This is a genomic window from Burkholderia ambifaria AMMD, from assembly GCF_000203915.1.
GTDB classification, from domain to species: Bacteria; Pseudomonadota; Gammaproteobacteria; order Burkholderiales; family Burkholderiaceae; genus Burkholderia; species Burkholderia ambifaria.
Window position 1 is genome coordinate 1 of sequence record NC_008385.1, and the last position, 43,581, is coordinate 43,581.

Sequence of the window (43,581 nt, forward strand, 5' to 3'; positions counted from 1 at the left end):
GTTGCGTTTCGCGCATTCTATACAGGTTCATACGATATACCGAACTAATTTCGACCGCAACACCGAAGCGCACAAGGGTGACTTCGGCCGCGACGTTGCATCGCGGATTGCAGGGGCGAAAGAGGCGACAACGCGGCGCATGCTCCGTGCGCCCTCGCGCCGAACCCGTGGCGTTTGCGTTATGGGTTGTCCGGGGGTTGAGCCACCCCGGCGGGCTTTAGCGGCTAAAACTTGGCTGGCTCTTGTGGCTCAGTTCCGCGCCGCTTCCCTTCCCTTCTCACATCCTGGCGTCAACTCCCTCTAAGTTTCTTCCTTGTCGCTTCGCCCCACTTCTTGACGATGAACGCCTGGTGTTCTGGCAGCACGGCCGCCACGCGCTCGAAGCCTGGCGGCAGGCTTCGGGGTGCCTTGCCGCCGGCCAGGGCGTCAAGGGCTTCTTTGTCCAGGTCGGTCGATTCAAGCAGGAGCGGCAGGGGAGTTTCAAGGGCCTGCGCAATGTCCTCCATCACCTTTAGGGAGGGGTTGGCTTTGCCAGTAGTGAGATCGGACAGGAAGGAGATCGAAACCCCCGACCTGTCCGATAGCTCCTTTTTCGTCATGTGCCGCTCATCGAGCAGCCGGAGCACGTTCGTGAAGAAGATGTAGTTGTACAAGGCCCGTATGCCTTCTCGGTGCGGGCGGCAGAAAATTTTAGCCGCTAAAGTTCTTGACCACGGACGCAGGTTTAGCTAAACTGACGACTCCATTAGCGAAAGGAGCATGACGAATGAGCCACAACCTGTTCCAGTTTATCGGTAATCTTACCCGCGATACCGACGTTCGCCATAGCGAAAACAGCGCCCGCGCCGTTTTCGACCTGGCTGTCAATCGCGTGTGGCGCAACGCAGCCGGTGCGAAGCAGGAGCAGACGGACTTCTTCCGCATCAAGTCGTTCGGCGGCCTGGCCGAGAACGCGGGCAAGTACCTGGGCAAAGGCTCCAAGGTGTTCGTCCAGGGCCGCATCGAGCCGACGAAGTACGAGAAGGACGGCAAGACCGAATACGGGTTCGATTTCATCGCCGAGGAAATCGAATACCTGGACACCAAAGCGCCAGGCGGCGGCCAGTAAGGCCAGGCCCGGCCACGGCCGGGCAGTATGCTAGGAGGGAGATTAGATGCAGAACGAGTTCAACGAGCAGGAATACAGGCGCAAGCTCATCGAGGGCGGGCTTAGCGAAGCCGACGCCACCGACCTTGCCGCCCGTACCGCCGCCGCTCGCAGGGACTCGGGCAGCGCCGGCGGGGCCTTCCGCCCCGCCGGTTCCCTCTTCGAGCTGCCGGCCACGGCCGGCGACAACGAGGCGGCTTTGCCGCCGAAGCTACCGACGCCGGCAAGTGCCGCCGTCGAGCGATCCGAGCGCATGGCGCAGGAATCGGCCGAGCTTGCGCGCACGATGGGCCTGCCGCCCGAACCGCGCACCGCCGTGAACAAGATGGCCGAGCAGATCGGCGCGCTGGCCCAGGACAAACGGAGTAGTGCGATGGCGACCAAGAAGCGAACGGCCGGCGGTGAGCTGGCCGAGAAGGTCAGCGAGGCCAAGCAGACGGCCTTGCTCAAGCACACGAAGCAGCAGATCAAGGACATGCAGCTCTCGCTGTTCGACCTGGCTCCCTGGCCGGATCACATGCGGGCACTGCCCAACGACTTCGGGCGGTCGGCGATCTTCACCGTCCGCAACAAGAAGGTGCCGCGCGCCGCGCTGCAAGGCCAGTCGATCTACCACGTCAACAAAGACGTGGAGATCACCTACACCGGGATCGAACTGCGCGCCGACGACGACGAGCTGGTATTCGCCCAGGTGCTGGAGTACGCGAAGCGCACCGCGCTCGGAGAGCCGGTTTCCTTCACGTTCTACGAGCTTTGCCAGGACTTGGACTGGTCAATCAACGGTCGGTACTACACAAGGGCCGAGGAATGCCTGACGCGGCTCCAGGCGTCGGCCATGCAGTTCTCATCCCAACGCATCGGCCGGCTCGAATCGGTGTCGCTGATCCGGCGCTTCCGCGTCCTGGATCGCGGCAAGCGCACGTCGCGCTGCCAGGTCGAGATCGACGCCGAAATCGTGGTGCTGTTCGCCGGCGACCACTACACGAAATTCGTGTGGGAGAAGTACCGCAAGCTGTCGCCCACCGCGCGGCGCATGTTCGACTACTTCGCCACCCACAAGGAGCCGTACCCGCTTAAGCTGGAGACGTTCCGGCTGATGTGCGGCTCGGATTCCACCCGGCCGAAGAAGTGGCGCGAGCAGGTAGGCGAAGCGTGCGACGAGCTGCGCGAAAACGGCCTGGTCGAAAGTGCGTGGGTGAACGACGACCTGGTGCATTGCAAGCGGTGATCGCCCCCCTGCCCTCCCCTGGAGCCGCCCGAGATCGAGGCGGCTTTTTTTCTCGAGCATCGCCACTTCCGGCGAGGCAGTACCGCGCACCAGCTCGCGCACGTCGAGCTGCAGCATCGTCACTTCCGGCGAGGCTGGCCACGTCCTGGCCACGTCCTGGCCACGGTCGACCATCGCCACATCCAACGATGCCCCGAGGGCCCCATCGCCACTTCCGACGATGAGATCCGCTCTTTGACATTTGAGGGGCCAAGCTGCGGGGGATTCTCCCGGCCGGCGGCCGCGAGAACCGGCTATGTCGTGCTACGCATCGAGCCAGGCGGCCACGGCCGCCCGTCTCGCCCCTGGCGGGCTTCCAGCGCCTTCCCGACGCTCACCGGGCCGGTGGCCCTCGCCGCTAGGCTACGAGGCCCTGGCGGGCCTTTCTGGCCCCTTCTCGGGGCCATAGAGGGCCGGCGCTGCCTGGTCGGCCTTGTGGATCGTTTGGGGACAAAACGCCGGCTGGTGACAGTTGAGGGGCGTTTCTTGACACTTGGGGGGCAGCGCACCCCGGCGCGATGCTGACAGATGAGGGGCCGGCCTCGAAATCGGCCGGCTGGAGCCGCGCCGGAGGCCGTCGAGGCGGCCTATGTGCTTGATCGGGCTGGCTTTATCCACAGAAGTTGTGGATAAGCCTGTTGGCAAGGCCCTTGCCGTACTGACACTTGAGGGGCGGGGGTGCTGACAGATGAGGGGCGCGATCCTTGACACTTGACGGGCAGACTATTGACCCTTGAGGGGCTTATCCATTGACACTTGAGGGGCGGCCCTTCGAGCCTTTTCCTTGGCGTATCAACGGCTTGCGCGCGTTTTCCGGTCAAGCTAACCGGCTTTTAACCCTTCATAACCTTTATATTAAACCTAGTTGTTATAACCGGGTGTCGAAAAAAGCGGCAAACCGGCCCAAGGTGCCCCGCAGAATAATCGGCCGCCGAAGGGGGGTGCCCCCCCTTCTCGATCCCACCCGGCCGCTAAAGCGGCCTCCCATCCCCCCAGGGGCGTTGCCCCTCGGCCTACGGCCTTCACCCCAAGAATGGAGCGCCTACGGCGCTACGGCTGACCATAGCCAGGCGCAAGCGCCTGGCAGAAGTTCGTGCTCTTCCAAAGGGGGCCAAGGCCCCCTCTGGACTCCCCAACTGTCAAGGCCGCGGTGACTCCTGCGCCGTCGCCAAGTCGGAAGATGGCTCCAGCTCGAAGGCCGCAAGGTTGAACGCCAAGGGAGGGGTCGGCCTGCCAGGCCCAGGGCGTGATTGCGCCCCTCAAGTGTCAAGAAGCGGGGGAATTCAGTCGTCCGCGTCGTCGTGCAGGATCGACTCGTAGTCCTGCCCGCCGTAGAACACGCCGATGATGGAAACCAGATCGCCGGCCACATCGAAGGCGATCACGGCGCGCTTGCGGTAGTTCGTGATGCGCAGGCCGGGCCGCACATCGTCGCGCATGGTGCCGCGCAGTGGAAACGTGCGCAGGCTTTCGCAATAGGTGACGATTGCCTCGGTGTAGCGAGCGGCAACGTCAGGCGACGCCGCCGCCGCGATGTAGCGGTACAGCTCGGCAAGCTGCTCTTCGGCCTCGGGCGAGAAGACGACCGCGTAGCTCATTGCGCCTTCGCATGCTCGGCGGCCAGGCGGGCGCGCACCTGGTCGGCGGTGACGGCTCGGGAGGGATCGGCTTTCAGGGCGTCATACGCCGGGCCGACCTGGTTGTGAAGCCAGGACTCGACGGCGCGATCACGCGCGAGTAGCGCACGCAGGCCGTCGCGGATGACCTCGCTTTCGCTCGCGTACTCCCCGGTCTTGACCTTCGTTTTCACCACGTCGGCCATGTCGTTCGGCAGGGTGATGCTCAGTTGCTGGGTGGTTCGCATGGCGGCCTCCATTCGGTTCAATAGGATTCAATCCTATCACTCCAAGGGGACGAAGTCCAGTTTAGCGGCTAAAGTTTAGCTAAAGTGCTTGACAGGTTAGGACATTTTGTCCTAATATACGTCTTGAAGGCCGGGCATGTCGCCCAGGTCAACTACCGGAGAGTTCCGATGAACACCCAAGACCAACCCGTCACCGCTTCCCTGGTCGCCGAGGCCCAGCGCCTCGACTTCTTGCCTACCTACTTCGGCCCGCGCCTGATGATGCGCGGCGAGGCCCTTGTGTACGCCTGGCTGCGCCGGCTCTGCGAACGCTACAACGGCGCGTATTGGCACTACTACACCCTGTCGGACGGCGGTTTCTACCTGGCCCCCGACCTGGCCGAGCGCCTGGAGATCGAGGTAGACGGCAACGGCTTCCGGGGCGAACTGTCGGCCGACGCCGCCGGCATTGTCGCAACCCTGTTCGCGCTCGGCCAGCTCGCGGCCGAGATCGCCGGCACGGACGCGGCCGACGCCCTGATCGACCGCTATCACTTCCTGCGCGGCTTCGCGGCCGGCCACCCCGAGGCCGCTGCGATCTACCGGGCTATTGACTGATGAGGGGCGGCCCCGGCTCCGGCCGGGGCTGCACCAGGAGCACGTCAAGCGATGGCGAAGCGAACAAAGCAACCGGCCCAGGCGGGCCAGGACTGGAGCGCGCCGGCGGCCGAGCTGCTGGCCGAGCTGCCGGCAGACCGTGACGGCCTGCTGGCTGCGGCCGTTGCGGCCGTGGTGGAGATCGACGCGGCTGTCATGCGCGGCGACGGGGCGGCGGCCGAGCTGGCCGGCGACCGATACGAGGCGATCATCTGGAAGCTGAACGGCGGCACGAACTTCGGGTGCATGGCCGACGACGAGGCCGCCGGCCGCGTCATCGAGCGGCATTGCGCTGCGGTGCCGGGGGACGTGCCCTTGTGGGGCCAGCGCGGCCAGTTCCTGGCCGTGGCGGGCGACGTGCGCGCCCTGGTGGAGTACGAGGCCGGTTATGGCGGGCCGCTCAACGCGCATTTTCAGTTCCACGCGGTTGACCTGGACAGGCCGTTTATCTCGGCGACGGGCTATCGCTCGCACTTCGACACGGCGCGGGGCTGCATGACCGTGGACGAGGTTGCGCGCGGCATCCTGACGGCCATGCTGGCCGAGAAGAAGCGGCCGGTGTTGATCGAGGCCAACTACCGCGACCGCTTGGCCGACGCTCCCCTGCCCGATTGGCTGGCCGGCCTGGTGCCGCCGGCGCGGCGCGAGCCGGCGACCGTGACGATCCCGCCGGGCTTCGTCTTGGTCGATGTGGTGCTGCCGGCGCACAAGGCGTTCATCGCGCGGCGCTGGGCGGCCGAGGCGGCGGGCAAGGTCAAGGCGGCCAGGGCCGCCAGGTCGAACGCCAAGGGAAAGGCCGGGGGCCGCGAGCGAGATCCCGCATCGGCGGAAACGGCGATGCGCTGCAGCACCGCCAAAGCTGACGATTGCAAGGCCGAGGCTGGGCCTGTATCGCCAGAAGCGACGATGCCGGGCGCAGGCGAAGCATCCTGCAGCACCGCCAGGAATGGCGATGCAGGCCCGGCCGACCTGGTGGAGTTCACGCCCGCACCAGGCCAACGGTGCGAGATCGTGAGCGTCCACCATCCGGTGTTCGCCAAGGAGATCGGCAAGCGCGTCATCATCGTGAAGGTGCATCCAGACACCCGCCAGGTGTGGGCGCATGACGACCGGCCGGTGACATACAAGACCAACCGCGCGGGCCGCCGTGTGGTGGATTCAGACCCGAGCTGCATTCAGTCGATCTACGGATTCGACCAACTGCGGCTTATCACGTGACCAGGAGAAGAAACGAATGACGAACGACGCCAATATCCGGCTGGAGTGCTTGAAGCCGGCCGAGCGGTGGGCGCAGCCGAGCGGCGAAGAGGTGCGCGAGGTGCTGCGCCTGGCGGGCCTCACCGGCGGCAAAGCCGCGAAGGTGCTGGGCCTCGGCCCGAAGGGCGACCGGACGATCCGGCGATGGGTGGGCGAGGACACGCCGATCCCTTATGCCGCGTGGGCGCTGCTGTGCGACTACGCCGGCCTCGGGCTGATCTGGAAAGAGGCTTGACGCCAGGGAAAGAGGCTTTAGCGGCTAAAGTGCTAGGCATCGGACTACGGTAAAGCGAAAATAGTTTAGCTAAAGTGCTTGACAGGCTAGGACATTTTGTCCTAATATAGCACTTGAAGGCCGGGCATTCCGCCCAGGTCGATTACCGGAGAGGTTCCGATGAGCAAGAACAAGATCATGCCTTGGGTTGACGCCCTGCCGAATGTGGAAGCCACCGACTTCCAAGCCCGCCGCGACCAGATCGAGGCCACGATGGCCGAGGCGGCCGAGCTGGTGAAGCAGGCGGAAGAGCTGCGCGGCAAAGCCTATTTCGCCGCCTTGAGCCTGGAGGCCAGTGCCAAGGGCGAATGGTCGAGCCAAGCGGTCGAGCAGGCCAAGCGCAGCGTCGGCTGGTAAGGGAAGGCGGCCCGGCTTCGGCCGGGTCATCAACGGAACGCCAAGAGGAAACAGTCCCATGAGCAAAGGCAAGATCGAGATCATCGAGACGTGCTGCCGGCGCTGCGGCAAGAGCATCCGAACCTTGAGCCACACCATCATCGGCGCCGATGATGCCCGCGAGAAGTTCGGCAGCATCTGCGGCGGCTGCATCACGCCGGAGGAAGATAACGAGCTGACGGAAATGCTGCTGGCGGCGGCCGTGCGACGCATGAGCGGAGCGACGCTGCAATGACGGCATTCCACACGTTCGACGGCCCCAGGTGGAGGAACGCCCCGGAGTGATCCGGGGCGCTTGGCCTGGTGCTGGCACACCGTAACCATGCTTCCGAGTGGGAGCATCCAGCATTCAACACGTAACCGCGTGGAGGGTCAAGCCATGTCCAACATCGTCAAGTTCCCCAGGGCGAGCAAGCCGCCGGCTCCCGAGCCGGTGCAGCCTGCCGCGCCCGCTGCTGCGCCTGCCGCACCCAAGGCCGAAGGCCGGGGCCTGGTGGCCGGCCTGGTCAAGTTCGTATGGGTGGCGACCGTGCTGGTCTGGCCGGTGCTCAAGTGGGTGCTGGCGATCATCACCTTCTTCCAGTTCGTGCGGATGCTCTACCACTGGAACACGCCTGGCGTGTATGCCGGCTGGTCGTTCCTGGCGTACTTCGCGGCACTGACCGCGATCACCTACTTCGTTTCGATCTACAAACCGAAAGGGCTTTGACATGGCAAAGCAGACCCTCCCCTACCCGCCTGGCTTCGTGGAGCCGACCACTGGCCGCGTGGCCGTCCTGGTGCGCGAGTACGCGGACAGCGACTTGAACGGCGACGCGCCGGCCTACTGGTACAGCGCGCAATCCGAAGAATGGGGCCTTGACCCCTGGCGTCTCGTGGAGGGCGTCGATCCGCACGTGGGCGGCGGTTCCTTCGACGTGTGCTTTGCCAGCGGCGGCACGCGCACCGTAGGCCCGCTGATGACGTTCTTCCTGAGTGCCGCCCATGCGGCACAGCTCATTGACGCCAAGGGGGAAGAGTTGGCCTTGCAGCGCGCCACCCTGGCCGTCATCGCGGACGGGCTGGGCCTGCCTGCCAAGGCGCTGCGCATCGAGGCGAAGGTGGAGGGCCGGCCGGCCGTGTTCTACGACCAGGACGGGGCCACGCTTTGCGCGTGCGCGGTGGATTCCGACCACTGGCGACAGGCGCGGGCGACGGCCGCAACGGCATCGGCCATCGACAAGGCGCGAACAAATTTTTAGCCGCTAAAACGCTTGACGGCTTCGCATGGTTTAGCTAAACTTCTGCACATGGTCGGCGGCTGGCACCGCCATTTGTTCAACAAACCGGGTGTGGAGTGTTATGGGTGCAATCCATGAAGAAACGGCTAACCGAAGCCCAATTCCAGACGGCCATCAAGGGGCTGGAGATCGGGCAGCAGACCATCGACATAGCGCGCGGCGTGCTGGTCGATGGCCGGCCCCAGGCGGAGTTTGTCACTTCGCTGGGGCTGACCAAGGGGGCGGTGTCGCAGGCGGTCAGTCGCGTATGGGCAGCAGCAGGGGAACAGCTCCCCGAGGGCTTCGAGCGAGTGACGGCGGTACTGCCGGAGCATCAAGCGTTCATCGTCAAGAAGTGGGAAGCAGACGCCAAGAGGAAACAGGAACCCAAGTCATGAAAACACTGGTCACGGCAATTCAGAAGGGCGGTCAAGGCAAGACGTTCGCCACCTGCCACCTGGCATTCGACTTCCTGGAGCGCGGCCTTCGCGTGGCCGTGATCGACCTGGACACCCAGGGCAACGCATCGTTCACGCTGTCGGCGTACCAATCGGGCTACCTCGCCAGCCAGTTGTTCACCGGCGACACCGATGACCTGCGGTATTGGTTCGGCAAGCGCGAGGGCGAGAGCCTGGCGCTGATCGCGGCAGACGCCAACCTGGCGAACCTGGACAAGATGGAGCTTTCCCAGGCGGCCGCCGCGCTGCGGGCCAGTGTGGCCGCGCTGGGCGAGTTCTTCGACGTGTGCCTGATCGACACGGCCCCCTCCCTTGGCGTCGCCATGACGGCGGCCGTGCTGACGGCCGACTACATGCTGTCGCCCATCGAAATGGAGGCGTACAGCTTGCAGGGCATGAAGAAGATGGTCGCGGTCATCAGCAACCTGCGCAAGCAGAACCCCAAGCTGCGCTTCCTCGGCATGGTGCCGAACAAGGTGGACGCGCGGAAGCCGCGCCACGTCAACAACCTGGCGACGTTGCAGCAGGCATACCCGCAGCTCATCTTGCCGTTCAGCATCGGCGCGCGTGACAGCATCGCCGAGGCGCTGGGCGAGCAGATGCCGGTGTGGAAGATCAAGAAGACCGCCGCGCGGAAGGCCACCCAGGAGGTGCGTGCGCTGGCGGATTACGTGTTCACGAAGATGGAGATCGCGCAATGAGCGCCAAGACCAACGCCAAGAAGAAGGAGCAGGACAAGCCGCAATCGTCCGGGCTGGGCCTGGACGGGCTGGGCGACCTGGCCGGCCTGCTGAACGAGCAGCCGGCGGCCAACGCCGGCGGCGCAGGCCCGCAGGAGCTGCCGCTTGACCTGATCGACGAAGACCCGCACCAGCCGCGCACGGCCGACAACCCCGGCTTCTCGCCGGAGAGCATCGCGGAGATCGGCGAGACGATCAAAGCGCGCGGCGTGAAGTCGCCCATCAGCGTGCGCGAGAACCCGGACGCACCGGGGCGCTACCTCATCAACCACGGCGCGCGGCGCTATCGCGGCTCGAAGTGGGCGCACAAGACCACGATCCCGGCCTTCATCGACAACGACTACAACGAGGCCGACCAGGTTATCGAGAACCTGCAACGCAATGAGCTGACGGCGCGTGAGATCGCCGACTTCATCGGCCGCGAGCTGGCGAAGGGCAAGAAGAAGGGCGAGATCGCCAAGGAGATCGGCAAGTCGCCGGCCTTCGTCACGCAGCACGTCACGCTGCTGGACTTGCCCGAACCCATTGCCGAGGCGTTCAATAGCGGCCGGGGCAAGGACGTGACTGTCATCAACGAGCTGGTGACGGCCTACAAGAAGAACCCCGACGAGGTGGCCGCCTGGCTGGCCGACGACAGCCAGGAGCTGACGCGCGGCTCGGTGAAGCTGCTGCGCGAGTTCCTGGAGGACAAGCGCAGTCACGAGGACGGCGACCGTGATCCCAACACCGTCGATGCGCTGACCGGCAAGACCGACGCCGAGGCCGGCGACGGCGAGCAGGGGCCGCAGGATGATGACGCCAAGGGGAAGAAGGAGCCGAAGGAGGCCGACCCCGACAAGCTCAAGAAGGCCATCATCCAGGTCAAGCACGACGACCGGCCGGCACGGCTGATCCTCAACCGCCGGCCCCCGGCCGAGGGCTGGGCCTGGCTCAAATACGAGGATGACGGCCAGGAGTTCGAGGCCGACCTTGGCACCGTGCAGCTTGTCGCGCTGCTGGAGGGCTGACACGCCCAGCGCCGGGCATCGCCGACCACCGACCCCCACCCATCGCCCCGCCATCGAGCGGGGCTTTTTTTTGCCCGCGTTTTAGCCGCTAAAAAAAGTTCAGCTAAACCGCTTGCGTAGTGTTGTATGTTGTAGTATGCTACACGCTACAACATACAACCGGCCAAAGGAGGCCCGACATGGCGATCTCGAAGGAGCAGATATTTGCGGTGGCCGACGAACTGGACGCGGCCGGCCAGAACCCCACGCTGGCGAACGTGCGCAAGCAGCTCGGCAGCGGCAGCTTCACCACCATCAGCGAGGCGATGAACGAGTGGCGCGCACGCAAGGCCAGCCAGGCCGCCCCGATCCGCGAGCCGGCACCGCAGGCGATCACCGACAAGCTGGCCGAGCTGGGCGGCGACTTGTGGGCCGTGGCGCTGGAAATGGCGAACAACCGCCTGGCCGCCGAGCGCGAGGCGCTGGAGGCCGTGCGCCAGGAGACGGAAGCAGCGCGCCAGGAAGCCGCAGAGCTGGCCGACCAGCTCACCGGCGAGCTGGACGAGGCCAAGGCCCGCGTCGCGGCCCTGGAGGCCGTCGAGGCGGCCGCCAAGGGCGAGGCCGACGAGCTGCGCGGCAAGCTCGCGGCGACCAGCGAGCGCGCGGCCACGGCCGAGGCCAGGGCCGGCGAGCTGCGCACGGAGCTGGATCACGCCCATCAGGAAGCCCGCCAGGCGCGCGCAGAGCGCGACAAGGCCCAGGAGAGGGCCACGGCCAGCGCCGACCAGGTGGAGGCCCTGCGGGCCGACCTCGCGGCCGCGAACAGCCGTACCGCCGAGATCGAGCGCCGCGCCGGCGAGCTGCGTGCCGACCTGGAGCGGGCGAACCAGGCGACCGACCAGGCGCGCGCCGCTCAGGCCGAGCAGCGGAAGGCCACCGAGGCGGCCGCCGCCGAGCGCGACCAGGTGCGCGCGGAGCTGGTGAAGGTGCAGGCCAAGGCCGAGGCGGCCGAGCAGGCCCACCAGGAGCAGCGCAAGGCGATGGCGGCCGAGGCACACCGCCAGGCCGAGCGGCTGACCGCCGCCCAGGGCGAGCGCGACCAGGCGAAGCGCGACGCTGCCCAGGCCCGCGAGGAAGCGGCCGGGCTTCGCGGCCGGCTGGAGGCCCTGGAAACCGTCATGGCGCAAGGCCGGGCGGCCGATCCGACCAGCGGCGGACGCAAAAAGACCTGATAAATCGGTTGGTTTTCCTTAAAATTACCCTGGAACCCTGACAAAACGCACAACCCGGCCGCTGGGAAGAGCCGGCCTCGCTTTGCCGAGGTCGGCTTTTTTGTTGGAGCGCGGCTTGCATGGGGCCACCATCACCCTTTTGAGAACCACGGCAACCATAGGAGTGCCCGATGAAAGAACGCCTCTTGGTCATGAACGGTCAACGCATCGTTCAGGCCGAAAAGGACGGCGCTTGGACGAATCAGAAAGTAGACAAGGCGGGCGCGTTGAAGCCCGGCATCTACAACCTGTACACGGCCCAAGCGGCCGACAAGAAGCAGACCCACGCCGGCGTGATCGTTCATGCCGACGCCACCAACGTGTACCAGCAGATCGGCAAGAACTTTGTCATGCACGCTCGGTCAGATTTCGATAAAGTACCTGAAATTGGGAGCGCAAAGAGCATCAGCTACAACGCCCAGGGCAAGGCGGCAGTCGCCGCAGAGGCCCCGAAACTGACGCGGGGGCGCTCCATGTAGCTTTAGCGGCTAAAAAGGAGGCACGCCCTTGAAACGACTCACCATCCCCGGCAGCGGCACCGAGAGCCGCGCCACCAAGCCGGCCCGCGTCAGCGCGCCGGCCACCCTCGGCGGTGCCGCCTTCGGCGCTTCGCGCGAGGACACCGGAGCCGACTTGCTGGAGGCCGCCCAGGCGGCCGAGATCGAGCAGCAGGCCACCCTAGAGGCGGCCCCGGTCGAGCAGTCCTACCCCGAAACCCTGGCGCTCTACGTGCAGGCCAAGCACGACCAGGTGGAGCACATCGAGGACAGGCTAGAAAACCTGATCGACCGGCAGCAGGCCCGCTTGCAGCAGACCCAGGCGTCCGCGCCTGGCCGGCTTTCCTTGCCCGGCTCTAAGCGAGCCTGGCAGAACCAGCAGGCGCAGCAGCAGGCCCGCTTGCAGACGCTTCACGCGCGCCTGGAGGCCGTCCGCGAGATCAAGGAAGGCATGGGCCTGCACTCGCCGAAGATCGAAGAGCTGGCGACGCGCAAGATGCGCGCCGAGAACCCCGAGCTGGCTTCCGATTGGGATGCCATGCGCGAGGCCGCCCGCCGGCATGAGCTGCTGATGCGCAAGCAGGAGCAGGAGCGCAAGCAATCCCAGGCCCAGGAGCGGCCAGGGAGATCGCAGTCCTTGGGCCTGTCAGCCAGGCCCGCATAAAAACGAAGCCCGGCGGTCGCCGGGCTTTTTTCTCGAGCATCGCCATTTCTGGCGAGGGAGGCCCGCCGAGGGCCTGGCGGAATCATCCTGCAGCATCGTCACAAGCGACGATGCCGGGAGCTGGCCAGCATCGCCGAACCTGGCGATGCCGCCGGCGCGGTCGACCATCGCCAGTTCTGACGATGAGATCCCGCATCGCCATCTACAGCGAGGCCCACAGGGCCAGGCCGGCGGCCACGACCGCCATGCCGGCCGCGACCATGTTCATCATGGCGACGCGCCGCGCCTCGCGGATCGGCGCGACGAGCTGCGCCGTCACCGCCTCAACCTCACGCCGCACGGCCTCGGCGGCCGCCTTCGCGCCCTCCTGCATTCCCCGCGTCATGGCGTCCTTGCTGGCCGCCAACGCCGCGTTGAGCGTCCTTTCCGCCTTTCCCTTGGCGTCATCACCCCATCGGTGGGCGATGGACTCCAGTTCCGACTTGAAGGCGTCCAAGATTTCCTGCTGGGCCGATGCGCTGTCCTGCATCAGCTTCATGTTGATGGTCTGGAGGATCAAGATCGGATCGTCGCGGCCCACGGCGATGCCGTGCTTGGCCGCGATCTCCCGTATCAGCTCCTCGATCTTGTCGTCGGCCGCCATCAGAGCACCGCCGCGTTTTCGAGCTGGGCGAAGAGCTGGGTTTTCACGATCTTGAGCCGCTGCCGCGTCATGATCGTGAGCGCCGAATCGGCCAGGGCCTCATCGAAGGTGCGCCGATCCTGGAGCATTTCGGCGAAGTCGCGGCCGTAGGTTTCCTCTTTCAGCGCCGGAATCTGGATGATGGCGGACACACGGCCCTTGTTGGCCGTGTACGCCTTCAACTGCTCGAACCCCTTGCCCTCGTGCTCGATTGGCCCCCAATACGGGTTCAGCCAGACCACGAACAGGCATTCGGCCGGGAACTGGCTGGCGAGCTGGGCGAAGCCGCTCACCGTGTCCACCAGGGCCTGGCCGCCGGTGACGACCGTATGCACCACGAGTTCGTGGCCCATGTCCTGGAGCAGCGCCGGCACCTGGTTGCTGATGAGGTAGTGCGACAGCGGCACGAACGAGCTGGCCCCGTTGTCGATGATGACGTCGCCCTCGGCCGACGCGATCATCTCGACCAGGGCGTCGAAATTCCGGGTGTTGATCTCGTCGCCGTCCATGATGTTGAGCCGGCGCACGTTGAGGGCTTTGTAGCCCTCGAACGTCGCGTTCACCGGATCGGTGTCGATGCAAAGCGGCTTCTGTCCCTTGCCGGCTTTGTACTGCGCGATGGTGGCCGCGATCATCGACTTGCCGACGCCGCCCTTGCCTTGCAGAACCATGTGAATTTTCGCCATTACAGTAAATCCTCTTTCTTTGGAGTCGCATCAAACGTGAAGCCGCCGATCTTGGGCGGCTCACTCTTGGATTCCGAGGCCGGCGGGGCGGCCTTCGGCTCGGGCTTCGCGCCCTTGGGCTGGCTGTCCGGGGGAGTGGCGGGAGGCGGCGGGGAAGCTACCGGCGCGGCCTTGATGTACCGCTTCACGTGCTGGGTGAAGGTTTCGTACCGACAGCGCAGCCGGCCGGTTTCCTTCATGTGCTCCCAGATCGTTTTCATCGCATAGCCCGCATCGAGCGCCGCTTGAACGTCGCTCTTGACGGCCAGGAACGCGACCACGTGCTTGTCCTGGCGCGGCTTCTTGGCTTCCCGTCCCTTCACCCATTCAGCCAGCTCTTCGGGGTAGGTCTTTGGCATCGTGTTCGTCCATCTAATCCTCTCATCGCAAATGTAACGCTACTAAGCGGCGCTACGGAAACGCAAAAAGTCCGCTATCGGCGTGCATTGGCACGCTTCGATAGCGGCATTATGGGCCATTGTGGCGGGTTTCGCTATATCCGTTGCTGCTTTTGCGGCCTGATAGCGCGATAGTTGCGGATAAATCGTAATGGCTGGTGTAGACTTTCCTTGGTGTTATTAACGCCGTAAGGCGGGCAGGATGTGTGAAGTTAGCTAACCGGCGAGCCGGTTATCTATCTTCACTGTCCCTTATTCGCGCCGGGGGCGCTCAACGGGTCATCCTGCTCTGCGAGGCAGCCGGCTACCGCCGGCATGAGAGACGAGGCGAGGCATGGAGAACGACGAAAAGGAACACGGCCGCCGGCGGCGGCAGCACCTGCGGGTGCCGGTGTTCCCCGAAGAGAAAGACGAGATCGAGGCGAACGCCAAGAGGGCGGGCGTCAGCGTGGCGCGCTATCTGCGCGACGTGGGCCAGGGCTACCAGATCAAGGGCGTCATGGACTACCAGCACGTGCGCGAGCTGGTGCGCGTCAACGGCGACCTTGGCCGCCTTGGCGGCCTGCTCAAGCTCTGGCTGACCGATGACGTGCGAACGCTCCAGTTCGGCGAGGCGACCATCCTGGCCCTGCTGGGCCGGATCGAGGCCACCCAGGACGAAATGAGCCGGATCATGAAGGCCGTGGTTCAGCCGAGGGCCGAGCCTTGACTTCTTTAGCGGCTAAAAAGCCGGAGGGGCGGCCATGATCGCCAAGCACGTGCCGATGCGCTCGCTTGGCAAGAGCGACTTCGCGGGCCTGGCGAACTACATCACCGACGCCCAAAGCAAAGACCACCGGCTGGGCCACGTGCAGGCGACGAACTGCGAAGCCGGTTCCATCCAGGACGCCATCACGGAGGTGCTGGCGACCCAGCACACGAACACCCGCGCGAAGGGCGACAAGACCTACCACCTGATCGTCAGCTTCCGGGCCGGCGAGCAGCCCAGCGCCGACACCTTGCGCGCGATTGAGGAACGCATCTGCGTCGGGCTGGGTTATGGCGAGCATCAGCGAATCAGTGCCGTCCACAACGACACCGACAACCTGCACATCCACATCGCCATCAACAAGATTCACCCGACGCGGCACACGATGCACGAGCCGTACTACCCGCACCGGGCGCTGGCGGAACTCTGCACGGCCCTGGAGCGCGACTACGGCCTGGAGCGCGACAACCACGAGCCGCGCAAGCGCGGCGCGGAGGGCCGGGCCGCCGACATGGAGCGGCATGCCGGCGTTGAAAGCCTGGTCGGCTGGGTCAAGCGCGAGTGCCTGGACGAGATCAAGGGCGCGCAGTCCTGGCAGGAACTGCACCAGGTCATGCGCGACAACGGAATGGAGCTGCGCGTCCGCGCCAATGGCCTCGTGTTCGAGGCCGGCGACGGAACGATGGTGAAGGCGAGCACAGTAGCCCGCGACCTTTCCAAGCCGAGCCTGGAGGCGCGGCTTGGCCCGTTCGAGGCTTCGCCCGAACGGCAGGCGCAAACCACCGCGAAGCGGCAGTACCGCAAAGACCCCATCCGCCTTCGCGTCAACACCGTGGAGCTGTACGCGAAGTACAAGGCCGAGCAGCAGAACTTGACCACGGCGCGCGCCCAGGCCCTGGAGCGCGCCCGGCATCGCAAGGATCGGCTGATCGAGGCGGCCAAGAGGTCGAACCGCCTGCGCCGCGCCACGATTAAGGTGGTCGGCGAGGGCCGCGCGAACAAGAAGCTGCTGTACGCCCAGGCGAGCAAGGCCCTGCGCAGCGAAATCCAGGCGATCAACAAGCAGTTCCAGCAGGAGCGCACGGCCCTCTACGCCGAGCACCGCCGGCGCACGTGGGCCGACTGGCTCAAGAAGGAGGCGCAGCACGGCGGCGCCGACGCCCTGGCCGCCCTGCGCGCCCGCGAGGCGGCCCAGGGCCTCAAGGGCAACACCATCCGGGGCGAGGGCCAGGCGAAGCCCGGCCACGCGCCGGCGGTGGACAACATCACGAAGAAGGGGACGATCATCTTCCGCGCCGGCATGAGCGCCGTGCGCGATGACGGTGACCGCCTGCAAGTCTCCCGCGAGGCCACGCGCGAAGGGCTGCAAGAAGCCCTGCGCCTGGCGATGCAACGCTACGGCAACCGCATCACCGTCAACGGCACGGTGGAGTTCAAGGCGCAGATGATCCGCGCCGCCGTCGATTCCCAGCTACCCATCACCTTCACCGATCCGGCTCTTGAGAGCCGGCGGCAGGCGCTTTTGAACAAGGAGAACACCCATGAGCGAACCGAAAGACCAGAGCATCGAGGACGAACTGGACGCGGCGCTGGCGGCCCTGGACAGCGGCCCGCTGCCGACCAGCACGCTACCGGAGCCGCAGCCGTCGCCCGAGCAGGCGACGGCCGGCCAGCCGCCGGCCGAGGCGACCGCGCCGACGCCGGCCTTCACGCCGCCACCGTCCACCGGAAGCCCGACGTTGGACGCCTTGGAAGAAAACCGCCGCCCCAAAGCCAGCACCGTTTGCGAGCACTGTCCGAACTCGGTGTGGTTCGCATCGCCGGCGGAAGTGAAGTGCTATTGCCGCGTGATGTTCCTCGTCACGTGGAGCAGCAAGGAACCCAACCAGATCACGCACTGCGACGGGGAATTTCTCGGCCAGGAACAGGAGTAGGCCAGACGCCGCCGGGCGTCGCCGCCGCCGACAAGTACATCGCCGAACGCGAGGCAAAGCGCCTAAAAGGTTTCGATATACCGAAGCATTCCCGATATACTGCCGGTGATGGTGCGCTCACGTTCCAGGGCACCAGGACTATCGAGGGCCAGGCGCTGGCCCTCTTGAAACGAGGTGATGAGGTCATGGTTATGCCCATCGACCAGGCCACGGCCCGGCGCTTGACGCGCATCGCGGTCGGCGATGCCGTCTCGATCACCGCGAAAGGCTCCATCAAAACGTCGAAAGGAAGGAGTAGATGAAGATCAAGATGAACAACGCGGTAGGGCCGCAAGTCCGAACCGCCAAACCGAAGCCGAGCAAGCTGCTGCCGGTGCTGGGCGCGGCCTCGATGGTCGGCGGCCTCCAGGCCGCGACGCAGTTCTTCGCCCACACGTTCGCCTATCACGCGACCCTCGGCCCCAACGTGGGCCACGTGTACGCGCCCTGGTCGATCCTGCACTGGACGTACAAGTGGTACAGCCAGTACCCGGACGAGATCATGAAGGCCGGCAGCATGGGGATGCTGGTTTCGACCGTGGGCCTGCTGGGCGTGGCCGTGGCGAAGGTCGTCACGTCCAACAGCTCGAAGGCGAGCGAGTACCTGCACGGCTCGGCCCGCTGGGCCGAGAAGAAGGACATTCAGGCGGCCGGCCTGCTGCCACGCGAGCGCAACGTCCTGGAGATCGTCACCGGCAAGGCCGCACCCACGGCTACCGGCGTGTACGTGGGCGGCTGGCAGGACAAGGACGGCAATTTCTTCTACCTGCGGCACAGCGGCCCCGAGCACGTGCTGACCTACGCGCCCACGCGCTCGGGCAAGGGCGTCGGCCTGGTGGTGCCCACGCTGCTGTCGTGGGGCGCGAGCAGCGTCATCACCGACTTGAAGGGCGAGTTGTGGGCCTTGACCGCCGGCTGGCGGCAGAAGCACGCCAAGAACAAGGTGCTGCGCTTCGAGCCGGCCAGCACCTCGGGCGGCGTCTGCTGGAATCCGCTGGACGAAATCCGCCTCGGCACCGAATACGAGGTGGGTGACGTGCAGAACCTTGCCACGCTGATCGTTGACCCGGACGGCAAGGGCCTGGACTCGCACTGGCAGAAGACCGCCTTCGCGCTCCTGGTCGGCGTGATCCTGCACGCGCTGTACAAGGCCAAGGACGATGGCGGCACCGCCACGCTGCCGTCCGTCGATGCGATGCTGGCCGACCCGAACCGGGACATTGGCGAGCTTTGGATGGAAATGGCGACCTACGGGCACGTAGACGGCCAGAACCATCACGCCATCGGCTCGGCGGCCCGCGACATGATGGATCGGCCCGAGGAAGAAGCCGGATCGGTGCTGTCCACGGCCAAGTCGTACCTGGCCCTGTACCGCGACCCCGTGGTGGCCCGCAACGTCAGCCGGTCGGACTTCCGCATCAAGCAGTTGATGCACGAGGACGACCCGGTAAGCCTCTACATCGTCACCCAGCCCAACGATAAGGCCCGCCTGCGGCCGCTGGTGCGCGTCATGGTGAACATGATCGTGCGCCTGCTGGCCGACAAGATGGACTTCGAGGGCGGCCGGCCGGTGGCGCACTACAAGCACCGGCTCTTGATGATGCTGGACGAGTTCCCGAGCCTCGGGAAGCTGGAGATCATGCAAGAGTCGCTGGCCTTCGTGGCCGGCTACGGCATCAAGTGCTACCTCATCTGCCAGGACATTAACCAGCTCAAGAGCCGCGAGACGGGCTACGGCCACGACGAAAGCATCACGTCGAACTGCCACGTGCAGAACGCCTACCCGCCCAACCGCGTCGAGACGGCCGAACACCTGTCCCGCCTCACCGGGCAGACCACCGTGGTGAAGGAGCAGATCACGACCAGCGGCCGCCGCACGGCGGCGATGCTGGGCCAGGTGTCGCGCACTTACCAGGAAGTGCAGCGGCCCTTGCTGACGCCCGACGAATGCCTGCGCATGCCGGGGCCAAAGAAGAACGCCCAGGGCGAGATCGAAGAAGCCGGCGACATGGTGATCTACGTCGCGGGCTACCCGGCGATCTACGGCAAGCAACCCCTGTACTTCAAAGACCCAGTGTTCTCGGCACGCGCCGCGATCCCTGCGCCCAAGGTCAGCGACCGCCTGCGCGCCGTCGCACAGGCCGAGACGGAAGGGGAGGGCATCACGATATGAGCCGCATCCTGAAACGCATCGCGGCAGGCGTCGTCATCGCGGGCGTGGCCGCCCTGCTGCTGGCCGCCGGCGGCTATGCCGCCGGTGCCCGCGTGAACACCACCAAGAGCATTCCGGTCGGCCTGTACTGGACGAGCAGCGCGCCGGTGGAGAAGGGGGCCTACGTCCTCTTCTGCCCGCCGCAGCTCGGCGTGTTCGATGACGCCAAGGAGAGGGGCTACATCGGGGCCGGCTTCTGCCAGGGCGGCTACGGCTACATGATGAAGCGCGTTTTAGCCGCTAAAGACGATGCCGTCGCCGTCGCCGATGACGGCGTGCGCGTCAACGGCGAGCTGCTGCCCCTCAGCGCGCCGATCAAGGCCGACAAGGCCGGTCGGCCGCTGCCGCGCTATCAGTCCAACAGCTACACGCTCGGCAATTCCGAGGTGCTGCTTATGTCGGACGTGAGCGCCACATCCTTCGACGGCCGCTACTTCGGCCCGATCAATCGTTCGCAAATCAAGACCGTGATCCGTCCGGTCATCACCTGGTAGGGAGACACACCATGCGCCTTTTCATCGCAGAAAAGCCGTCCGTCGCCAAGGCCATCGCCGGCGAGCTGGGCGCGACCGGCAAGGGCGACGGCTTCATCGAGTGCGGCACCGACAAAGTGACCTGGTGCTTCGGGCACATGCTCGAACAGGCCGACCCCGACGAGTACACGCCCGATGACGTGCCGCGCGGCCAGTCCGGCAAGAAGGTCTGGCGCGTCGATGAGCTGCCCATCATCCCCGAGAGCTGGATTCTCAAGCCCAAGGACGACGCGAAGAAGCAGCTCGCCGTGATCGGCAAGCTGCTCAAGGAGGCCAAGGAGATCGTCAACGCCGGCGACCCCGACCGCGAAGGCCAGTTGCTGGTTGACGAAGTGCTGGAGCACTTCCGCAACAGCAAGCCGGTGCGCCGCTTTTGGGTGAGCGCGCAGGACTCCGTTTCCGTCAAGCGCGGCCTGGCCGCGTTGAAGGAGAACACCACCTATGCAGGCTGGGCCGACGCTGCACGCGGGCGGCAGCGCGCCGACTGGCTGATCGGCATGAACCTCAGCCGCGCGTACACGCTGCGCGCGCAGCGCGGCGGCTCGCGCGCCCTGCTGACCGTGGGCCGCGTGCAGACGCCGACGCTGGCCCTCGTGGTCGCCCGCGACCGCGAGATCGAGGCATTCAAGGCCGTGCCGTACCACACCATCCGGGCGGTGGTGCAGCACGCCGGCGGCAGCTTCGCCGCCGCATGGAAGGCGAAGGAGGATCAAGCCGGCCTGGACAGCGAAGGCCGCCTTGTCGATACCGCCGTCGCCGACGCCCTGGTGGCCGCCGTCAAGGGCCAGCCGGGCACCATCGCCGCGTACAAACAGGAGGCCAAGAAGCAGAACCAGCCGCTGGCCTTCGCCCTGTCCGACATTACGGCACTGGCCTCGGCCAAGTTCGGCTACAGCGCCGAGGACGTGCTGAACACCTGCCAGGCGCTCTACGAGACGCACAAGCTGACCTCGTACCCGCGCACCGACTGCGCCTACCTGCCGGAGTCGCAGCACGCCGACGCGCCGCGCGTGCTGGAGGCGATCAAGCACGTCAACCCCGAACTGGCCGGCCTGGTCGATGGTGCCGATCCGCGTATCAAGTCCAAGACGTGGGACGACTCGAAGATCACCGCGCACCACGGCATCGTGCCGACCATGCAGAAGGGCAGCAAGGCCGCCCTCAGCGAGCGCGAGCGCAACATCTACGACCTGATCGTGCGCGCCTACCTGGCGCAGTTCTACCCGCTGCACGAGTACATGCAGACCACCGTGGGCGTCGAGATCGCGGGCGAGAACTTCGCCGCGAGCGGCAAGGTAGTCACGCGCAACGGCTGGCGTGACGTGTACAGCCAGGCCGACGAGGAAGGCGAGAAGGACGAGGACGACGACAGCGGCACGCAGGCCCTGCCGTCGATGGCCCAGGGCGACGCCGTGACCTGCACGGACGCCACCCGCAAGGACGCCAAGACGAAGCCGCCAGCGCGCTTTACCGAGGGCACGCTGATCCGCGCGATGGAGAACATCCACAAGTTCGTCAGCGATGCCGAGCACAAGAAGATGCTGCGCGAGGGCGACGGCATCGGCACGTCGGCCACCCGCGCGTCGATCATTTCCGAGTTGAAGCGGCGCGAGTTCCTGGCCGTCAAAGGCAAGCAGATCATCAGCACGACCCTCGGCCGCAGCGTCATCGACGCGCTGCCCGAGGTTGTGAAAAGCCCGGTGCTGACCGCGCTCTACGAGCGGATGCTGAAAGGCGTCGAGCAGGGCACGGCCGCCCTGGACGCCTTCATCACGAAGCAAGAGACGTTCATCCGCGACCAGGTGGCGAAGGCCAACAGCGGAGCCGTGACCATCGCCGGCGGCAAGGAAGCCGCGCCGGTGTCATCCCTTCACAAGTGCATGGCCTGCGGCAGCGGCTTGTCGCGCCGGCCGAGCAAGAAGAAGGGGCAATTCTGGTGGGGTTGCAGCAACTTCCCCACATGCAAGCAGACCTACCCCGACCTCAAGGGTCGGCCCGACTACAGCAAGGGCCGCAACGGCCCGGCATCCGAATGACCACAGCGAAGGAGATCGACCATGAACGAGCAAACCACCACCAACACCGCCGCCCACGACGAGCCGCTGGCCGTCCTGCCGCCGGTTGACGACGACGCCGCCGGCCGCGAGGCCGTGCGCGAGAAGATGGCCGACGCGCTGACGCCCGGCTTCCAGGTCGAGTTCGACCCCGACGAAGCCGAGCGCGTGGGCGCGTTCGTGGAGGACGCGCTGTCCGAGCAGGACGCCGCCGCGAGCGGCGACGACCTGGTGGAAGTCGATGGCGCGCTGGAGCCGGCATTCCTGGACGACGAAGGCCCGAGCGCCGACATCCCGCCGTTCATCACCACCACGAACGCCCGCGAGCTGTACGACCTGCGGCCCGGCGAGACGGTTGCCCAGGCCGCCGCGCGCAAGGCGTCGGAGGGCTGACCCATGCCGATCACGAAAGCCGAGGCGCAAGGGGTGACGCGGGCTTTCGTCCGCGACTACCCCGGCGCGCTGGAGCTGGCCTACAAGTTCCGCGAGGACGCGGCCGAGCTGTACGGGCCGCGAGCGGCCGAGGTGCCGGCCGACATGAAGGGCGGCTACGTGCCCAAGGAGACGCTGCACGCCGGCCGCGCCTACCGTGGCCGCGTGGACGTGCCCTTGCAGAACGTCGAGAGCGCCAGCGACCTACTGATGACGCTGCGGCACGAGGTGCTAGGCCACTACGGGGCCAACACCTTCGCGCCGGGCGAGAAGCGCGCCTTGCTGGACGGCCTGGCGGCCGCCCGCAACGAACCCACCCTCAAGCCGCTATGGGATGACGTGAACCGGCGCTATGCCGGCCAGTCCCTGGACGTGCGCGCCGAGGAAGTGTTTGCCCTGCACTGCGAGGGCATCGAGCCGAGCCAGCACCAGGTCGCCGACCAGGTGCAGCAGCGCGGCCAACAGTCATTCACGGAAACCTGCATCGCCCGCGTGCGGCCCATGCAGGCCGACGACCTGCACAACATCGTGTGCATGGTCGCCCAGGGCCTGCGCGACCGTTCCCGGACACAGCAGAACTTCCCTCAGTTCAACGAGCTATTCCGAAGGGACGAGAACATGGAGCCGAAGAAGCCGTTTCACGAAGTCGTGGCCGAAAAGCTGATCGAGCAGCTCAAGGCCGGCACCGCACCGTGGCAAAAGCCGTGGGAGCCGGGCGAACCCAACGCCTACCTGCCGATGAACCCGACCACCGGCAAGCGGTACAAAGGGATCAACGCCATCCACCTGATGGCCCAGGGCCGCAGCGATGCGCGCTGGATGACCTACAAGCAGGCCGCCGCCGTGGGCGCGCAGGTTCGCAAGGGCGAGAAAGGCACGCCGGTTCAATACTGGAAGTTCAGCGAAGAGCAAGACAAGCTGGACGACAGCGGCCGGCCCGTCCTCGATGCGAAGGGCCAGCCGGTCAAGGAAACCGTCATGCTGGAGCGGCCGCGCGTGTTCTTTGCGACCGTGTTCAACGGCGAGCAGATCGACGGCCTGCCGCAGCTCCAGCCGAAGAAGGAACAGACTTGGAACGCCGTCGAGCGCGCCGAGCACATCCTGAAAGCCTCGGGCGCGACGATCACCCACGCCGCCGGTGATCGGGCGTTCTACCGCCCTTCGACCGACAGCATCACCCTGCCGGAGCGCGGCCAGTTCCCCAGCTCCGACCGCTACTACGCGACCGCGCTGCACGAGCTGGGCCACTGGACGGGCCACGCTTCGCGCCTTGACCGCGACCTGGCGCACCCGTTCGGGAGCGAGGGGTACGCCAAGGAAGAGCTGCGCGCCGAGATCGCTTCCATGATCGTCGGCGACGAGCTGGGCATCGGCCACGATCCGGGCCAGCACGCCGCCTATGTGGGTTCGTGGATCAAGGCGCTGCAAGACGAGCCGCTGGAGGTGTTCCGCGCGGCCGCCGATGCCGAGAAGATTCACGACTACGTGCTGGCCTTCGAGCAGAAGCAGGTTCAGGAGCAAGACCAGCAGCAGAGCCAGGCCCAGGACGAAGCCGTGGCCCAGGCCCTGGCCGTGGACATTGCCGAAGTCCTGGACAACCCGGACGTGTCTTTCAGCCACTACCAGGCATTCCAGGGCGACACCCTGGAAGACGCCTTGCGCAGCCGTGGCCTCGAAACCGTGGGCAGCATCACCGGCACCGATCCCGAGCAGTTCTACGCGGTCGCGCATGACCGGCTGTCGCCGGTGTTCGGCATCGACCCGAGCCACACCGACACCGACAACGCCTACCTGGAGCGCAAGGGCTTGGCGCAAGAGTTCGCCAACATGGCCGAACAGCTCCACCTCGCGCAGCAGCTCCAGCAGCACGGCGAACAGATCGTGTCGAGCATCGACGCCGAAGCCAGGTGGAGCGACGGCCAGCGCATCTTTGCGTTCCACGACCAGGACGGTGAACCCCACCAGGTTCGCAGCCTGGACGAGCTGAACAACTACGCGCCCGACCAGTTGATGGCCCTGCCGGCGCTGACCCAGCAGCAAGCGGCCGTCGCAGACCAGGAGGCGAACATGACCCCACCGACCAACGACCAGGCGGCCGCCCTGCTGGCCGCCCATCCTGCCGACGCGGTGCAGGGCATCGAGCAGGCCGCCGCCGCGCGCCGGCAGCTCGCCGCCGGCGAGATCGACGGCCAGGCGTTCGCCGACGCGACCCGTCAACACCTTGGCGTTGAGCTGCCGCCCGACTGGAGCGGAGAGCTGCGCATCGTCGGCGTGGCCGAGCAGGACGGCCAGACCGTCGATGCCGCCCAGGCCGGCATCGAGCCGCAGGCGTTCCAGGTCTACGCGCGCAAGGCCGATGCGCAGTTCGGCGAGGACGCCTTTGCCTTCGTCGCCGGCACCCGCACCGAGGGCCAGGCCGAGGCTCTGGCCGAGCGCCTGCACCTGGTCGATGCGCTGGGCACCGACAACCAGCACGAGCGCGCCGCCAAGCTGGCCCGCGTGCAGGAAGAGCGTGTACGGCGCGACCCCAACGCGACCGAAGAGGACATTTCAGCCGCTAAAGAGGCACGCAAGACCGCCGAGGCGTCGGCCATGCTCAACGACAGCGACGCGCAGCGCCGCGCGGCCGAGCTGGAGCGCCAGGAACGCGAGCGGCAGCAGGCGCAGCCGCAGGCCGAGAAGCCCGAACGGCAGTACATCAACGTGCCGTACAAGGAGAAGGACGAGGCCAAGAGCCTCGGGGCGCGTTGGGATCGGCAGCAACAGTCCTGGTACGTGCCGCCGGGCACCGATGCCGCTCCCTTCGCCAAATGGGCGCAGGGAGCCGCTACAGCGGCCGTAGAGCCGCGTTCGGCCCAGCCGGCACCCGAAGCCCAGGGCGAGGCGCAGAAGCCCGCGCAGCAGGCCCAGCAGGCCCGCCAGTACCTGGCCGTGCCCTACGAGCAGCGCAACGCGGCCAAGGCCGCCGGCGCGCTTTGGGACAAGGCCGCGAAGTCCTGGTATGTCGGCCCGCGCGCCGACGCGGCGAAGCTCGAACGCTGGAAGCCCGAGAACGTGCAGGCCCAGCAAGGGCCAGCGATGACGCCAAGGGAAGAGTTCGCCGAGGCCATGCGCAGCGCCGGCCTGTTCACCGGCAGCAACGCCCAGGGCGATCACCCGATCATGGATGGCAAGCGGCACCGCGTGCCGGTCGAGGGCGGCAAGAAGGGCGCGCTCGATGGCTTCTACGTGGGCCACCTGGACGGGCACCCGGCCGGGCGGATCATCAACAACAAGACCGGCACGGACATTACCTGGAAGAGCAAGGGCTACGCCTTGAGCGACCAGGAGAAGGCCAAGCTCCAGGCCGAGGCGGCCGAGAAGCTGGCACAGCGAGCCGTCGAGCAGGACAAGGCCCAGGAGGCCACCGCGCAGCGCGTCGGTCGGCAGATGGCCGACCTCGTGCCCATCGAGCAGCCGACGCCCTACCTGCAAGCCAAAGGCATCCAGGCGCAGGCCGGCGTGATGACCGACCGCGAAGGCCAGAAGACCTACATCCCGGCCTTCGACGCAGAGGGCAAGCAATGGACGATGCAATACATCCAGGAGGACGGCACTAAGCGGTTCGCCAAGGACTCGAAGAAGGAAGGATGCTTCCACCCGGTCGGCGGCATGGACGCCCTGGCGGCCGCGCCGGCGCTGGTGATCTCGGAGGGCTACGCCACGGCGGCCCAGGTGGCCGAGGCCGTGGGCCACGCCACGGTCGCCGCCTTCGACAGCGGCAACCTTGAGGCCGTGGCGAAGGCGCTGCACGCCAAGTTCCCGGACAAGCCGGTCATCATCGCCGGCGACGACGACCGGCACCTGGTCATGACCCACGGCAACAACCCCGGCCGGGAGAAGGCCGAGGCGGCCGCCCAGGCCGTGGGCGGCAAGGCGATCTTCCCGATCTTCGCGCCGGCCGAGAACACCTACCCGCGCGACTTGCCCGCCATCACGCCCGACAGCTTCAAGACCCACCTGCGCGCCGAGCAGCGCCTTGCCGACGCCGCCGCCGGCAAGGTCGAGCTGGCCGGCGACGAGGCGGCCAAGCTCAAGGCGTCGATGTTGAGCGGCGCGCAGATCGCGGCGCTGTCCACGATGAAGCAGCACACCGACTTCAACGACTTGGCGCACAAGAGCGAGCTGGGCATCGAGGGCGTGAAGCGGCAGATCGGCGCGGCCATCAGCCAGGTGCAGCGCGACGAGCAGCAGCACCAGGAGCAGAAGCACGTCGAGAAAAAGCAACAGCAGATCGAGCAGCGCCCACGGCGGGCCGCTCGCATCGGATAAGTCGAAAAATCCGGCTAAAGTGGCCGAGCTGCACATCAGGCCGCGCGGTTTTCCTCCCTGATCGCCGGCGCGGTTTCTTCCTCCCTGAACCGCATGCAGACTTGCCGCCTCGGACACCCCGAGGCGGTTTTTTTTCGCCTCGCTCGGGGTCTCCTCGTTTTCAGTGCAATAAGTGACGGTACGCAAAGCTAGCACTGGCGCGGGGGTGGTCTGGGTAGACCGTTGATTTCATTGACTTTCCTGTTCGCTTTGTAAACGGGTATGGTGGCCTCCCACTTTTGAGGTTCACGATGCAGGGTTGGCACACAACGTTTTTGGGGATGCGTGGGCTCCCCCGCGATATCAGCGACTTCGAGATGAAGGCATTTTTCACCTTCGATGGTGCCGAGCGCGACGCAATCAATGCACGCCGAGGTGATTCCCACAAGCTTGGTCTGGCGCTCCATATTGGTTTCCTGCGCATGAGTGGGCGTTTGCTCGGTGCCTTTCGGGTAATTCCAGTAGCCTTGTGGCGCCACCTTGGCAACGAGCTTGGCATTGCAGCACCAGAAGTCGCCTCGCTGAGAGCCATGTATGAACGCGGGCGCACGCTATTCGATCACCAACAAGTAGCCTGCACGGTCCTTGGATTCCAGTGGATGAGCGAGCACCAGCGCCGCTCACTGGTACGTGAACTGCGCGACGAAGTGGCGCGCTGCGCCGACCGCGATCAGCTACTCGTGCGGGCGCGTCAATGGCTGTACAAGAACAAGCTGGTGATCGTGCACGAGCGGGCAATTCGGACACTGATTGCGGCGGCACTTGCCCAGCTTGAAGTTGAAACAGGCACCGCCATCGCCGCCAGCGTTGATCCAGCAACACTTGATCGCTGGCGAGCCTCAGTTTCAGAGCTGCGCCCAGATGGACAAACCCAGCAGAGTTGGCTATGGGCTGCACCGGCGAAACACTCAACCCGCCAAATCAGCGAGGTACTGGAGCGCATCGACCTGCTTTACACGCTGGACGTTCATAAGCACCTGGCAGACATCCCCGATCTCATCTTGCGCCGCTACGCGCGCCGACTTGTCTCCAGGCCGCCCTCAGCCGGAGCCAAGATCAAAGAGCCAGCGCGCACCGTGGAGGTCGCATGCTTTCTTCGGTATTGCCTGTTCACCACCACAGACCAGTTGATCCTTATGGTGCAGCGCCGGATCGCCGATCTGTGGCGTCAGGCTGCCGCCGATGTCCCCGCTACCGTCAATTGGGCCGCAATGTACAAAACGCTGCTCGGCGAACTTGTTGCCTTGAGCGCGCAAGGTGCGGTGCCAGATGCTGAGTTGCGTGCCCGTCTTGAAGCCTTGATCACCGAAACCCAGAAACGCAAACCACCGAGCAGGGCCTCCCTGGTCCGCGAGGGATTGATTGATGGAATTCGCCCCGTGCGGTCGTTGCTCGTCGCCATTGCAAAGCTGCCCTGGCAGGCCACCGGCGAGCATCCTGCCATCGAGTACCTTGCCAAGCTGCAAGCTTTATATCTCAAAGGATCCAGAAAGCTGCCAGTTGAAGTGGTGGCACCAAGTCTGGGAATGATCTGGCAGGTTTCGATCTCCAGCCCAGACCGGGAACGGGCGTTTCAGGCGTTGGAGGTGGCCACCCTGTTTGCCCTGCGCCGCGCGGTGCGCAATGGCTCGGTCTGGATTGAGCACAGCCTGAGCTTTCGGGGTCGTGCGCGCTTGTTCTTCACGGACGAGCGTTGGCAGGCAGAGTCCAAGAAACACTATGCCCGTCTATCGTTACCCAGCAAGGCTGCCACTTTCTTGAAGCCTTTGCTGGCCAGAGTAACTGCCGGTGTCGATGCGGTGGCCGCTGCAGCCCGCAGTGGCGTACTGCGCGTGGATGATGAACTCCATTTGTCGCCATTGCCCGCAGAGGACGAAGACCCAGAAGTGACCAAGCTGCGCGCGGCTTTGGATCACCGCATCGGTGAGGTTCAATTGCCGGAAGTGATTCTGGCCGTTGACGCCCAGGTGCGCTTTAGCTGGATCATGCTCGGACGTGAGCCGCGCTCTACCGACGAGCTGCTGATGGTCTATGCCGGCATCATGGCCCACGGCACCAGTCTGACTGCGGTCGAATGCGCGCGCATGATTCCGCAGCAGAAGGCGGCGCGGCAGTGCTGCCTCAACTTCGGGTGTCACGTCTGTGCTCCTTGAAGAAGCGGCGCCGTCGGTCTGTGCCGGCGGCGCCGCCTTGAGAGGTCGTCCGGCGCACCCACGATCAGCGGGTGCACCTGCTGCTTAGCGCTGACTTCAGCTCAGTTCGCCGCCGAAGCGCTGCACGCCCTTGCCGGTGGCAAAGTTGTGCAGTCCGAAGCTCGGGAAGGTGCCGCGCAGGCCTTCGAACTTGCCGGTGGAATCGACCACCTTGTGCATGACGGTGAGCGAGACCTCGTCGATGCCCGGCACCTGGATGCCTGTGGCGGTGTCGACCGTCGAGATGCGGCTGCCGTCGCGGCTCATGAATTCATGAACCATCGTGAAGCTCGCGCGGCCGTCGACGAACTTGATTTCACTGGTGGCCTTGGCCCAGATCGGGCCGTCGAAGTCACCGTCGCCGGTGGCCAGGAAGGTTTCGATATGCGGCAGGTATTGCACGGCGGCGAAAGCGCCGATGCTGAGGGGCTTGGACATGATGCACTCCTAGGTTGGTGTTGGCCTGATGAATAGGCCGCGGGGACGGACGCTGCCGACGCTCGTCACGCCGGCAGCACCGGGATCACTTGCTGTTGCTCAGGCGGAAGCTGATCACCTTGGCAGCGTCCGTCTTGGAAGCGTTGACGACCTGCGTGTCGGGTGCGCTCTTGGGCTGATAGAACGTTTGACCCGTCAGATAGACGATCGGCGCTTCACCGCGCACTTTGACGCTGACCGCACCCTTGTCGTCGTATTCGTGGCGGTATAGCTTGCCGCCGCGCCGGCTGTCCATCACGTAGGGCGGATCGGCGTAGACGAACTCGGAGCCGGTGAACTGGTGGGACTCCAGCCAGGCCACGGCGTCGCCGTGGTGCAGCTCCAGGCCGGGCACGTCGAGCTGCTGCCAGACCTCGATCACCTCGGGATCAACGTCGATGCCGACGCTGCGGGCAGCGGGCCGCTTGCGCTCCAGGATGTTGCCGCCGCCCAGGTGCGTTTCGATGTACGTGTCGTGAGGCGGGATGTTGTTGATGATCGTCTGGTAGACGCCGGCACCGCCCTTGCCGCCGGGGTATCTCATGGCCTTCTTCCTGGAGTAAATCGGGACTTGGCCAGCATCGTCAGAAATGGCGATGCTGTCAAGGGAAGCCGGCCGGGCCTGCATCGTCAGAGCCGACGATGCGAAGCTGCTGGAGCGTCCTGCAGCACCGCCAGGAATGGCGATGCCGGATCGCTCAGTAGGTGGGGATGTAGACCACCTCAATGTCCACGCGCTGGTTCTCGCGCCGGCCCTCGGCCGTCGAGTTGTCTGCCACGAAATCGGCGGCCGATGCGAAGTTCACCATGATCTTGAGCGGCGAGACGCCGCGCGCCACCAAGTACGACCTGGCCGAGAGCGCACGGCGTAGTGCAAGGGCCTCATCGGCCGCGCTGGGCCGTAGTGTGCTGGTGCGCCCGCTGATGTAGATGATCGCCGCATTCCTAGCGTCGGCCAGCAGCTCCAGGGCCTCTGGCGTCGGCTGGAATGTCGCGCTGCTGTCGGGGAAGGACACCGATACGCCGGACTTGATCGGCGTGCCGAAGTTGCCGGCGTCGCCGGCGGCCAGTGCGCTTTGCGCGCTGACCAGGAACGCCAGAGAGAGGGCCAGAAGAACGGGTTTTCGCATGGGGCAGGACTCCAATCAGAAGAACAGGTAGCCGGCCTTGCTCATGGGGATGCGGATCAACCAGAGCGAGGCCAGGTGCAGCGGGTAATAGGCGTAGAAGGCCCAGCGCAGGCGCGGCACGCGCACATCCACCCGCGAGGCCAGGAAGAGCACCGGCAGGGCTGCCAAGGCCCACAGGTTGCGATTGACGAACCACAGGGCCGCGCAGGCCAGCACCGCGACCGCCGCGGCGGCCCAGCTCGGCCGGCGCGTGTACGACCACACCGCCAGGCCGAAAGCCACGGCCGGCCACCAATATTCGACCGAGCTGCCGCCGACCAGGAACACCACGCCGGCGGCCGCCAGGTGCAGCTTGCCGCCACGTTCGACCAGGTAAGCCGTGGCCGTGACGACCAGCAGCGTGAACATCACGTTGAGCGGCCACCAACCGGCGTACAGGCCGCCGAGGGCCACGAAGGGCACGGAGGCCAGCGCGCCGAACATCGCCAGGCGCGACATGGTGCGGCCGTACACGCCGCGTTCGAGCGTGCCCGGCCGGGCCAGGTTGTAGGCCAGGACGAACACGAAAAGGGGGAGCGCCACGCGGCCGGCCTCGAACAGCACCGGCAGCGTCGCGTTGAACAGGTACTTGTTGACGTGATCGCCGGTCATGAGAACCAGTGCGAGCCACTTCAACGCTTCGACGGTTCCATCAGGAATCCGCAGGGCCTTCATCAGCGCCGGCCCCCGCGAATCGCGTAGGCGCGCAGCACCAGGAAGATGATGTAGAGCGCTGGCAGTGAGAGCACGAAGGCGATGGGCTTGCCGATCCACGCCGGCAGCGCCCACAGCAGAAGGCCCAAGGCGAAGATCGGGCCGAGGCCCAGCAGAAGCAAATCGAGCTGGTTCTTGGCCTGTCCTTCCGCCCACTTGCAATAGGCTTGAAGCAACCGGCCGACGCCCAGCGTGTACCGCATCATGAAGGCGTGGAATTTGTCCATGTTTAGCCGCTAAATCGGAAGAGCCGGCCTACTCGGCCGACCCCTCGCGTGAAGTGTTGAAAGACACCGTGCGGGGCACGTAGCCGGCCACCGACACGCTGCGAGCTGCTGCGGCCGCTGGGGCGGCCTGCTGGGGTGCTGGTGCCGGCCTGGCCGCCGGCGTCGCCCGCTGGGCCACCGTCGCGGGCTGGCTGGGCGTCGAGGGCGTGGCCCCGGCCTTCGTCACGTCAAGCGTGACGAACCGAGCTTCGAGCCAATCGGCCCACTTCGACGCCTTGCGCATCAAGTCGGCCCGGTACACCGCGTTGTACTGCGGCGTGCGCGAGTGGTAGTTCGCCGCCTTCGTCCAGAGGTCGCCCTTGTCGTTGCGGATGTGCATCCGCAGCCGCCAGGCGGCCAGGTCGAACGAGTAGCAGCCGGCAGCCGCCACATCGTTCGCCGTGATGCCGTATCGGGCCAGGTCGCCCAGGTACGCGGTGTTGAACTGCATCGGGCCAACGTCATGCGTGCCATTCGAGTTGCGCACCCACTGGCCCGGCTTGCCGCCCTCTTTCTCGGCGACGGCCAACACGATGTTGACCGGCACCTCGTACTTGACGGCGGCCGAGATCGAGCAGACGACGCGCTCCTGGAGCTGCGGCGGCAGATCGGCGAAGAACGGCATGCCCTCCCCTCCCTCAGTTCAGCCAGGACTGACGGCGGCGCTCTTCGTCCTCGCGCCGGATGCGTTCGTTGTACTCGGCCAAGGCGCGGTCATAGTCGCGCGCTTCGACCCAATACCCGCCCCGCTCTGGCGTCCCGACATAGCGCGGCAGCGTGCCGCTGCTGGCGAAGTCGGTGTAGGCGTGGCCGGTGTAGGCCCCGCAGTAGTCAGGCAACTGGTTGCTGATGTACGTGCGCCCATCGTCGTAGCCGCCCGTCCACATCACCAACGTCGAGTTCAGCGACTGCGCGTCGCAACGGCCAGCGCCGCGCGAGATCGCCGACACGAGCGACTGCATTTCCGGCGTCTGGCTCGCCACCGGGCAAAGCTGGAGGAAGTTCAGGCGGGCGCGGATCGTGTCCGACAGCTTGCGCTTCGTGATGTTGAAGTACCGCGACAGCGACGGCGTGCATTCGCTCGGGCGCGTGCCCGACGACAGGCACAGGATCGCCTCGCAGGCCAGGCGCGTGTCGCCGGTCAGCACGTCTTGCGCGCTGGCCGTGCCGGCGGTCGATCCGAGGGCTGCCACGAGGGCGGCCAGGGCAAACAGTTTCTTCTTCATGGTTGGACTCTCCTTGGTTACGCAGTTGTGCCGTCGCGGCCTTGCTCGCGGTTGGCGAACGCAGCTACTTCGGACTCGGGATCGGCATCGGCGGGGCCGCCTGCCAGGCTGTTGTCGCCGAAGCTCGGCGCGGGCTGCTGGTCGGGCACGTCGATGTTCTCGGCCGTGCCGCTTCCTTGCGCCTTGATCGCGGCGGCGATCTTTCCGCCAGTGGTGTCGGCGATCCGCTCGGCTGCGGCTTCGCGCAGGCTCGCGGCTTTGGCCTTGGCAACATCGGCGGTTCCCTTCGCCAAGTTCGCGCCGGCGTCGGCGGCGATGCGGCCGGCCGTGCCGAGGGCCGATGCGGCCGATGCGAGCAAGCCGGGGCCGGTGCTGCCCGGTGCGGCCTGCTGCCCTTGCCCTGCCCCGCCGGCGGGCTTGGGTTCGTTCTTGGCGGCCTTGTCGGCACTGCTGCCGGTGCTGGCCGTCGAGCTGCTGCCCTGGCCGCCGGCGTCGGCTTTGCCGCCGCCCTTATCGCCGCCCTTCGAGCTGCCCGAGCTGCTGCCGGTCGAGGGGCTGCCGCCACCCGACGAAGAGCCACCGCCGGAGCTGCCGCTAAAGCCCGCAGCCTGAGCGAAGGGCGTGCTGCCGGTGCCGGCGTCGCCGCCGCCGCCCGCACCGCCGCCCGAGCTGCCGCCGCCCGAGAAGGCCGACATAACGTCCGTGCCTGCCGACACGTTCTCATTGGCCTTCGAGAAGGCGGCCATGACGGCAGAGGCACCACCGGCGGCCGAGGCTGCGCCGGCGGCCAGAGCGGCGCCGCCGGTCGCGGCCGCTGCTGCTGCCATGCCTGCGGCACCCAACGCAGCGCCTGCACCGAACTGGCCGATGCCGGCACCGCCCACGCTCGCGCCGGTGATGATCCCGGCGATGAGCGGCGGAATCTTGTTGACCAACGCCAAGAGGATGATGACGACGATCAGCATCACGCCCATTTCCTTGAGGCTGATGCCGGCGCTCATGCGCGAGTAGTAGTCATCGAGGAAGGTCTTGCCGATGCCCACCAGGAGCACCATTGCGAAGAGCTGCGCGGCCACGCCCAGGACGACCTTGTAGTAGTTGATCGCCATGTCGGAAGTCCAGCGCGAACCACCGAAGCCGAGGAAGAACACGCCGCCGTAGGCGAGCACCCAGCCCGACGCGAGCAGCAGAAGCATATTCACACCGACCAGGGCCAGGATGACCAGGATCGCCACGGCCATGAGGATGCCGGCCATGCTGTCCACCGGCGACCACACCGAGGACTGATCCATCACCTTGTCGAAGATCGCAAAGCCCACGTCCACGATGCCCGAGGGCGACAGAGCATTGCCCAGGCCCGTCGCGTTGCCGGCGAGCTGCCGCAACGACGCATAGATGGACGAGGCGAAGTTAGGGCCGTTGGTCAGCGCCCACCAGAAGAAGCCGGTAAAGATCGTGAAGCGGACGAACTCCGCGAAGAACTCGCCAATGTCGGCCTTGCGCAAGGCCATCATGCCGAACGTCCAGACCATCGAGATCACAACCAGCGTCCAGAAGAGCCAGGTTGCGGCCGTGGTGATGACACCGGCCCAGCCGCTCGCGGCGGCCTGGTAGCGATCCAGCACGCTATCGAACACGCCGGCGTTGTCGATGGCCGCGTGGGCATCGACCGCGAAGAACGCCAGCCAGACGAACAGCGGCAGGGCGAGGGTTTTTAGATTGGCTGGCATTCTCATCGTCAGCACCTCACCATTCGCGTTTCGGGCTGGGCTTGAAATCCCCACCACGACGCAAGCACAGCGACGAAAAAGCCTGCTGGACGCCCTTGTCCTCGATCTTGGCGATGTTCTCGGGCTTGCAGTTCTCGTCGTTCACTTCCGGCATGGGGGCCGTGGCCGGCTTGTTGTCGCAGCCGGCGACCAAGGCCGCCACGAGGGCGGCCGAGGCCAAGGACAGAGCCTTGATTGCTTTCATGAATCCCCCTTACCAGGTGCGCGCCGGGCTGGCCCGGTAGCTGCCCTGGCGCAGTTGTGCGGCCGCTGCCGCCTGCTGGGCTTCCTTGTCGGCGTCGGCCTGCATCTTGGTTGCCATCGCGTTCTGCTGCGCGATCAGCAGGCCACGAATCTGCAAGAGCTGGTTGGCCTGCTGGCTGGCGAGCTGGTTGGCGTAGCCGATGGCCTGCATTTGGCCCTGCGCGCCCTGCGCTGCCGATTGAAGACGCTGCAACGTCGCTGCATCGGCCGTGAGATTCGTTTGCTGCCTATCGAGGCCCTTGAACAAGGCATCGTTGGCCTTCTTCTGCGACTCGCTCGCGAGCTGGGCCACATTCCGAAGTGCTGCGCGTTCCGCGTCGGAGCACCCTGCCGCCGTAAAGCACGGCGAGTTCTTGTAGTAGTTCACGTCCTGGAACTTGCCGATGTAGCTGTCCAGGCTGCCGAGTTGGGTCTTGTAGTAATCCAGCGTGTTGACCGCGTTCATCAACCCGTTGATGGTCGATTGCGCCTGATCCCAGATATACGCGGCCGGGGCCATCGTGTTCTGGAGTTGGTTTTGATACTGCTGGAGCTGGGTGCTGTACTGCTCAATTTGCTTGAGCGTCTGGGCCACCGATTCGATGGCCGTCATGATGTTCTGCGACAGGTTGGTGCCGTCGATGACGGGGATGCCAGCCTGCACAGGTGTGACCGCCAGCGTGCTCGAAACAGCAATGACGAGGGCCAATTTAGCGGCTAAAAACTTCGGCTTCATGGTGCTTTTCTCCTATGGCGTTAGTAATCGAAGGAACGGTACGGCTTGGAAAACGTCATGTCCTTCGTGACCACGACGTTGAAGCGATACCCCGGCCGAATTTCCAGCGTCGGCGAAATGCTCAGGTTCTTGGCGATGAGTTGCGCCGTAACCTGGCCGAGCTGCTGGCCGAGGGCTTCGCTTAGGGCACTGCTGGCGCTCGGTGCGCCATAGGTGTTTGTGGCCTGGTTCTGGCGTTGGCTGTAGGTGATGCCTGCTGTCACGCCGGACATGAGGAAGGCCGAGCCGAACAGGCGCACATAGTGGTTGTTCACCTGGTCGTGGAAGCCCGCGTATCCCGCGCTGTCCGCGCCTGGCATCGCGCCAATGTCCATCGCCTTGCCATCGGGGAACACGATGCGTTGCCACGCAACCAGCACGCGCGCTTGGCCGTAGGCCACGTCGCTCGAATACGAGCCGACGAGGCGCGATCCCTGCGGGATCAACAGGTGCTTGCCGGTCGGTGTGTCGTACACGTCCTGCGCGACCTGGGCCATGATTTGGCCCGGCAGATCGGAGTTGATGCCCGAAATGAGCGTGGCCGGCACGACGAAGCCCGCGCGCAGCTCGAACGGTGTGCGCGGCGCTTCCGGCTGCGAATCCAGCTTCCAGCGGTCGCCCTGCCCACCTTGGCCGAACTGCGCCATGCTGTTGCGCCCGCCGCCGCTGGTCGAGGTTTGCAGGAGCTGCGGCGCACCGCCCGCGCCCATGCCGCCGGCGGCCGGAGCCGCGCCGCCACCACCGACGCCCATGCCGCGAATCTGCGCCAGGCGTGCTTGATAGGCGGCGGTCGGATCGTTGCTGCGCTGCGCGTCGATTTGCTGCTGCACCGCTGCGATGCGGTTCAGCATTTCATCGCGCGTCTGCGGCGTGCCGGTGTAGGTGCTCGGGCCACCCGGCGCGGAGCCGTTGCTACGCGGGGCATCCACGCGCACGGTGGTCTTGGCCTTCACGGCTTCGCCGAACATCTGCATCTTCGCCATGCGGATGCGCTGGGCCTCGTCGTCGTTCACCGGCTGGCCCGGGTTGCCGGGGTTGGCCGGCGGGGCCGGCGGCGCGTCCGGGTTGGACGGCCGCGCGATCTCCAGCGGAGCCGACGCCGGGCCGGTCGGCATGTCGGGCACCTTGAGCGGGCTTGCCGGCTCGATCAAGCCGCCGGTCTTGTCGCCTGCGATCTCCTTGGCGAACATCGACGTGTTGCCGGCCTTCTCCTTGGGGCCGTCCGCCGGCGCGTTCTGCTTGGCCGCGCGATCCGCCGCGACCAGGGCCATGACCAGCACGAACGACAGCAGGACGCCGCCGAGGATGTACATGGGCATGTTGTTGACGCGACGGACGCCCGCCTTCTTGGACACTTCGCCAGGCGAAGCGTCAGGTGCCATCTGATCGGCGTTTTCTGTCATGGCGTCACTCCTTGCGCACCCAGTACCCGGCCGGCGCGAACGTGCCGTTTTGCGCCAGGTAAGGGCGGGTGATGGATTGATTGCCGACCATCAAGGTCAGGCGGTACAGGTTCGAGTCGCCAGCCTGGTCGAGCACGTAGCGCAACGGCAGGCCGCCCGACGCGGCCGTGGTGGCCGGTGCGCTCGCCTGCGATGCCGCCGAGGCCGGGGCCTGCGTGGAAGCGCCGGCCGGGGCGTACTCCAGGAGGGCATAGCCCTTGTCGCGCAGCGACTTGACGAGCGCCTGGCCGAACGGATCGGGCGTCGGCTGTTGCAGCTCCAGGCGCGTGCGCGCCGGCGCGTACAGCGTGGCGAGCTGCTGCACCGCGTCGGTGGCGAGCTTCTGCTGATCGAGCGCGGCCGACTGGACGAAGTTGCCGTACTGGCTGGTGGTTGCGCAGCCGCCGAGGCCCAGGGCGAGGGCGAGCAGCGCGAGAGAGACGATCTTGCGCATGGTCACTTCCTCCGGCTGATGGTCACGCGGTCTTGGCTACTGCCAACACCGGCAATCAGGATCGCGCGGTCAAACACCGTGTCCACGATGTAGCGATTGCCCTGCACGCGGTAATTGACCAGCACCGTTTCGTCGTCGGTGAACAAGCCGCCCTCTTTGCGCACGACCAGGAGCGTCGGCGCTTCGGTCTGCTGCATCGTGCCGGGCATTTCGATGATGGTCTTGCGGCCATCGTTGTAGACGCGCACAGGCTTCCAGCTCGCCGACCCGGACAGCTCATAGTCGAACGAGAGATCGCCCAGGTACTCGCCCGTCGCCGGCAGGGTGTTGTCGGTGCGTTCCTGCTTCTCGCGGCGCTGGATCGCGTCCCACTTGGCTTGCGCTTCCTCGGGGTACGTGAACGAGACTTGCGGCATGTACTCGGTGCGATGCGAGCGCAGGCGGAAGTGGTAGCTGCGGCGGTTCGTGGTCACAACCAGGCTGGTTTCGAGGCCCACGTCCATCGGCTTGATGATGAGGTGCTGAACCTCGGTCGCGCCGCTGCCGGTGATGGCCGGTTCCACCGTCCACCTGGCCGTGTCGCCCAGGTTGATCGAGTTCACTTGTTCGCCGGGCTGCAAGGCCACGTCGCACACCTGGAGCACCGCGCAAACGATGCTCGGCTGCTGCGCGCCGTACACGAACTTGATGGCACCGCCCGAGCCGGCCACCGGCTTGATGCCGGTCGCCGACCCCGCTTCCCACCGTTTGGCGATGGCGAGCGCCGCGCGCTCTTGAGCGGTCAGCGTCGGGTTGGTCTTGTTGAAATACTTGTCGGCAATGTCGTCGCCAGGGGCGGCCAGAGCCAGGGAGGGCACCGCCACAGCAGCGCCCACGATCAAAGCGGAGAGGGTTTTCTTCATGGTGGATGACCTCGAATTCATTGGATGCGGGACCAGGAGTAATCACGCACGTAGATGCTCAACGGGTTGTTCCGCAGTTGCTCATCGGTGGTGTTGGGCGTGACCTCGGCGATGTAGGTAGTCACGAGCGCGCGCCAGGTGACGGGCTGACCTTTCAGCGTGCCTTGGCGGTCGCGCGTGGTTTCCACCCACTCGACTTGCCAGGTGTCGGGCGTTTGCGGGATGACGGTCTTGATCTCGACGCTGACCATTTCCTTCTCGGCGCGCTTGAACGGGCTGGAATCGGGCGTGCCGTTCAACCACTCGTTCATCTTTGGCGTCGCCGGATCGTTGGGGGCGAGCATCGAGTACGCCTTGAACACGCACTTGCGCTGCAAGGCCACGTCAGGCGACACCATGCGCGCGCAGCTCATCCAGTCCGCAACGGCGGCGTGGATGACACGCGGATCGGCCTTCCCTGCGGCCTGCACCGGGCCGGCGGCCACCGTCTGGCCCAGCTTGTCCACCTCGACCACGTAGGGGATGAACTTCGACTGGCTGCCGATGTGGATCACGCCACCCACGCCGGCCAGCGCGATCAACAGCGACAGGATGCCGATCACCTGCCAGGTTTGGCGCTGCGAGACGACGCCGCCCACGTGATCGTTCCAGGTGCGGCGCGCGGCCAGGTAGGGGTTCTCGGCCTCGCCCGCACGGCGGCCGCCGGCGAGCGGTTCCTTCGAGCGGCGCGGATCGCGCGGCTCGGCGGAGTTGGCGGGCTTCTTGAAGATCAAGCCCTTGAGGGTGTCGGCGATGCTCATGCGGCCTCCAGGTAGTCGTTGAGATTCAGCCCACGGCCGGCCAGCCACTCATGCACCCATTCGTGGCCGAACTTGGCTTCGAGGCTCTTGATGGTGGCGACCGATTCCTTGTCGGACGCACCGACGAAGGCCAGGGCCATCGGCCCCAGGGCAAGGTCATAGAGACGGCGGCCGTTCTCCGAGACGTAGTAGTACTGACGCTTCGGAATGGCAGTCGCCAGGATTTCGATCTGACGCGCGTTGAGGCCCATACGGCGATAGAGCGCCGATGTGTCCTCATCCCTGGCGTAGACGTTGGGCAGGAAAATCTTGGTCGCGGTCGATTCCACGATCACGTCCAAGATGCCCGAGTTGGCCGCGTCGGAGAGGCTTTGCGTCGCCATCAGCACAAGGCAGTTGGCCTTGCGCAGCACCTTGAGCCATTCCCTGATCTTGGCGCGGAACGCGGGGTGGCCCAGCATCAACCAGGCTTCGTCCAGGATGATGACGGAGGGCTGGCCTTTCAGTGCGCGCTCGATGCGGCGGAACAGGTAGAGCAGCACCGGCAGCGCGAACTTCTCGCCCAGGTTCATCAGCTCTTCGATCTCGAACACCGTGAAGTCGGACAGCGACAGGCCGTCCTCTTCGGCGTCGAGCAGGTGGCCCATCGAGCCGTCCACCGTGTACTGCTTGATGGCCTCGCGGATCGCCTCGTCCTGAATCGTCACCGAGAACTCGGAGAGCGTGCGCGCGCCGCTGGCGTGCATGCTCATGATCGCGTTGCCGATCTCGTTGCGCTGCGCCGGCGTGGTGTTGACGCCGTTCAACGCCAGGATGGTGTCGATCCACTCCATCGCCCAGGCCCTATCCCCCTTCGTTTCGAGGAACTGGAGCGGGCAGAACGCCAGGCGGTCATCGTCGGCGGCCACCGTGAAATGCAGGCCGCTCTTGCCCTTCGTGGCCGCGCGGATGCCGGCCGCGAGTGGGTACATCGACATGCCCTTGTCGAAGGCGTAGATCGACATGCCGGCGTAGCGACGGAGCTGCGCGGCGATGATGCCCAGGTGCGTCGATTTGCCTGCGCCGGTCGGGCCGAACATGAAGGTGTGGCCCAGGTCGCGCACGTGCAGGTTCAGGCGGAACGGCGTAGCGCCCACCGTCACGCAGTGCATGAGCGCCGGCGACAGCGGCGGGTACATCGGGCACGGAGCCGTGGCGCTGCCCGTCCAGATCGAGCTTGTCGGCAGCAGGTCGGCCAGGTTCATCGTGTTGATGAGCGGCCGGCGCACGTTCTCGACGCCGTGGCCGGGCAAGCTGCCCAGGTACGCATCGAGCGTGTTGATCGTCTCGATACGGGCCGCGAAGGCCAGGCGGTTGACGGCCTTCTCGACCAGGAGCGCGGAGGCCGCCAGGCGCTCCCGATCCTCGTCCATCAGCACGACCACGCTGGTGTAGTAGCCGGCCGCCACCAAGCCGCTGTTGACCTCGGCGATGGCCGCCTCGGCGTCGCCGACCATCGCGGCCGCGTCCTGGTTGATCGAGCCGGTATTCGTGTTGAACACCTGATCGAAGAAGCCGCGAATCTTCTGCTTCCACTTCTTGCGGAACTTGTCCAGGTGCTTCAAGGACTCGTGCTGATCCATGAAGATGAAGCGGCTCGACCAGCGGTATTCGCTGGGCAGCTCGGCCAGGGCCGAGAGCACCCCAGGCGTTGACTCCAAGGGGAAGCCTTCGATGGCGACCACCTGGATGAACTTGCGCCCGATCTTGGGCACGACGCCGCCCCACAGCTCTTGCCCGCCGATTACCGCATCGAGGTACATCGGATTGCTGGGCAGCATGACCGGGTGATGGAGGCCCGTCACGCAGAACTGCAACCAGCTCAGGAAGTCATCGTGCGTGACTTCCCTGCCCTCTTCCGACACGACTTTTTGGCCGCGCAGGCGCGTCATCTTGACCGCCGAGGACAGGCGCGATTCCAGGCTGGTGATCTCGCGCTTGAACTGCGCAATCAGGCCCGTAGTGCGCGCCGTATGGTCGGGAGCCACCGCATCGTCATCGAACATGAGTTCGACAAACTTGCGCTGGGCCAGCACTGGCGGGAACCACGTGACGGTCAGGACAAAGTAGCCCTCGAACATCGCGCCCAGGCCCTCGAACAAGCGCCGGCGTTCCTCGTCAATGGCGAAGGAAACGGAGTCGGGGAACGATGACACGCCCCGCTCCGAGTAGTTCGGCGCAGGCCGACGCACAGCATCGACATGCACCATCCAGCCGTTCCCCAGGCCCGCCAGGGCCTGGTTGATGCGGAACGACACCATTTCCCGCTGTTCCTCGGTGCTGCTGGCGTTGTCATCCCCCTTGTACAGCCAGGCGGCCATAAAGGAGCCGTTCTTGCCCACGATCACGCCGTCATCGACCACGGCGGCGTAATTGAGCAGATCGGCCAGGCCGGCATCCTTGGCGCGATGCTTCTTGAGCTTCAGCTCGGCATCGACAGCCCGGATGCGGGCAAAGAGGATGAGCAACAGAACCGCACCGAGCACAGCAATGGCAATTGCGATTGCTTCGATCATTTGTATTGCTTCCCTTGACTCGGCGTGTTGTCACGGAAGGGCGTGCTGCGAGCCGGGTAGTACGGCTTGTACCGGCGGTGCCGCAGGTACACGTGTCGCAGCTTCGGATCGGCCTTCGCCATGAGGCGCAGCGCGAAGAGCGCGCCGAACCACAAGGCGATGCCGAACACCGTTGCCCTCACTTCTTGGGCGCTGAAAATCAGCGCGCCGGCCAGCAGGCCCGAGAACATCACCAGCTCACGATCCCCGCCCATGAACAGGTTTTCTCGGTTGCCGGCCCTACGGATGGGGATCGCGCGCAGAGCCATGACTTACCCCGCGATGTGGCCGCGCTCGGCCCAGCGCATGACGGCTTCGCCGGGGAAGCCGGCCACGTCCAGCGCGGCGACCTTGACCTGGTGCAGCGCGCCATCGGTCAGGGCGGCGATTTCCGCGCCACGGCCGAAGAACGTGCTCATCATGTTCTGCGCGCCGACCAGCAGGGCCATGACCAGGACGATGAAGATCAACGTGCGGAAGAAGCCGTTGAGTTCGCCGCCGAAGATCAGGATGCCGCCGGCGACCACGATGCCGATGATCGACAGCGCGAAGGCCACCGGGCCGGTGACGGAGTTGCGGAGGTTGGTCAGCCAGCTCTCATACGGCAGAGAGCCGCCGGTGCCCTCGGAGGCGAATGCGTGCTGGGGGGCCAGCAGGAAGAACGCCAGGAGGGCGAAGAGGCCCATGTAGAACAGGGCGTTGCGGTTGAGGCGGAATGCCGGGAAGGTTGCTTGCATTGGTCGTAACTCCTAGTCAGAGGGTTTTGGTGATGTACTGGCCGTTGGCGAACCCGGAAACCTCCAAGATTTCCTGGATGCGCCGCGAGCCTTCGACGCGGGCGATATGAACAACCACGTGAACCGCCTCGCCGATAAGCGGTTCAATGGGTTTCGGGGAATCGGGGTGCATGCTGATGAGCATGGCGAGCCGATCCAATCCAGCTTTGGCGTTGTTTGCGTGCAGGGTTGCAGCACCTCCTTCGTGCCCGGTGTTCCAGGCCATCAACAGATCAAGGGCTTCGGGGCCGCGCACCTCGCCGACCAGGATTCGGTCGGGGCGCATGCGGAGGGTGGTTTTCAGCAGCGCCGTCATGTTCACGTCGATGCTGGTGTGGTACTGGACGTAGTTCTCGGCGGCGCACTGGATTTCGCCGGTGTCCTCGATGATGAAAACCCGCTCGGTCGGGTCTTGAATCACCATCTCGTTGATGATCGCGTTCACCAGCGTGGTCTTGCCCGAGCCGGTGCCGCCGATCACAAGGATGTTCCGGTGCGCGCGCACCGCTGCAATCAATGCCTCGCGCTGCGGCGCGGTCATGATTCCGCGTTCGACGTACTGATCGAGCGTGAAGATGGCGACGGCCTTCTTCCGAATGGCGAAGGTGGGTGCGGGCACAACCGGCGGGAGCTGGCCGGCGAAGCGACTGCCATCAAGGGGCAGCTCGCCTTCCAGGATCGGCTTGGAGCGCGTGACTTCCTTGCCGTGGTAGCCCGCGATGGTTTCGATGATGGCTTGCGCCTGCGCGACGCGCAGCGTGCCGATGCACTTCATCGGCTCGCCCAGGCGTTCGAGCCAGAGCTTGCCGTCCGCGTTGAGCATGATTTCAACGGTCTTGGGATCGTTGAGGGCGGCCAGCAGCTCCGGCCCCATGTCGCGTTCGAGCTTCTTCTTCGCCCGTTCCTTGATGCTGTTGTGTTCTGGTTTCTGGTCGGTCATTCCGTATGCCCTGTATGCC

46 protein-coding genes and 1 pseudogene are annotated in these 43,581 nt (G+C 65.8%); 23 read left to right on the forward strand and 24 right to left on the reverse strand.

Features of this window, described 5'->3' with window-relative positions:
* Positions 1 to 290: 290 nt before the first annotated feature.
* A complete protein-coding gene (locus BAMB_RS32780; RefSeq protein WP_010890126.1) occupies positions 291 to 653 on the reverse strand; it encodes a transcriptional regulator in 363 nt (120 codons plus the stop codon).
* A 113-nt stretch (positions 654 to 766) separates the two neighbouring features.
* On the opposite strand from BAMB_RS32780, the gene BAMB_RS32785 reads away from it, so the two are divergent.
* A complete protein-coding gene (locus tag BAMB_RS32785) occupies positions 767 to 1,108 on the forward strand; it encodes a single-stranded DNA-binding protein (protein ID WP_000019167.1) in 342 nt (113 codons plus the stop codon).
* Positions 1,109 to 1,154: 46 nt separating this feature from the next.
* The gene (trfA, locus tag BAMB_RS32790) at positions 1,155 to 2,375 is read left to right on the forward strand and encodes a plasmid replication initiator TrfA (RefSeq protein WP_011114072.1); all 1,221 of its coding nucleotides are present in this window, start codon (positions 1,155 to 1,157) and stop codon (positions 2,373 to 2,375) included.
* Positions 2,376 to 3,697: 1,322 nt separating this feature from the next.
* Here trfA and BAMB_RS32795 read toward each other — a convergent pair.
* Both BAMB_RS32795 and BAMB_RS32800 read right to left on the reverse strand, forming a co-directional pair.
* Positions 3,698 to 4,012, reverse strand: a complete 315-nt coding sequence (locus BAMB_RS32795) for a type II toxin-antitoxin system RelE/ParE family toxin (RefSeq protein WP_011117139.1) — start codon at positions 4,010 to 4,012, stop codon at positions 3,698 to 3,700.
* Complete coding sequence (locus tag BAMB_RS32800; protein ID WP_001260984.1) at positions 4,009 to 4,278, reverse strand: ribbon-helix-helix domain-containing protein; 270 nt, start codon at positions 4,276 to 4,278, stop codon at positions 4,009 to 4,011. The genes BAMB_RS32795 and BAMB_RS32800 overlap by 4 nt, the downstream gene beginning before the upstream one ends.
* A 168-nt stretch (positions 4,279 to 4,446) precedes the next feature.
* On the opposite strand from BAMB_RS32800, the gene BAMB_RS32805 reads away from it, so the two are divergent.
* The 13 genes from BAMB_RS32805 (at position 4,447) to kfrC (ending at position 12,716) form a co-directional block, all read left to right on the forward strand.
* Positions 4,447 to 4,875 (forward strand): antirestriction protein, encoded by a 429-nt coding sequence (locus tag BAMB_RS32805; protein ID WP_001095942.1) that lies wholly within the window; start codon positions 4,447 to 4,449, stop codon positions 4,873 to 4,875.
* Positions 4,876 to 4,926: 51 nt separating this feature from the next.
* Complete coding sequence (locus tag BAMB_RS32810) at positions 4,927 to 6,132, forward strand: protein KlcB (protein ID WP_011405605.1); 1,206 nt, start codon at positions 4,927 to 4,929, stop codon at positions 6,130 to 6,132.
* A gap of 16 nt (positions 6,133 to 6,148) precedes the next feature.
* The gene (gene korC, locus BAMB_RS32815; protein ID WP_011117141.1) at positions 6,149 to 6,406 is read left to right on the forward strand and encodes a transcriptional repressor KorC; all 258 of its coding nucleotides are present in this window, start codon (positions 6,149 to 6,151) and stop codon (positions 6,404 to 6,406) included.
* Between the two features lie 159 nt (positions 6,407 to 6,565).
* Positions 6,566 to 6,802, forward strand: a complete 237-nt coding sequence (kleA, locus tag BAMB_RS32820; protein ID WP_000041932.1) for a stable inheritance protein KleA — start codon at positions 6,566 to 6,568, stop codon at positions 6,800 to 6,802.
* Positions 6,803 to 6,860: 58 nt separating this feature from the next.
* Complete coding sequence (locus BAMB_RS32825) at positions 6,861 to 7,076, forward strand: DUF2688 domain-containing protein (protein WP_010890114.1); 216 nt, start codon at positions 6,861 to 6,863, stop codon at positions 7,074 to 7,076.
* A 144-nt stretch (positions 7,077 to 7,220) separates the two neighbouring features.
* Entirely contained in the window at positions 7,221 to 7,550 is a 330-nt protein-coding gene (gene kleE / locus BAMB_RS32830) for a KleE stable inheritance protein (protein WP_010890113.1), read from the forward strand.
* Between the two features lies 1 nt (position 7,551).
* Positions 7,552 to 8,082, forward strand: coding sequence for a DUF2761 domain-containing protein (locus tag BAMB_RS32835; RefSeq protein WP_011117143.1), 531 nt, complete (start codon positions 7,552 to 7,554; stop codon positions 8,080 to 8,082).
* 113 nt (positions 8,083 to 8,195) lie between these two features.
* On the forward strand, positions 8,196 to 8,498 hold the full coding sequence (locus BAMB_RS32840; protein WP_010890110.1) for a transcriptional regulator KorA: 303 nt from the start codon (positions 8,196 to 8,198) through the stop codon (positions 8,496 to 8,498).
* Positions 8,495 to 9,259: a ParA family protein gene (locus BAMB_RS32845; protein WP_000855329.1), complete on the forward strand. Its 765-nt coding sequence runs from the start codon at positions 8,495 to 8,497 to the stop codon at positions 9,257 to 9,259. The genes BAMB_RS32840 and BAMB_RS32845 overlap by 4 nt, the downstream gene beginning before the upstream one ends.
* On the forward strand, positions 9,256 to 10,305 hold the full coding sequence (locus tag BAMB_RS32850; RefSeq protein ID WP_011114060.1) for a transcriptional repressor gene korB: 1,050 nt from the start codon (positions 9,256 to 9,258) through the stop codon (positions 10,303 to 10,305). Before BAMB_RS32845 ends, BAMB_RS32850 begins: the two co-directional genes overlap by 4 nt.
* A 179-nt stretch (positions 10,306 to 10,484) precedes the next feature.
* Positions 10,485 to 11,516: a DNA-binding protein gene (locus BAMB_RS32855; RefSeq protein ID WP_011117145.1), complete on the forward strand. Its 1,032-nt coding sequence runs from the start codon at positions 10,485 to 10,487 to the stop codon at positions 11,514 to 11,516.
* 170 nt (positions 11,517 to 11,686) lie between these two features.
* Positions 11,687 to 12,034 (forward strand): IncP plasmid survival protein KfrB, encoded by a 348-nt coding sequence (gene kfrB, locus BAMB_RS32860; RefSeq protein ID WP_000664557.1) that lies wholly within the window; start codon positions 11,687 to 11,689, stop codon positions 12,032 to 12,034.
* 28 nt (positions 12,035 to 12,062) lie between these two features.
* Complete coding sequence (gene kfrC / locus BAMB_RS32865) at positions 12,063 to 12,716, forward strand: IncP plasmid survival protein KfrC (RefSeq protein ID WP_000826922.1); 654 nt, start codon at positions 12,063 to 12,065, stop codon at positions 12,714 to 12,716.
* Positions 12,717 to 12,918: 202 nt separating this feature from the next.
* Here the strand turns inward: kfrC and BAMB_RS32870 are convergent, their stop codons facing one another.
* The 3 genes from BAMB_RS32870 to BAMB_RS32880 are packed head-to-tail and all read right to left on the reverse strand — an operon-like array spanning position 12,919 to position 14,482.
* Positions 12,919 to 13,359, reverse strand: a complete 441-nt coding sequence (locus tag BAMB_RS32870) for a conjugal transfer protein TraM (RefSeq protein ID WP_000718516.1) — start codon at positions 13,357 to 13,359, stop codon at positions 12,919 to 12,921.
* A complete protein-coding gene (locus BAMB_RS32875; RefSeq protein WP_001062597.1) occupies positions 13,359 to 14,084 on the reverse strand; it encodes a nucleotide-binding protein in 726 nt (241 codons plus the stop codon). Before BAMB_RS32875 ends, BAMB_RS32870 begins: the two co-directional genes overlap by 1 nt.
* A complete protein-coding gene (locus tag BAMB_RS32880; RefSeq protein ID WP_001127128.1) occupies positions 14,084 to 14,482 on the reverse strand; it encodes a TraK family protein in 399 nt (132 codons plus the stop codon). The genes BAMB_RS32875 and BAMB_RS32880 overlap by 1 nt, the downstream gene beginning before the upstream one ends.
* A 373-nt stretch (positions 14,483 to 14,855) precedes the next feature.
* On the opposite strand from BAMB_RS32880, the gene traJ reads away from it, so the two are divergent.
* The 8 genes and pseudogenes from traJ to BAMB_RS32920 form a co-directional block, all read left to right on the forward strand.
* Entirely contained in the window at positions 14,856 to 15,230 is a 375-nt protein-coding gene (gene traJ, locus BAMB_RS32885; protein ID WP_000426567.1) for a conjugal transfer transcriptional regulator TraJ, read from the forward strand.
* Between the two features lie 34 nt (positions 15,231 to 15,264).
* A complete protein-coding gene (gene traI, locus BAMB_RS32890; protein ID WP_011117146.1) occupies positions 15,265 to 17,505 on the forward strand; it encodes a TraI/MobA(P) family conjugative relaxase in 2,241 nt (746 codons plus the stop codon).
* Positions 17,502 to 19,415, forward strand: a complete 1,914-nt coding sequence (locus BAMB_RS32895; protein ID WP_011655356.1) for a type IV secretory system conjugative DNA transfer family protein — start codon at positions 17,502 to 17,504, stop codon at positions 19,413 to 19,415. The genes traI and BAMB_RS32895 overlap by 4 nt, the downstream gene beginning before the upstream one ends.
* The gene (gene traF / locus BAMB_RS32900; protein ID WP_006122512.1) at positions 19,412 to 19,948 is read left to right on the forward strand and encodes a conjugative transfer signal peptidase TraF; all 537 of its coding nucleotides are present in this window, start codon (positions 19,412 to 19,414) and stop codon (positions 19,946 to 19,948) included. The genes BAMB_RS32895 and traF overlap by 4 nt, the downstream gene beginning before the upstream one ends.
* 11 nt (positions 19,949 to 19,959) lie before the next feature.
* The gene (locus BAMB_RS32905; protein WP_011114056.1) at positions 19,960 to 22,023 is read left to right on the forward strand and encodes a DNA topoisomerase III; all 2,064 of its coding nucleotides are present in this window, start codon (positions 19,960 to 19,962) and stop codon (positions 22,021 to 22,023) included.
* Between the two features lie 21 nt (positions 22,024 to 22,044).
* Entirely contained in the window at positions 22,045 to 22,434 is a 390-nt protein-coding gene (locus BAMB_RS32910; RefSeq protein ID WP_006122510.1) for a protein TraD, read from the forward strand.
* A 3-nt stretch (positions 22,435 to 22,437) separates the two neighbouring features.
* The gene (locus BAMB_RS32915; protein ID WP_011655357.1) at positions 22,438 to 26,784 is read left to right on the forward strand and encodes a zincin-like metallopeptidase domain-containing protein; all 4,347 of its coding nucleotides are present in this window, start codon (positions 22,438 to 22,440) and stop codon (positions 26,782 to 26,784) included.
* Positions 26,785 to 27,074: 290 nt separating this feature from the next.
* Positions 27,075 to 28,928 (forward strand): annotated as a pseudogene (locus BAMB_RS32920) (Tn3-like element IS1071 family transposase); the annotation flags it as partial.
* Between the two features lie 144 nt (positions 28,929 to 29,072).
* Here BAMB_RS32920 and BAMB_RS32925 read toward each other — a convergent pair.
* The 18 genes from BAMB_RS32925 to trbB form a co-directional block, all read right to left on the reverse strand.
* Entirely contained in the window at positions 29,073 to 29,453 is a 381-nt protein-coding gene (locus tag BAMB_RS32925) for a hypothetical protein (RefSeq protein WP_011655359.1), read from the reverse strand.
* An 85-nt stretch (positions 29,454 to 29,538) separates the two neighbouring features.
* Entirely contained in the window at positions 29,539 to 30,036 is a 498-nt protein-coding gene (locus BAMB_RS32930; protein ID WP_011655360.1) for an SAM-dependent methyltransferase, read from the reverse strand.
* A gap of 154 nt (positions 30,037 to 30,190) precedes the next feature.
* Positions 30,191 to 30,622 (reverse strand): OmpA family protein, encoded by a 432-nt coding sequence (locus BAMB_RS32935; protein WP_001665065.1) that lies wholly within the window; start codon positions 30,620 to 30,622, stop codon positions 30,191 to 30,193.
* Between the two features lie 15 nt (positions 30,623 to 30,637).
* Entirely contained in the window at positions 30,638 to 31,336 is a 699-nt protein-coding gene (locus BAMB_RS32940) for a TraX family protein (RefSeq protein ID WP_011114053.1), read from the reverse strand.
* Positions 31,336 to 31,602: a hypothetical protein gene (locus tag BAMB_RS32945; RefSeq protein WP_010890140.1), complete on the reverse strand. Its 267-nt coding sequence runs from the start codon at positions 31,600 to 31,602 to the stop codon at positions 31,336 to 31,338. Before BAMB_RS32945 ends, BAMB_RS32940 begins: the two co-directional genes overlap by 1 nt.
* A 28-nt stretch (positions 31,603 to 31,630) precedes the next feature.
* Positions 31,631 to 32,266 carry a transglycosylase SLT domain-containing protein gene (locus tag BAMB_RS32950; RefSeq protein ID WP_011114052.1) on the reverse strand — a complete coding sequence of 212 codons (636 nt, stop codon included), beginning with the start codon at positions 32,264 to 32,266 and terminating at the stop codon, positions 31,631 to 31,633.
* 13 nt (positions 32,267 to 32,279) lie between these two features.
* Positions 32,280 to 32,867, reverse strand: a complete 588-nt coding sequence (locus BAMB_RS32955) for a TrbM/KikA/MpfK family conjugal transfer protein (RefSeq protein ID WP_010890138.1) — start codon at positions 32,865 to 32,867, stop codon at positions 32,280 to 32,282.
* A 17-nt stretch (positions 32,868 to 32,884) separates the two neighbouring features.
* Positions 32,885 to 34,603, reverse strand: coding sequence for a P-type conjugative transfer protein TrbL (gene trbL / locus BAMB_RS32960; RefSeq protein ID WP_011114051.1), 1,719 nt, complete (start codon positions 34,601 to 34,603; stop codon positions 32,885 to 32,887).
* A gap of 10 nt (positions 34,604 to 34,613) precedes the next feature.
* Positions 34,614 to 34,841: an entry exclusion lipoprotein TrbK gene (gene trbK, locus BAMB_RS32965; protein ID WP_000644148.1), complete on the reverse strand. Its 228-nt coding sequence runs from the start codon at positions 34,839 to 34,841 to the stop codon at positions 34,614 to 34,616.
* 9 nt (positions 34,842 to 34,850) lie between these two features.
* Positions 34,851 to 35,615 carry a P-type conjugative transfer protein TrbJ gene (gene trbJ / locus BAMB_RS32970; protein ID WP_010890135.1) on the reverse strand — a complete coding sequence of 255 codons (765 nt, stop codon included), beginning with the start codon at positions 35,613 to 35,615 and terminating at the stop codon, positions 34,851 to 34,853.
* A 20-nt stretch (positions 35,616 to 35,635) separates the two neighbouring features.
* Positions 35,636 to 37,057, reverse strand: coding sequence for a TrbI/VirB10 family protein (locus tag BAMB_RS32975; RefSeq protein WP_011114050.1), 1,422 nt, complete (start codon positions 37,055 to 37,057; stop codon positions 35,636 to 35,638).
* A 4-nt stretch (positions 37,058 to 37,061) separates the two neighbouring features.
* A complete protein-coding gene (locus BAMB_RS32980; RefSeq protein ID WP_006122479.1) occupies positions 37,062 to 37,550 on the reverse strand; it encodes a conjugal transfer protein TrbH in 489 nt (162 codons plus the stop codon).
* 2 nt (positions 37,551 to 37,552) lie between these two features.
* Positions 37,553 to 38,452: a P-type conjugative transfer protein TrbG gene (gene trbG / locus BAMB_RS32985; RefSeq protein ID WP_006122480.1), complete on the reverse strand. Its 900-nt coding sequence runs from the start codon at positions 38,450 to 38,452 to the stop codon at positions 37,553 to 37,555.
* A gap of 17 nt (positions 38,453 to 38,469) precedes the next feature.
* Positions 38,470 to 39,252 (reverse strand): conjugal transfer protein TrbF, encoded by a 783-nt coding sequence (locus tag BAMB_RS32990; RefSeq protein WP_006122481.1) that lies wholly within the window; start codon positions 39,250 to 39,252, stop codon positions 38,470 to 38,472.
* Positions 39,249 to 41,807: a VirB4 family type IV secretion/conjugal transfer ATPase gene (locus tag BAMB_RS32995; protein WP_011114047.1), complete on the reverse strand. Its 2,559-nt coding sequence runs from the start codon at positions 41,805 to 41,807 to the stop codon at positions 39,249 to 39,251. Before BAMB_RS32995 ends, BAMB_RS32990 begins: the two co-directional genes overlap by 4 nt.
* Positions 41,804 to 42,115, reverse strand: a complete 312-nt coding sequence (locus BAMB_RS33000) for a conjugal transfer protein TrbD (RefSeq protein WP_001207961.1) — start codon at positions 42,113 to 42,115, stop codon at positions 41,804 to 41,806. Before BAMB_RS33000 ends, BAMB_RS32995 begins: the two co-directional genes overlap by 4 nt.
* Positions 42,116 to 42,118: 3 nt before the next feature.
* Positions 42,119 to 42,583 carry a conjugal transfer system pilin TrbC gene (trbC, locus tag BAMB_RS33005; RefSeq protein WP_011114046.1) on the reverse strand — a complete coding sequence of 155 codons (465 nt, stop codon included), beginning with the start codon at positions 42,581 to 42,583 and terminating at the stop codon, positions 42,119 to 42,121.
* 16 nt (positions 42,584 to 42,599) lie between these two features.
* Positions 42,600 to 43,562, reverse strand: coding sequence for a P-type conjugative transfer ATPase TrbB (gene trbB / locus BAMB_RS33010; protein ID WP_000132020.1), 963 nt, complete (start codon positions 43,560 to 43,562; stop codon positions 42,600 to 42,602).
* Between the last annotated feature and the right edge of the window lie 19 nt (positions 43,563 to 43,581).

Excerpts from the sequence above, each read along its gene's own strand:
- BAMB_RS32785 (WP_000019167.1), top strand. The coding sequence starts at position 767 with ATGAGCCACAACCTGTTCCAGTTTATCGGTAATCTTACCCGCGATACC.
- trfA (WP_011114072.1), top strand. The coding sequence starts at position 1,155 with ATGCAGAACGAGTTCAACGAGCAGGAATACAGGCGCAAGCTCATCGAG.
- BAMB_RS32795 (WP_011117139.1), bottom strand. The coding sequence starts at position 4,012 with ATGAGCTACGCGGTCGTCTTCTCGCCCGAGGCCGAAGAGCAGCTTGCC.
- BAMB_RS32800 (WP_001260984.1), bottom strand. The coding sequence starts at position 4,278 with ATGCGAACCACCCAGCAACTGAGCATCACCCTGCCGAACGACATGGCC.
- BAMB_RS32805 (WP_001095942.1), top strand. The coding sequence starts at position 4,447 with ATGAACACCCAAGACCAACCCGTCACCGCTTCCCTGGTCGCCGAGGCC.
- BAMB_RS32810 (WP_011405605.1), top strand. The coding sequence starts at position 4,927 with ATGGCGAAGCGAACAAAGCAACCGGCCCAGGCGGGCCAGGACTGGAGC.
- korC (WP_011117141.1), top strand. The coding sequence starts at position 6,149 with ATGACGAACGACGCCAATATCCGGCTGGAGTGCTTGAAGCCGGCCGAG.
- kleA (WP_000041932.1), top strand. The coding sequence starts at position 6,566 with ATGAGCAAGAACAAGATCATGCCTTGGGTTGACGCCCTGCCGAATGTG.
- BAMB_RS32825 (WP_010890114.1), top strand. The coding sequence starts at position 6,861 with ATGAGCAAAGGCAAGATCGAGATCATCGAGACGTGCTGCCGGCGCTGC.
- kleE (WP_010890113.1), top strand. The coding sequence starts at position 7,221 with ATGTCCAACATCGTCAAGTTCCCCAGGGCGAGCAAGCCGCCGGCTCCC.
- BAMB_RS32835 (WP_011117143.1), top strand. The coding sequence starts at position 7,552 with ATGGCAAAGCAGACCCTCCCCTACCCGCCTGGCTTCGTGGAGCCGACC.
- BAMB_RS32840 (WP_010890110.1), top strand. The coding sequence starts at position 8,196 with ATGAAGAAACGGCTAACCGAAGCCCAATTCCAGACGGCCATCAAGGGG.
- BAMB_RS32845 (WP_000855329.1), top strand. The coding sequence starts at position 8,495 with ATGAAAACACTGGTCACGGCAATTCAGAAGGGCGGTCAAGGCAAGACG.
- BAMB_RS32850 (WP_011114060.1), top strand. The coding sequence starts at position 9,256 with ATGAGCGCCAAGACCAACGCCAAGAAGAAGGAGCAGGACAAGCCGCAA.
- BAMB_RS32855 (WP_011117145.1), top strand. The coding sequence starts at position 10,485 with ATGGCGATCTCGAAGGAGCAGATATTTGCGGTGGCCGACGAACTGGAC.
- kfrB (WP_000664557.1), top strand. The coding sequence starts at position 11,687 with ATGAAAGAACGCCTCTTGGTCATGAACGGTCAACGCATCGTTCAGGCC.
- BAMB_RS32870 (WP_000718516.1), bottom strand. The coding sequence starts at position 13,359 with ATGGCGGCCGACGACAAGATCGAGGAGCTGATACGGGAGATCGCGGCC.
- BAMB_RS32875 (WP_001062597.1), bottom strand. The coding sequence starts at position 14,084 with ATGGCGAAAATTCACATGGTTCTGCAAGGCAAGGGCGGCGTCGGCAAG.
- BAMB_RS32880 (WP_001127128.1), bottom strand. The coding sequence starts at position 14,482 with ATGCCAAAGACCTACCCCGAAGAGCTGGCTGAATGGGTGAAGGGACGG.
- traJ (WP_000426567.1), top strand. The coding sequence starts at position 14,856 with ATGGAGAACGACGAAAAGGAACACGGCCGCCGGCGGCGGCAGCACCTG.
- traI (WP_011117146.1), top strand. The coding sequence starts at position 15,265 with ATGATCGCCAAGCACGTGCCGATGCGCTCGCTTGGCAAGAGCGACTTC.
- BAMB_RS32895 (WP_011655356.1), top strand. The coding sequence starts at position 17,502 with ATGAAGATCAAGATGAACAACGCGGTAGGGCCGCAAGTCCGAACCGCC.
- traF (WP_006122512.1), top strand. The coding sequence starts at position 19,412 with ATGAGCCGCATCCTGAAACGCATCGCGGCAGGCGTCGTCATCGCGGGC.
- BAMB_RS32905 (WP_011114056.1), top strand. The coding sequence starts at position 19,960 with ATGCGCCTTTTCATCGCAGAAAAGCCGTCCGTCGCCAAGGCCATCGCC.
- BAMB_RS32910 (WP_006122510.1), top strand. The coding sequence starts at position 22,045 with ATGAACGAGCAAACCACCACCAACACCGCCGCCCACGACGAGCCGCTG.
- BAMB_RS32915 (WP_011655357.1), top strand. The coding sequence starts at position 22,438 with ATGCCGATCACGAAAGCCGAGGCGCAAGGGGTGACGCGGGCTTTCGTC.
- BAMB_RS32925 (WP_011655359.1), bottom strand. The coding sequence starts at position 29,453 with ATGTCCAAGCCCCTCAGCATCGGCGCTTTCGCCGCCGTGCAATACCTG.
- BAMB_RS32930 (WP_011655360.1), bottom strand. The coding sequence starts at position 30,036 with ATGAGATACCCCGGCGGCAAGGGCGGTGCCGGCGTCTACCAGACGATC.
- BAMB_RS32935 (WP_001665065.1), bottom strand. The coding sequence starts at position 30,622 with ATGCGAAAACCCGTTCTTCTGGCCCTCTCTCTGGCGTTCCTGGTCAGC.
- BAMB_RS32940 (WP_011114053.1), bottom strand. The coding sequence starts at position 31,336 with ATGAAGGCCCTGCGGATTCCTGATGGAACCGTCGAAGCGTTGAAGTGG.
- BAMB_RS32945 (WP_010890140.1), bottom strand. The coding sequence starts at position 31,602 with ATGGACAAATTCCACGCCTTCATGATGCGGTACACGCTGGGCGTCGGC.
- BAMB_RS32950 (WP_011114052.1), bottom strand. The coding sequence starts at position 32,266 with ATGCCGTTCTTCGCCGATCTGCCGCCGCAGCTCCAGGAGCGCGTCGTC.
- BAMB_RS32955 (WP_010890138.1), bottom strand. The coding sequence starts at position 32,867 with ATGAAGAAGAAACTGTTTGCCCTGGCCGCCCTCGTGGCAGCCCTCGGA.
- trbL (WP_011114051.1), bottom strand. The coding sequence starts at position 34,603 with ATGAGAATGCCAGCCAATCTAAAAACCCTCGCCCTGCCGCTGTTCGTC.
- trbK (WP_000644148.1), bottom strand. The coding sequence starts at position 34,841 with ATGAAAGCAATCAAGGCTCTGTCCTTGGCCTCGGCCGCCCTCGTGGCG.
- trbJ (WP_010890135.1), bottom strand. The coding sequence starts at position 35,615 with ATGAAGCCGAAGTTTTTAGCCGCTAAATTGGCCCTCGTCATTGCTGTT.
- BAMB_RS32975 (WP_011114050.1), bottom strand. The coding sequence starts at position 37,057 with ATGACAGAAAACGCCGATCAGATGGCACCTGACGCTTCGCCTGGCGAA.
- BAMB_RS32980 (WP_006122479.1), bottom strand. The coding sequence starts at position 37,550 with ATGCGCAAGATCGTCTCTCTCGCGCTGCTCGCCCTCGCCCTGGGCCTC.
- trbG (WP_006122480.1), bottom strand. The coding sequence starts at position 38,452 with ATGAAGAAAACCCTCTCCGCTTTGATCGTGGGCGCTGCTGTGGCGGTG.
- BAMB_RS32990 (WP_006122481.1), bottom strand. The coding sequence starts at position 39,252 with ATGAGCATCGCCGACACCCTCAAGGGCTTGATCTTCAAGAAGCCCGCC.
- BAMB_RS32995 (WP_011114047.1), bottom strand. The coding sequence starts at position 41,807 with ATGATCGAAGCAATCGCAATTGCCATTGCTGTGCTCGGTGCGGTTCTG.
- BAMB_RS33000 (WP_001207961.1), bottom strand. The coding sequence starts at position 42,115 with ATGGCTCTGCGCGCGATCCCCATCCGTAGGGCCGGCAACCGAGAAAAC.
- trbC (WP_011114046.1), bottom strand. The coding sequence starts at position 42,583 with ATGCAAGCAACCTTCCCGGCATTCCGCCTCAACCGCAACGCCCTGTTC.
- trbB (WP_000132020.1), bottom strand. The coding sequence starts at position 43,562 with ATGACCGACCAGAAACCAGAACACAACAGCATCAAGGAACGGGCGAAG.